This is a genomic window from Roseicyclus amphidinii, from assembly GCF_030163755.1.
GTDB lineage: Bacteria > Pseudomonadota > Alphaproteobacteria > Rhodobacterales > Rhodobacteraceae > Roseicyclus > Roseicyclus amphidinii.
The window spans coordinates 1-52,544 of the sequence record NZ_JASJOE010000015.1; the positions used below are offsets into that span (position 1 = coordinate 1).

Here is a 52,544-nt window from a genome sequence, read left to right on the forward strand (position 1 = left end):
TTCTGGCGCTGTTTCAGGCGGGCCAGCTTGGCCCCGCAGCCGCCGCAGGGCGCAGGCCCGGCCATCTCGCGCGCGACGCCTGTCGCCGAACCGGGGGGCGGCAGCGGTTGCGGCATCGCTGGCAGATCGCGCAGCTTCTCCATGAAGCGTTGGTCGATCCGGTCCTTCCACTGCCAGAGCATCGGCCCGGACAGCGTCCACCCCGCCTTTTCCGCCAGCGCATCCTTGCCGCCCAGCGACACGAGCTTGAGGAAATCACGCTGCGGCCGGAACGCGCGGCGCTGCGCGCCGGTCAGGTCCGCGCGCAGGTTCCACGCCAGCACCGGGGCCGCGCGCACGGCGAAGACACCCGCCTTGGGGCGCGGCGCGTGGCTCAGGTGGACACAATCGCCCGCGCCGTAGATCTCGGGGTGGCTGACCGAGCGCAGCGTCTCGTCCACCACCATGTAGCCGCCGCGCGTCTCCATCCCGCAGTCGGCCAGCCAGCCATGCGGCACCGCCCCCGCCGCCCCGATGGTGAGGTCGGAGGCGATCTCGCGCCCGTCTTCCAGCACCACCGCCCCCGCGGTGACTCGGGCGGGGGACGTCCCCTCGATCCGGCGGATGCCGAAGGCGTCCATCGCCTGCCAGAGCCGCACCCGCCCCGGTTGGCCGTCGAGGATGCCGCCCCGGTCGATCACCGCGATCTCTGCCGCGCGCCCCAGCGCCGTCATCCGGTGCGCGCAGGCCAGCGCCAACTCCACCCCCGCCACGCCGCCGCCGATCACGGCGATCCGCGCCGGGCCTTCGCCCGCGCAATAGGCCGCCCAGCGGTCGGCGAAGGGGCCGAGGGGTTTTGCGGCGATCCCGTGCTCGGCGAAGCCCGGCAGGTCGGCCATGTCCGAGGTGATGCCGATATCGACTGACAGAAGGTCAAAGGCGATGGGCGCGCGCCCCGGCACCCGCACCCGCCGTGCCACAGGGTCGATCAGGTCGGCAGAGCCAAGGATCAGCCGCGCGCCTGCGAAACGGGCGAGCCGGACAAGGTCGATGTCGAGCGCCGCGCGCGGGTAATGGCCCGCGACATGGCCGGGCAGCATGCCCGTGTAGGGCGCGGTCGGGCCGGGGTTGATGAGCGTCAGCCGCGCGCCCGGCACCGGCTTCATCCCCCAGCGGCGCAGGACAAGCGCATGGGTATGCCCGCCGCCGACAAGCACCAGCTCCTTCACCAGCGGCACCGTGGCCCCGTCTCGCATCGCCTGTTCCTTTCGCAACCGGTTCCCCCGGCCTACCGCCCCCGCGGCTTCGCCCGCAAGGTGGGATCGGCGCTGCGCGGGTCCTCGGGCCAGGGGTGACGCGGGTAACGCGCGCGCATCTCCTTGCGCACCTCCGCATAGGAGCCGTCCCAGAACCCCGGCAGATCGGTCGTCACCTGCACGGGCCGCCCCGCGGGCGACAGGAGCACCATCTTCAACGGCACCCGGTCGGGGCCGGTCACGGGGTGGACGGTCGTCCCGAAGACCTCCTGCAGGCGCAGGGCGACCTCGGGCACCTCGCCCGAATAGTCGATGGCGACCGAACGGCCCAGCGGGCTTTCCCAGGCGGCGGGGGCAAGGCGTTCGACCTCCTGCAGCGCGCCATAGCCCAGCCAGGCGCGCAAGGGTTCGGTCGGGTCGAAGCGGGCGAGATCGGCGGCGCTGCGTTCTTTTACAAGAAACGGCGCGGCCCAGTCCTCGAGCGCCTCCAGAAGTGCCGCGTCCGAGACATCCGCCACGCCCGACACCGCCACCCGCGCCCGCAACAGGCGGGCGGATTTGCTCCAGTTCAGCGCCTCGAGCCCGAGGTCGCGGATACCCTCCATCAGCGCCGCCTGCAGCGCCTCGGCGGGCGCGTCGCGCCAGATGCGGTCGTCGAGCACCAGTGCGCCGAACCTCTCTTGTTGCCGCGCCTCGACGCGGCGGTGCCGCCTCGACCAGTGGCAGGCGTCGACCCATCCTATGCGGTCGGCATAGAGTGCGCGCAGCTCGCCCTCGGTGAGCGCCGCCGCCTGCCGCACGCGCGCCTCGCGGCGGTCGCCATCGAGGTCCACCGCCACGATCAGCCGCTGGCCCGCCAGCGCGTCACCCTCGGGAAGGATCGCGCCCTTGCCCCCCGACAGCACGTAGCGCGGCGCTTCGCCCTCGCGGCGCAGCCCGATCCGGTCGGGATAGGCCAGCGCGGCCTGCGCCCCCAGCGACAGGGGCGTGCCGCCCTCGTGGCGTTTCAGCCGCTTCGCCTCCTGAGCGATGCGCGCAATGGCACCGCGGTCTGCCCCCATCCCGCCCGGATCGTCCAGCGCCCGCAGCCGCAGGGCAAGGTCCGTGCCCCGGTCGCGCAGCGGGTCGCGTTCGGCCAGAAGGGCCGCCAGCCGCGCCACGCCCGGCCCGCGGGTCAACACCATTTGCGCCTGCCGCGGATGCAGCGGCTGGCGCGCGAGCGCGCGGCCATGGGCGGAGATCCGCCCCGCGGCATCCAGCGCCCCCAGATCGGCCAGCAGCGCGCGCGCCTCGGCCAATGCCCCCTCGGGCGGCGGCGTGAGGAAGGCCAGCCCCTCGGCCCCGCCCCACAGCGCCAGTTCCAGCGCGAGGCCCGCAAGGTCCGTCGCCTCGATCTCGGCGGGGGGGAAGGCGGGCAAGGCGCCCTCGGCCCCCTTTGTCCACATCCGGTAGCAGACCCCCGGCGCGACCCGGCCCGCGCGGCCGCGCCTCTGGTCGGCCTCGGCCCGGCTGACGGGGTCGGTCACCAGCCGCGACATGCCCGAGCCGGGATCGAAGCGCGCCCGCCGCGCGCGGCCCGCATCCACGACGATGCGCACATCCTCGATGGTCAGCGAGGTTTCCGCGATGGCCGTCGCCAACACCAGCTTGCGCCCGCCGACCGTGGGCCGGATGGCGGCGCGTTGATCGGCGATCTTCATCGCGCCGTAAAGCGTGTGCAGCCGTACACCGCCCGGCAGCCGCCCCTCGAGCCGCGCGGCAACGCGCCGGATCTCGCCCTCGCCGGGCAGGAAGACGAGGCAGCCGCCCTCGGCCTCGGCCAGCGCGCGCAACACCAGTTCGGCGACTTCGGCCTCGAGCCGCGCGCCTTGCGGCACGGGCCGCTCGAGATGCCGCGTCTCGACCGGAAAGGCCCGCCCCTCGGAGGTGAGAAGCGGCGCATCGCCCAGAAGCGCCGCCACCGGCCCTGCGTCCAGCGTGGCCGACATCACCACCAGCCACAGGTCCGGGCGCAGCGCCTGCCGCACCTCCCAGGCCAGTGCCAGCCCGAGATCGGCGTTCAACGAGCGTTCGTGAAACTCGTCGAAGATCACGCAGGAGACACCCGGCAACTCGGGGTCGTCCTGCAGCATCCGCGTCAGGATGCCCTCGGTCACCACCTCGATCCGCGTCGCCGCTGACACCGCGCGCTCGCCGCGGATGCGGTAGCCGACGGTTTGGCCCACCTCTTCGCCCATGACCTCGGCCATGCGCTCGGCGGCGGCGCGCGCGGCCAGCCTGCGCGGCTCCAGCATCACGATGCGCCCCGTCACATGGGGCAGAAGGGCGGGCGGGACGCCCGTGGTCTTGCCCGCCCCCGGCGGGGCCTGAAGCACGGCGCGGCCATGGGCCGCCAGCGCCGCGACCAGTGCGGGCAGGATGTCGTCGATGGGCAGGGTCAAGGTGGGGTCAGTCTCGTCTCACGATGCGGATCGGCCCAAGGAGAGACGTCGCCTCGACCTGCGTCAACACGAAAGCGCCGTCGATCTCGGCGAAGCGCGCGGTGAAGGGAAAGTCGCGCCGCTCGGCCATGTCCTCGGGCGGGAACCCCGCTAGCCGCGTGTAGCGACCGCTGCACTCGGCCGAGGCGGTCGCGGGGGCGACGGACAGCTCCGACCGCCGCGCCCCGTCATAGACGGGCAGGGTGAAGCCGCAGATCTCGGCGCGCGTCCCACTGCGTGCCAGCCGCCACAGCGCCGAGAGCGGATCGGCATGCCCCCGCGCCTGCGTGGGCGGAACGGCCTCGGGGGACGGTTCGGGATCCTGCCACGCGATGCGGGGCAGCGTGTTCTCGAAGTGCAACTCGACGCGGGAGGCACGTCGCCCGGTGTCGATATCCTCGACATAACGCATCGGACGCGGCGTGCCGCCGTCCCAGCGCCCCTCGGCCCGCAGGGCAAAGCGGACCCGCGCGACCGCCCTCACAAGGCCCGTGGCGCGCACCTGCCCGGCCACCGCATAGGCCCTGCCGTCATCGCGCGCGACCAGCGTGATCTCGGCCACCCTCAGCCCGCGCAGCAGGACGTCGAAGCGGGTCTCGACCTCGGCCCGCCCCGCGAGGGGCAGCACAATGGCAAGCGCGCAGGCAAGCGACAGGAGCAGGGGGCGCGGCATCGGACCTCGGCGCGGGCACTGGACAGCCCCGGTCGGGCCGGGGCAGATAGCGGGACCGGCATGGCACGACGGCCCGCTTGCGCCGGACCCTAGGCAGGAAAGACGACCCTTCCATGACGGATGTCACGCCCCCCGACGACCTTGCCCCCCGCATCCTTGCGGGCGACCGCCGGGCCCTGGCCCGCGCCGTGACGCTGGTGGAAAGCACCCGCCCCGATCACCGCGCGCAGGCGACGGCCCTGATCGACGGCTTGCGCGGGCACGGGCGGCAGGCGCTCAGGATCGGCCTGTCGGGCACGCCGGGCGTGGGCAAATCCACCTTCATCGAGGCCTTCGGCATGGCGCTGGTCGAGGCCGGGCTGAAGGTCGCCGTTCTGGCGGTCGATCCCTCCTCCTCGCGCTCGGGCGGGTCGATCCTCGGCGACAAGACGCGGATGGAGCGGCTCAGCCGCGAGCGCGCGGCCTTCATCCGGCCCTCGCCCTCCTCCTCGCACCTGGGCGGCGTCGCACGCCGCACGCGCGAGGCGGTGGCGCTCTGCGAGGCGGCGGGCTTCGACGTGGTGCTGGTCGAGACGGTGGGGGTGGGCCAGTCCGAGACCATGGTCGCCGAGATGTGCGACCTCTTTGTGCTGCTGCTCGCGCCCGCGGGGGGCGACGAGTTGCAGGGCGTCAAACGCGGGATCATGGAGATCGCCGACCTGATCCTCGTGAACAAGGCCGATGGTGACCTGAAACCGGCCGCAACGCGGACGGTCGCCGATTACGCGGGCGCGCTGCGCCTGCTCCGGAAACGCCCGCAGGACCCCGAGGGCTTCCCCAAGGCGTTGCCGGTCTCCGCGGTAACCGGTGACGGGCTGGAGGGGGCCTGGGCCGAGATGCAGACGCTGGCGCGCTGGCGCAAGGATCACGGCTGGTGGGACCGCCGCCGCGCCGAACAGGCCGCGCATTGGTTCGAGGAGGAGGTGCGCGCGGGCCTTCTGTCGCGGCTCAGGACCGATCCCGAGATCCGGACGGCCATGGCCGAGATGGCCGAGAGCGTCGCGGGCGGGCACCTGACGCCCGACGCGGCGGCGGCGGACATGCTGGCGCGGTTGCGGCGGTAGCGAGGCCTAGCCGAAGAGCCGCTCGCCCTGTTCGTCGATCAACTGCTTGGCCTTGCGGATCGAGTAGGCTTCGGCCTCCTCGGCATCGGCGATCTGGTCGGCGCGGATCATCTGGTGGGTCTTGGTCTCGCCGCCGATCTCCTTCTCGATCCGCGCAGACAGGCGATAGCCCCCGCTGCCCGATTGGGGTTCGGGGAAGATGCGGAACTCCTTGTAAAGCTCCGGCTCCTTGGCGGGTTTGCCACCGCCGAAGAGTTTCGAAAAGAGCGACATGGGGCCTCCGGGTTGATCCGTCCTGTGAAAGGTAGCGGCGTCGCGCCCTCGGGAAAAGGGCGGAGGGCTACCCCCGAGCAGGCCGACCCACCGTCAGCTTGAGGATCAGCAACAGCCATGGCAGCCCGTGCATGGCGAGATCGAAGATGTCGATGGGCTGGGTCAGGGTGCCCGCCGTGAGCATCTTGAGCTTTTCCCAGATATGGGGTTCGGGCGTAAAGGGCGCGAGGCCGAGGGTCAGGCTGGCGATCACGAGCACGCTGAGGGGGAGGCCGTCGAGAAGACGGCGGATAAGGGTCATCTGTCGCCGCCCCAAGGGTGGGCGTCGCCGCCCACCGCGCCAATGTGGTGGGCAGGATTGCCCAGCTTACTGATCCAGGAAACTCCGCAGCTTCCGCGACCGGCTCGGGTGCTTCAGCTTCCTGAGCGCCTTGGCCTCGATCTGACGGATGCGCTCGCGGGTGACGCTGAACTGCTGACCGACTTCCTCGAGCGTGTGGTCGGTGTTCATCCCGATGCCGAAGCGCATGCGCAGCACGCGTTCCTCGCGCGGGGTGAGCGAGGCCAGAACCCGCGTCGTCGTCTCCTTCAGGTTCTCCTGGATGGCCGAGTCCAGCGGCAGGACCGCGTTCTTGTCCTCGATGAAATCGCCCAGCTGGCTGTCTTCCTCGTCGCCGATGGGCGTTTCCAGCGAAATCGGCTCCTTGGCGATCTTCATCACCTTGCGGACCTTTTCCAGCGGCATCTGGAGCTTCTCGGCCAGCTCCTCGGGCGTCGGCTCGCGGCCGATCTCGTGCAGCATCTGGCGGCCCGTGCGCACCAGCTTGTTGATCGTCTCGATCATGTGGACCGGGATGCGGATCGTCCGCGCCTGGTCGGCAATCGAGCGGGTGATCGCCTGCCGGATCCACCAGGTCGCGTAAGTGCTGAACTTGTAGCCGCGGCGATACTCGAACTTGTCGACGGCCTTCATCAGGCCGATGTTGCCTTCCTGGATCAGGTCGAGGAACTGCAGCCCGCGGTTGGTGTATTTCTTGGCGATGGAGATCACGAGGCGCAGGTTCGCCTCGACCATTTCCTTCTTGGCCTGGCGCGCTTCCTTCTCGCCCTTCTGGACCTGGTTCACGATCCGGCGAAACTCGCTGATGTCGAGGCCGACATACTGGCCGACCTGCGCCATGTCGTTGCGCAGCTCTTCGACCTTGTCGCGCGACCGCTCCATCAGAGCCTGCCAGCCGCGGCCGGATTTCTCGCTCATCTTCTCGACCCAGTTGGGGTCAAGCTCGTGGCCGCGGTATTCGTCGATGAACTCGCGGCGGTTGATGCGGGCCTGGTCGGCGAGCTTCACCATGCCGCTGTCGATCGACATGATCCGGCGGTTGATGCCGTAAAGCTGGTCGATCAGCGCCTCGATCCGGTTGTTGTGCAGGTGCAGCTCGTTCACCAGCTCGACGATTTCCGAGCGCAGCTTCTGGTAGATGGTTTCATCGACGACGGAAAAGCTGCTGTCCTTGTTCAGCGTGGCCGAGATGCGCTTGTCCTGCATTTCGGCAAGCTTGGTGTAATCCGCCGCGATCCGGTCCAGCGTCTCGAGGACGCGCGGCTTCAGCGCCGCCTCCATGGCGGCAAGGCTCATGTTCGCCTGCTCGTCCTCGTCCTCGTCGTCTTCCCGCGCGATCGGATTGCCGTCCGCGTCAAGCTCGGGCTCGTTGCCACCGGCGCGGCGCGCGGTCTCGGTGCCCTCGGTCGCCACCGGAGCGACCACCGGTTCGTCCTCGTCGTCGCCCATCGCGCGCCCGAAGGTCGCGTCGAGGTCGATCACGTCGCGCAGGAGGATATCCTCGTCGAGAAGTTCGTCGCGCCAGATCGTGATCGCCTGGAAGGTCAGGGGGCTTTCGCAAAGCCCCGCGATCATCGTGTTGCGGCCGGCTTCGATCCGCTTGGCGATGGCGATCTCGCCCTCGCGGCTGAGCAACTCGACCGACCCCATCTCGCGCAGGTACATCCGCACCGGGTCATCGGTGCGGTCGAGCTTCTCGGTTTCGGTGTGCGACACCGCCACCTCGCGCGAGGTCGAGGTCTCGACCACCTCGGTCGAGCCCTTTTGCCCGTCGCCGTCCTCGTCGGCCTCGTCATCCTCGATCACGTTGATGCCCATCTCCGAGAGCATCGACATCACGTCTTCGATCTGCTCGGAGGACACCTGGTCGGGCGGCAGCACGGTGTTGAGCTGGTCATAGGTGATGTAACCCCGGGCACGGGCCTCGGCGATCATCTTCTTGACCGCCGACTGGCTCATGTCGAGGCCGATCTCCGGCTCGTCACCGTCCTGCTGCTTGCGATCGTCGGTGTCTTTGGCCATGGGCAAGTGTCCTTTGGCGTAGCGTGGCGGCGGTGCAACCGGGGCGCGAATCCGGGCCGAACCTTTGCGTATGAAACTTATGTAGCGCGAATCACTGATTCGCATAGGGCGCTCAGCGGCTTTTCTTCTCCCAGACGCGCGCCTCTATCAAGGCACGCAACCCTTGCGACAGTGCCGATGTGTCTTCGCTGACGGCGCTTGTCGTCTCTCCGGTGCCGGGCTGGCCCGCCTTGATCCGGCGTTGCACGGCATGGTTCAGGCGCCGCACGAGGCGCGGATCGCCCTCTTCGAGGCCCGCGAGGTCCTCCAGCGCCTCGGACATCTCGGCTTCCATGGCGCGGGCGGCGTGATACTTGGCGAACTCCTCGGTGAGCGTGGTTGCGGCCTTTTCCGGTGCGGGGGCCGCGTTGAGGATGGGCGTGATGCGCAGATGGGCCATTCCGGACAGGCTTTCAAGGGCCGGTCCAAGACCGCTTTCCGCACAGGCGCGCGCGATCTCGTCGGCGTCGGTCGCCTCGGTGCGCAGCAACAGATCGGCCAAAGCGGCGTGATCGGGATGCCGCGGCCGCAGCCGGTCGAGGTCGCTTTCGAACCGCGCGACCAGCGCGGGATAGCGGCACAGCGTGGCCAGGATCAGCGTCACCCGCAGGTCATCCGCCGTCAGCGCCCCCGAACCAAGCGCCGAGCTGCGCGTTTCGGCCAGCGGCATCTGCGCCTCGGCAAAGCCGCGGCCGCGGCCCGGTGTCCAGCGTCCGCGCTCGGGGCGCGGCTGGGCCTGTTGCGGACGGAACAGCGCGCGGCGCAGTTCGGCCAGCGCCTCGCCGTAGTGGCGCTTCAGCCCCTGGTCGGGGATGCGCGAGATCGCCTGCCGCAGGCTCCGGTCCAGCGCCGCGCGCCGTTCCGGCGTGTCGAAGACGCGGCCCTCGGTCTCGCGCCGCCAGAGCATCCGCACCAGCGGCTCGGCCCCCTCCAGCAGCGCGCGCATCGCCTCGGGGCCCTTGGCCTTAAGCAGGTCGTCGGGGTCCTGCCCCTCGGGCAGGATGCAGAAGCGCAGCGTCTTGCCCGCCTCCAGCATCGGCATGGCAAGGTCCACGAGCCGCATCGCGGCCCGAAGGCCCGCCTTGTCGCCGTCCAGCGCGATGATCGGCTCGTCCGCGATGCGCCACAACAGGCGCAGCTGATCCTCGGTGATCGCGGTGCCCAGCGGCGCCACCGCCGCCTCGAAACCACCGCGCACCAGCGCGATCACGTCCATGTAGCCCTCGGCCACGATCAGCGGCTGACCCTTGCCCGCGGCCTCGCGCGCGGGGCCGTGGTTGTAGAGCGTGCGGCCCTTGTCGAACAGCGGCGTCTCGGGCGAATTCAGATACTTGGCGTTGTCGTTCGGGTCCATCGCCCGCCCGCCGAAGCCGATGCAGCGCCCGCGCGGGTCGCGGATCGGGAACATGATCCGCCCGCGGAACGTGTCATAGGGCTTGCCGCCCTTCTGGCTGGGCTTGGCGAGACCAGCCTCGAGCAGCAGCTCGTCGGCGAAGCCCTTGGCCTTCAGCGCGTCCCACAGCCCCTGCCAGGCATCGGGCGCGAACCCGATCTCGAACCGGTCCAGCGCCGCCGGGTCCAGCCCCCGCCGGTCGAGATAGGCGCGCGCCGCCGTCGCGCCTTGCGTCTTCAGCTGCAAGCGGAAATGGGCGACCGCGGCCTCGGTCGCCTTGGCCAGCTCGGTGTTGCGGTCGGCCTTCTGCGCGGCCTGCGGATCGCGCGCGGGCATCTGCATCCCGGCCTCGCGCGCGATGATCTCGACGGCTTCCATGAAGCCGACATTCTCGGTTTCCTGCACGAAGCGGATCGCGTCGCCCTTCGCGTGGCAGCCGAAGCAGTAGTAAAAGCCCTTCCGGTCATCGACATGGAAGCTGGCGGTCTTTTCCTGGTGGAACGGGCAGGGGGCCCAGAGGTCGCCCTTGGCCTGGTTCGACTTGCGCGTGTCCCAGATCACCTTGCGGCCTGCGACCTGTGAGATCGAGACGCGGGTGCGCAGCTCGTCGAGGAATCCGGAGGGCAGGCTCATGCCTGCAATATCGGAGGGCGCGGCGGGGCTGTCCAGCGGTGCGCGCGCGAAACCCTTGGGTAAGTCTGGGGATGAAACGCCCCGCGGCCTGCGCGGTTTCGTCGAAATCCCGTCAAAGTCTCGTGGCATCCGACAGGAAAACCGGGGGAGCGATCGGGATGTTGGCAGCGATACAAAGCTTCTGGTCAGGCGAACGGGGCGCGGCCTCGACCCGCAAGGGCTTTGTCCTCGCGGCCGCGGCCAGCGTCATTGCGATGTCGTCCTATCTCATGACACCCGGCACGCAATCCGCCCCGCGCGCCGCCCCCCCGACCGCCGAGGCCCTCGCGCTCGCGCGGTTGACCGAGGGACAGATCCGCAGCTTCGACGAGGCCACCGTCGCGCGCCGGCTTGCGATGTTCGCCGACCCGCGCGAGTTCACGGAAACGCAGCTTCGCAACGCTCATCGCACCTGGTCGCGCCGCGCCCTCGACGGGGCCTACGGGCAGCCCGACCTTGCCGCCGACATGGCCGCCATCGCCGAGGCCGCGATGGGGTTGCGAGGCGTCCGCCCCCACAACGGCATCTGACCTCAGAGCGCCTCGCGCGCCGCGACCGCGCGCATCGCGCGGGTCAATTCGTGAACCGCCGTGCCCGCCATCGAGCGGAAGACCAGCACCTCGAACCGGTCGCCGCCCGGATGCAGGATCAGTGCCGACATGTGCCCCACCAGCGAGCGCCGCGCCGAACCCGGCGGGCAGGCGGCGGGCGACAGGTCGACCGGCACCCAGCGCGCCAGCACGTCGCGCACTGCCGCCCCCTCCAAAACCAGCTGCGTCCAGGCATCCGACTGATCGGTCAGCGCGGCATGCTCGGCCAGCGCCGCGTCCGGCTCCACACCCATCAGAAAGGCCTGGTCGAGCCCGCTCCAGGCGATGCCGAGCTGGCCTGACGTGATCATCGCGCCCGGCTCGGGAAACCCCAGGCCATGCGCCTGTTCCAGCGCCCGAGACAGCGCCGCGCCCTTGCCGCGCCAGGGCATCACCGCCCAGACCGGGCGCATCGGCGCCTCGCTCAGGGTCACGCCGCCCACCGCCACCGGGGTCAGGCCATGGGCCGGGGATTTCGCCATCAACTCAGCCACGGGCGCGCCCTCCGTCCGGGTCGAAGAAGACCGGGTTCACCACCTGCACCCGCGTCTTCACCTTGCGCAGGTGATCCACCATGACGATCTCCTGCCCCTCGCACTCGGGCCCGTGCCGCAGGAACCCCAGCCCGATCATGTGCCCCAGCGTCGGCGAATACCCGACCGAGGTGACATAGCCCTGGTCAAGCACGCGTTTGTGCGGGTCGCCCTCCTTGAACAGCCGCGCCCCGGCGGTCAGACGGCCCTCCGCCTCCACCGGGCGCAAGCCCACCAGCCGCTCGCGTCCGGGTTCCAGCAGTCCGGGCCGCGCGGCGGCGGCCTTGCCGACGAAATCCTTCTTCTGGGACAGCATGCGCTGCATGCCGATGTCATGGGCGGTGACGCGGCCGTGGATCTCGGAATGGGTGATGAAGCCCTTCTCGATCCTGAGCACGTTCAGCGCCTCCATCCCGTAGGCTCCACCGCCAAGCGCCTCGGCGCGCGCGACGAGGTCACGATAGAGCGCATCGCCGTAGCGCGCGGGCACGGCGATCTCGTAGGCGTGTTCGCCCGAGAAGGAGATGCGGAAAAGCCGCCCGGTCACCCCGTGAACCTTCACCGCACCGCAGGCCATGAAGGGGAAGCTCTCGTCGTCGATGGGCTGGTCCAGCACGCCGTTCAACAACTCCCGCGAGAGCGGCCCCGCGACCGAGAACTGCGCCCATTGTTCCGTCGCCGAGATGATCCGCACGTCCAGGTCGGGCCGCAGGCCCTGCGCCACGAATTCCAGGTGCGCCATCACCTGCCCCGCGGCGGCGGTCGTCGTCGTCATCACGTAGTGATGGTCACCCAGCCGCGCGGTGGTGCCGTCATCCATCACATGCCCGTCCTCGCGCAGCATCAGGCCGTAGCGCGCGCGCCCGACCTTCAGGGTCGAGAACATGTTGGTGTAGACGAAATCGAGGAAGGCCCCGGCATCCGGTCCCTGGATGTCGATCTTGCCCAGCGTCGAGACATCGACCACGCCCACGGCATTGCGCACCATGGCGACCTCGCGGTCGCAGGCCTCGCGCCATGTCGTCTCGCCGGGCGCAGGGAAGTAGGAGGGGCGGAACCACAGCCCCGCCTCGATCATCGGCGCACCGCGCCCGCGCGCTGCCGCATCGCTGGTCGTGCGCCGCTCGGGCGCGAAACCGTGCCCCTCGGCAAAGGCCCCCATCGCGCCCATGGTCACGGGGATGAAGGGCGGGCGGTAGGTCGTCGTCCCCGTCTCGGGGATGCCGCGCCCGGTGCTGTCGGCCAGCAGCGCCAGCGCGTTGATGTTCGAGCTCTTGCCCTGGTCGGGGGCCATGCCCTGCGTCGTGTAGCGTTTCATGTGCTCGACCGAGGCATAGCCCTCGGCGGCGGCCAGCTTCACGTCCTTGGTCGTGACGTCATTGGCGAAATCGAGCCAGGCGCGCCCCTTGCCCTCGACATACCACAGCGCCTGTGTGCGGCCCGGATCATCCTCGGCCTCGGGCAGGCTGACGCCCTGCGGCGCGGGCCGCCCCAGCGCCGCCAACGCGGCCTTGCCGGCCTCGAGCCCCTCGGACAGGCAGGCCGCCGTCGACATCGCGCCGTTGCAGCTGCCCGCGGGCGTCAGCCCCGGCACCGCGCCGGGGGCGGGCAGGAACATCTTCGCGTCTGCATCCCAGACCGGCCGCGCGCCAAGATGGCAGGTCAGGTGCACCGCCGGGTTCCAGCCGCCCGACATCGCAAGGCAATCCGTGATCAGCGTGTCGGTCCGGCTGCCCGCGCGGTAGGTGATCTGCCGCAGCCCCTGCCGCCCCTTGGTGCCGATGACCTGCCCGCCCTCGATCAGGCGATAATCGCCCTTCGCGGTCACGCCCGTCCGGCTGTCGATGACGGCGGCGACCTTCACGCCCGCGTCCATCAGCTCCACCGCGGTGCGATGCGCGTCGTCATTGGTGGCGAAGATCGTCACGTTGCGCCCCGGCGAAACGCCGTAGCGGTTGAGGTAGGTCCGCACAGCGCCCGCCAGCATGATGCCGGGCCGGTCGTTCATCGGAAAGGCGATGGGCCGCTCATGCGCGCCCGCCGCCAGCACCGCCTGCCGCGCGCGGATGCGCCAGAAGCATTCCGGCGGCAGGTCATCGGCGGGGGCCACATGGCGGGCCACGCGCTCCAGCGCGCCATAGCTGCCGTCGTCATAGGCACCGGTCACCGTGGTCCGGGTCATCACCCGCACCCGGCCCGTGGCCTGAAGCTCCTTCACGATATCCTCGACCCAGTAGGCCGCGGGCGTGCCGTCGATCTCCTGCCCGTCCGACAGGAGCCGCCCGCCCAGCTCGGGGGTTTCTTCTGCAAGAATGACATCCGCCCCGCCCTTGGCCGCGGTCAGCGCCGCCATCAGCCCGGCAGGCCCGCCGCCGATCACCAGCACATCGCAGAAGGCGAAGGCCTTTTCATGCCGCTCGGGGCTGGCGTCGCGCGTGATCCGGCCCAGCCCCGCGGCGCGGCGGATCACCGGCTCGTAGAGCTTTTCCCAGAAGGCGCGCGGCCACATGAAGGTCTTGTAGTAGAACCCCGCGCTCAGGAACGGCCAGAGCGCGTCGTTGATCGACAACAGGTCGCGGTCCAGCGGCCCGATGCGGTTCTGGCTCTGGACGGTCAGCCCGCTGTAGATCTCCTGCACCGTGGCGCGCGTGTTGGGCGTCATCGCGGCACCCTGGCCCACCTCCAGCAGCGCGTTGGGCTCTTCCGACCCGGCGGTCAGCACGCCGCGCGGGCGGTGGTACTTGAAGGACCGGGCCATCAGCCTGACGCCCTTGCCGAGCAGGGCCGAGGCGACCGTGTCGCCCTTGTAACCGGTGACCGAGCGGCCATCGAACTTGAAGGTGACCGGCTGGCTCCGGTCGATCAGCCCGCGCCCGTCAACCCGCATCACGCACCTCCCGCGCAAGCCGGGCACCCGTGACCGCATGGCTCACCGTGTTGCGCTCGACGACCAGCCACGCCCCGCAGCCAGCGCCGTGAAACCACAGCTCGCGCGTGTCGCCCGCGGGGTTCTCACGCAGGTGGAGGTAATCGTTCCACGCCTGCGGCGGGGCGTCCTCGGCGGGGCGGTCGAGGTAACTCGCGTGGCCTTTGGGCGTGAACTCCCGGCTGTCGCGCGCGCCGCAGAGGGGGCAGGGGATGAGCATGTCTTGCGGGCCTTCAATGCAGGTTGTGCTGGCTGCCGGTGCCTTCCTCGTCCATCAAGCCGCGCCCGGTGGCGAACCGGTCGAGACGATAGCGGGCGGCGGCCTCGTGCGGGCGGTCGGTGGCGATCAGGTGGGCAAAGGTATGGCCCGAGCCGGGCACGGCCTTGAACCCGCCGTAACACCAGCCGCAGTTCAGGTAGAGCCCCTCGACATGGGTCTTGTCGATGATCGGCGAGCCGTCGGGCGACATGTCCATGATCCCGCCCCAGCTGCGCAGCATCCGCGCCTTGCCGATCATCGGCATCAGGGTCATGCCCGCCTCGACCACATGCTCGGCCATCGGCAGGTTGCCGCGCGCGGCATAAGACGGGTAGAAATCCAGGTCGCCGCCGAAGACAAGGCCGCCCTTGTCGGACTGGCTGATGTAGAAATGCCCCATGCCGTAGGTCACGACATGGTCGATGCAGGGCTTCAAGCCTTCGGTCACGAAGGCCTGCAACACGTGGCTCTCGATCGGCAGGCGCATGCCGGCCATCGCGGCGACCTGGCTCGAGCGCCCGGCCACCACGATCGCCACCTTCTTGGCCCGGATCGCGCCGCGGCTGGTCTGCACGCCCTTCACGACGCCGCCCTCGATGTCGATCCCCGTCACCTCGCAATTCTGGATCAGGTCGACGCCCCGCTGGTCGGCGGCCCGCGCATAGCCCCAGGCGACGGCGTCATGCCGCGCCGTGCCGCCGCGCGGGTGATAGAGGCCCCCGTAGATCGGAAAGCGCGTCTGCTCGTAGTCCAGATAGGGCAAGAGCTTGCGGCACCCCTCGCGGTCCAGCAGGATCGCGTCGTCGCCCTGGTTGATCATGGCGTTGCCGCGCCGGGCATAGGCGTCGCGCTGGCCGTCGGAGTGGAACAGGTTGATGATGCCGCGCTGCGAATGCATCACGTTGTAGTTCAGCGCCTGCTCCATCCCCTCCCAGAGCTTGAGGGAATGCGAGTAGAATTCCGAGTTGCCCGGCAGCCCGTAATTCGCGCGCACGATGGTCGTGTTGCGCCCGATGTTGCCACCGCCCAGATACCCCTTCTCGAGCACGGCGATGTTGGTCAGACCGTGTTCCTGAGCGAGGTAGAAGGCGGTGGCAAGGCCATGGCCCCCGCCGCCGATGATGACGATGTCATAGGCGTCCTTCGGGGCCGGGTCGCGCCAGGCGGGGCGCCAGCCGCGATTGCCCATGATTCCTTGTGCCAGCACCTGCCAGCCTGAATAGCGCATGTTGGTCCCTGTCGGCCGCTTGGGGGCGATGTTTCCCGGCACTATTCAACGGCTCCGCGGTGAAGGAAAGCCCCCTCACGACATGACCTGTCCCGTCACCGACCGATCAGCTGGATGGAGAGACAGGTTCCGGGTCCACCGGGTCGAACGGCACCTGTCCCGCAAAGCGCGGGCGCGTGAAGGTGGCGTTCTCGAAGGTCGTCAGGGTCATCCCGATTTCGAAGGCGGGCGTGTAGGGGATGAAGGTCTCGACCAGCAGGATCGTCTCGGCATCCGCCATGGTCGGCAGCAGGCCCTCGTAGTCGATCAGGTTCGCCGTGAACAGGCGCGCTTCGCCATTGGTCGCATGGGACCAGTCGACCCGGAACGTGTCGCTGTCCGCGTCATAGCTGATCTGCGTCGCCCTCAGCCGCGCGTTGCCGTCATTGCGGACCATGTGTTCGAAGATGTCCGTGTAGCCCTCGATGTCCCGCGGGTAGATCGTGGCGGATTGCCGCGACAGGACGTCGGCGATGGCATAGGTCGCCTTGATCGAGGTATTGTAGGTGCGGAAGGCATCGAACACCACGAAGCTGCCGATGAAGGCCCAGGCCAGGACCGGGGTGATGATCACCGCCTCGAGGGCGACCGCGGCGGTCTCGTCCTGCCGGAAACGGCGCAGGTATCGGATCGGCATCTTCATCTCCTGTCACTGCGGTTCGTTCACGAAGACCGACGAGGCCACCATGTGCAGCCCGCCGGTATCGTCGCGCACGAGGTTCAGCCCGAACCCCGAGAACGGAAGGATGCGGTCGATGATCGCGCAGGTGCGGATCAGCAGCAGATCGTTCGAGACGCCCTGCACGAAGGCGTTGGCCGGCTGCACGTCGACATCCTCGCGGTTCACGCAGACCACGTCGGCGTCCGGCAGGGTGTAGGCCTGTTGGTCGATGACGGTCAGCTCGACCACCAGCACGCTTTCGCAATCCGGGATCGCGGGGGTGTTGTCGCAGATCGCCGCCTGGATATCGTTGGCGGTCAACGGCCGCGGCACACCGGTGTCGGGGTCGGTGATCGTGCGCACCAGCCGCAGCAGCCGGACCGCCTCGTCCAGCGACCGCTCCAGCAGAACCTGCCGCGACAGGATCATTCCCGTCTCGAAGGACGCGATGAACAGCGTCAGCACGACGGGGAACATGATGACGAATTCCATCGTCGCGGTGGCCCGCTCGTCGACCGCGAAGCGTCGGATCAGGGCCGTTGCACGCGTCATCGCGGCCGGTGAGCGCGCGGCCGCCATCACTGCACCAGGCGCAACTGGTTGATCGTCCGCGCGATCGACGAGAAGGTGTCCGAGATATTCAGCCCTTCGATGTCGTAGTAATGCGCATCCGACGACGCGCAGTATTGCATCACCTGCCGACCCTCCAGGGGGGCATCGAAGGCGATGGTAAAGACCACGATGTCGCGCGCATGCGCCACGTCGCAGATCCTGCGCAGGCGGCGGTCCCCTTCTTCGGGCGGGGCATGGATCTCGATGATGTCGAAGAACTCGTATTCGTTCGCCATGGCCTCGATGGTCGGCCGGCGCCACCAGTTCTGCAGCGACAGAAAGCCCTCGTGCCTCTGCCACGCGTCCGGGTGAAACAGCGTGTCGCGCATGATCCCGACCGAGATGTGGTTCCACAGATCCGCATAATCGAGACGCACGGCGTTGTTGTTGTCGCCACCGTCCGGCTCGCTGCGCCAGCGGTCATGGTCCTCGTGCCAATACTGGTCCCACTCGGCGTAATAGACCGAGAAGTCGCCGTCGTCGGGATCGCGCCAGAAGGGGCTGGGGCCGTCGCGGTATCGCTCGACAAGATCCACCTGTTCCCAGTTGTTGCCGTCGGTCATCAGCACGACGATCTTCAGCGTGGTCTCGTCCTCGTAGGCTGCGGGGCGGCCCAGGAAATCGTCATCGACCAGCCCGGCCGCGTTCAGCCCGCTCAGGGCCGGGCGCGCCATGGGGTCGAGCAGGGCCACGCCCCAACGCATGCCGACGTCGATCGCCGTCGATCCCGACGTGGCCAGGGCGTCGATCATCCCGTGAAGCTCGGTCTCGTTGGCGGACCACGGCAGGATCGCACCCGCGTCGTCGGTCGGGCAGCGCGGCCTCGGGACGGGGTCCGCCGCAAAGCTCGTGAGAGGGTCGAAATGCCCCATCCGCTGAATCGGCGCGGTCGGATCGATGCCGGAGACCGTGAAATCCTCCCAGTCGAAGCGCGAACAGCGCGAATAGTCGTGTTCGTCGGTCAGCGCGAAGACCGAGGCCAACCGCGTGCCCATGTTCACATGGCCGTTGTAGGGAACGACCGAGATCGACACGCGCTGGCCCCCGCCGGGGGTGTCGTTGGCATCCAGAAGCGTCGTCACGAATTCGCGCGCCGCGGGCCGCAACGCGTCGATGCGATGGGTCGGCGAGACGTCCATCGACCCCGAGATGTCCAGCACCAGCGACACCTCGATGTTGCGGATGCGCTCTTCGGCGGCGCCCGCAGCGGTCGAGGTCATCACCCGTTGGCCGAAGATCGACATGAACAGCGTGCGCATCTCCATCTCGGCCTGCGCCTCGACCCGGCGAAAGTTCACCCCTTCCTCCTCCCGTACGGTGAGGCGGTAATCGGTGAACCCGGCGGTTTCGAAATAGCTTCGGACCACCGTTTCCGGCTCCAGGGTCTGCGACAGCGCTGCTGCCGCCAGCACGGCGCGGTCCAGCGTGTATTGCAACTGCGCGCGCTGCGTCTCGAATCGCATGATGTCGACCGAGATGCCGCCGGCACTGATCATCAGGACAAAGATCATCGCCGCGAAGACCGTGACCGTCCCGTCCTCGCGCTGCAGGAAACGCCGCGCGAACCTGCCCCGGCCATTGCCCTTGGCCATGCCCTTGCCCGGCCCCGTTCGGCCGCGGGCCCGGTTGGTGGCGCCCCTGTCGCGCATGGGCTCAACTCCGGTCATCGTTACTCCAACTCGATGCGGCACCGCCGCGCCGCCTCCCCGCTGGTCCCATGTCCGCAAGGCAGAATTGAGGCGCGGGCGTGCAGCAATCTTGGTGTCAACCGGACGTTAAACAGACCTGCGACAAGGTCGTTGAAAGGAAGTGTGATGCACCCTCGGGTTGCATCCCGCGGGGCAGGCATGCCCTGTTGACGCATGACATGCCGGAGCGCGACCATGGCCGGCAACAGGGAGAGGAGCCTGAGATGACTGCCGTAACCGGTGAGCCGAGTTTTCGCCAATCCGTCGATCTGATGTTCAACAGGGCCGCGGCCCTGATGAGCCTGCCGCCGGGTCTCGAGGAAAAGATCCGCGTCTGCAACGCGACCTACACCGTCCGCTTCGGGGTCCGGCTGAGGGGTGAGATCCACACCTTCACCGGCTACCGTTCGGTCCATTCCGAACACACCGAACCCGTAAAGGGCGGCATTCGCTACGCCCCGTCGGTCAACCAGGACGAGGTCGAGGCGCTGGCCGCGCTGATGACCTACAAATGCGCGCTGGTCGAAGCGCCCTTCGGCGGCTCCAAGGGAGGGCTCTGCATCGACCCGCGCCAATGGAGCGAGGAAGAGCTTGAGAAGATCACCCGCCGTTTCGCCTACGAGCTGATCAAGCGCGACCTGATCCACCCTGCCCAGAACGTGCCCGCCCCCGACATGGGCACCACCGAGCGCGAGATGGCGGTCATCGCCGACCAATATGCGCGCATGAACACCGCCGACATCAACGCGCGGGCCTGCGTCACCGGCAAGCCGATCCATGCCGGCGGCATCCAGGGACGGGTCGAGGCGACGGGCCGCGGCGTGCAATATGCCCTGCAAGAGTTCTTCCGCCACCCCGAGGACGTGGCGCGGGCAAAGCTTTCCGGCGCGCTCGACGGCAAGCGCGTGGTGGTGCAGGGCCTCGGCAACGTGGGCTTTCACGCCGCCCTGTTCCTCTCGACCGAGGATGGCTGCAAGATCACCCATGTGATCGAGCGCGACGGCGCGATCGAGAACCCCGACGGGCTGGACATCGCGGCGCTGCGCGACTGGATCGTGCAGCACGGCGGGGTCAAGGATTGCCCGCTCGGCACCTACCACGCCGACGGCGCCCGCGTGCTCGAGGCCGAGTGCGACATCCTCATCCCCGCCGCGCTCGAGGGCGTGATCAACATGCACAACGCCGCGGCCATCAAGGCCCCGCTGATCATCGAGGCCGCGAACGGCCCGGTGACCGCGGGCGCCGACGACATCCTGCGCCACAAGGGCACCGTCATCATCCCCGACCTCTACGCCAACGCGGGCGGCGTGACGGTGTCCTATTTCGAATGGGTCAAGAACCTGTCCCATATCCGCTTCGGCCGGATGCAGCGCCGCCAGGAAGAGGCGCGTCACCAGCTGATCGTGGATGAACTGGAACGGATCAGCCGCGACAGCTCGATCAACTGGACGCTCTCGCCGGGCTTCAAGCAGAAATACCTGCGCGGCGCGGGCGAGCTGGAACTGGTGCGCTCGGGCCTCGACGACACGATGCGCGCCGCCTACCAGTCCATGCGCGAGGTCTGGTGGGGCCGCGAGGACGTGACGGACCTGCGGACCGCGGGTTTCCTCGTCAGCATCGACCGCGTCGCCCGCGCCTACACCGCCAAGGGCATCTAGGGCTGCCTCGGGGCGGTGTCGTCATCCGGCACCGCCTCGAGCAGATCGCCGGGCTGGCACTCCAGCACCGCGCAGATCCGCGCCAGCGTCTCGAAGCGCACGCCCCGCACCTGCCCGGTCTTCAGCAGGCTCAGGTTCTGCACGCTGATCCCGATCGCCTCGGCCAGGTCCTTGGACTTCATCTTGCGCCGCGCCAGCATGACGTCCAGCCGCACCACGATCCGCATCAGACGAACCCTTCGTTCTCGTCCTTGAGCCGGATCGCCTCGGCCATGATCCAGCCGGTCAGGTAGAAGCCCCCGCCGCACAGGATCAGCCCCGCCGCCTCCGAGTTGAAGTAGAAGCTCGGCGCGAAGGCGCCCGAAGGGTTGTGCCATGACAGGATCGTCGGCGTGACGAGGTTCGCCAGCAGATCCAGCGCGCCAGACGCCGCGCAGCCGATCCCCGCGATGCGAAAGCGCCGCGCGATGCGCTGGTCGAACAGCACGCCGCGGCGCACCAGCGACAGAAGCTCGACGGCCGACAGGACCGCCACCACTCCCGCCGCGACGGGCAAGAGCCAGACCGCCGCGTAAACGATCCGCGTGGCGGTGGCGATCTCGGCCCCCGGCTCGACCCACGGGCTTTGCAGCCACCGCTCGGGCGACAAGAGCGCATAGTCGAGCGTGCCCCCCGCGGTGAGCGAGACATAGAGCACGAGAAACACGCCCATCACCGGCAGGAGGGCGGAGGCAGTGGATGTAATACGGGTCATGGGACACTCAGTAATTCATGTTTTGCATTGAATAATGATCGCTGGATGGTATCTTTTCCCATGTGATTGAACAAGTGTCCTTGTGCCGGTGCCCCCATGGCCCTCCCGCCTCAACATCCTGAAACCGCCTCGCATCCCGACAAGCGGTCCTCCGACCGGGCCGAGTTCGACCGCAAGCTGGCCCGCGCCCTGGCCGAGCTGGCGGCGACGGGCATGTGGCGCTCGAACTACGACCCCGCGCCCGACCGCTGGCTCAGGCGGCGCGGCCTGCGCCTGCGCCCGCCGCATTACCGCGACCCGTGGCTCTATGGCTTGGGACTGGGGGTCCATTTCGCCGTGACCTGGGGTGTGCTGATGTGGCTGTTTGTCTGGTCGGCAGAGGGGATGCCGGTTTCGTTGGCCATCGGTGCCGCCAGCGCGGCGGGCGTAGGCTTCGGCCTGTTCATGGCCTTGCACATGGCATGGGGGCGCCGCCGCCATCGCCTGACCCGGTGGGAGGAGCTGTGATGCGATCTGCCCGCGGGTTTCTGTCATGAAAACCGACCGTCACGCCTGGCAGGCACTCGGGATGCTGGCGGGGTTTCCCGCCCTCTTGCTGCTGGCCTTCGCGGCCATCGACGCCGCGAGGGGCGAAGCGACCGACCCCAGGGAAGCCGCGCTTGTCATCGCGGTCGGCTGGGTCTCGATCATCCCCATGGCCCTGTGGCAGACCCGCCGCCCCGTGGTGGCCCATGGCGTGCATGCGATCCGCCGCCGCGGGCGGGAGCTGGCCGGTTTCCTCGCGCTGTTGCTGGTGCTGCAACGCCCGCCCGATGATGCCAGCCTTGCGCAGGCCCTGTCGGGATGGGCGATCTTCGGCGTCATCATCCTGCTGGTCTTCGGGGTCGAGGCCTATCGCTTCTGGCAACGCCTGCGGCATCGGCCATCCGTTTGGCGCAAGCTGATACGCGGGCCGGTGTTCTGGGTCGGCGTGATCGGTATCACCGGGTTTCAACTCGGTCATCTCTGGGGTGCAACCCCGGCACAGGCGCTGTGGCTGGCGCTTGTCCTGCTTGGTGTCTTCGTGAATTTCACCTTTCCGTGGCGGTTTCCCCGTATCGGGGCCACCCCGCTCGGGCGGAAGGTGCTCTTGCTGGGAGAGGTCCTGTCGATGGCCGCTTTTGCCTTTGTGATCGACGCGTGTCTGACCATGCACGGCGTCGCGCGCCATTCCGGCTTCGGCCATGTTCTGTTCTACATGATCGTTGCGGCCCTCGCCCTGCGGTTCACGCTGCCTTCAAGCGCGCGCCACGACCTCCGTTAGGCGCGATCCAGCTACCCCCGGCCCTTCGGGATCTCGCCCGACATCTCGGCCAGCATGACCTTGATCAGGTCCGCCACCGGCTTGGCCTGGCCGGGGGCCGTGGCCCCGCCCACCGCCACGCGCCTGCGCGCCCGCCACCAGAGCGCGGGGGCATAGACCCGGCCGCGCGCCGTGGGCGCTTTCAGCCGCACGAGGAAACCGCCCGCGGGCTTGAAGGCGAAGATCGAGCGGTCCACGCTCTCCACCTCGTCGAGCGTGAAGAGCACGCGCCGCGCGCCGTCCCGCTCGCGCAGCGCGCTGCGGGTCAGCTCCAGCGTGACCGCCGTCGCCGTCCAGACCCGCCACGACAGGTAAAGCGACCCCGCGCCCAGCAGGATCAGGAACACCAGCCAGCCGAGATCGGCGGGCGGATGCGTCGCCGCGAGATAGACGAGCAGCCCCCCGAGGCTGCCGACCACGCCCGTGGTGAAGCCGCGCCGGATCGGGTGCGGGTCGATGGTGGCCAGCACCTCGTCGGGGTCGGTCTGCTTGCGTTTCGCCATCTGCCTCGCTCCAGCCTGTCGCCCCTTACCCCGTCGCGCCCGGCTTGGGTAGACCTCTGCACCCGCGCACAGCCAGCGTGAGGGCCGCGCCATTGCAGCCCGCCACGCCCTCGCTACATCATGCGCACCGAAACAGGAGGTCGCGCCCCATGTCCATTCGCCCCATTCTCGAAACCCGCCGTGCCCAGCCCACGATGGAAGGGGCCGGTGTCCACCTGCACCGCGCCTTCGGGTTCCGGGACCCGACCGAGCTGGACCCGTTCCTCCTGTTCGACGATTTCCGCAACGACGACCCGATGTTCTACAAGGACGGCTTTCCGTGGCACCCGCATCGCGGGATCGAGACCATCACCTACGTGCTGGAGGGGACAGTGGAGCATTCCGACAGCCTCGGCAACACCGGGCGTCTGGGGCCGGGCTCGGTGCAATGGATGACCGCCGGCTCGGGCATCCTGCACCAGGAGATGCCGCTGGGGAATGCAAAGGGGCAGATGCACGGCTTCCAGCTTTGGGGGAACCTGCCCTCCAGCCAGAAGATGACCGCGCCGCGCTACCAGGACATCGCAGGCGGCGACATCCCCGAAGTCACCGACGACGACGGCACCCATGTGCGGGTGATCACCGGCGAGTTCTGGGGCAAGCGCGGGCCGGTGGACGGCATCGCCGCAGATCCGCAATACCTTGATGTGACGGTGCCCGCCGGCGTGAAAAAGACCTTTCGCATCGACACTTACCGCCGCGCCTTCGCCTATGTCTTCCAGGGCGCGGGGGCCTTTGCCGATGCCTCGGCCCCGCAGGGGGTGCTACTGGAAAAGGAGGTCATGGGCCAGGAGGTCAACATCCGCGACCTGTCGGGCGACCGCACGCTGATCCGCTTCGGCACCGGCGACGAGGTGACGGTGCAGGCCGGTCCGAAGGGGGTGCGTTTCCTCCTGATCTCGGGTGCCCCCATCGAGGAGCCGGTGGCCTGGCACGGCCCCATCGTGATGAACACGCAGGCGGAGTTGCAGCAGGCGATGCGCGATCTGCGCAACGGCACCTTCATCAAGCCCGCGCATTGAGGGGCTTGGTCAGCCCCCGGCCTGCCAGTGCAGGAAAACAAGGCCGACACCGATCAGCGCGGCCAGTTTGAAGCCGATCTCGGCCATCAGGAAGGACCGGTCGCGCGCCGCCTGCGCGCCGGGCTCGTGACGCGCCAGTGCCGCGCGGATCGTGTCGGCGGCACGCTCGATCAAGGCCGGGTCTGTTTTCGAGGCAAGCTTGGGGTGGGCCAGCCGCGCCTCGTAGGCGCACAGCTCGGCCGCCGCCTGCCGCGCCTGCGGGGGCAACATCCGGCCCGCCCGGCGCACGGCGCGCTCGAAACTGCGGGCGCGGACGTTCAGACGCGCGGCGAACATGCCGCGCAATTCTTCCGTGATGGCGTCAAGCCTGTCGCGTGTCATGGAATCGGCCCCCCAAGGCAGACTGCGCGCAGGATACGGCAGCGCGGGGGGCGGGCTCAAGACCGCGGTTTCCTCTGGCCAAGGCGGGTGCGGCTCGCCTATCTCTGGCGTCATGCTCACCACCATCGTGCAGGGCGAGGACACCGCCCGACCGCCCATCCTGATCGCCCATGGCCTGTTCGGTTCGGCCCGCAACTGGGGCGTGATCGCCAAGCGCCTTTCGGCCACGCGCCGGGTGCTGAGCGTGGACATGCGCAACCACGGCGACAGCCCGTGGCGCGACAGCCACGGCTACCCGGACCTCGCCCGCGACCTTGCGGAGGTCATCGCCGCCCATGGCGGCCGGGCCGACGTGCTGGGGCATTCCATGGGCGGCAAGGCCGCCATGTGCTTGAGTTTGCTGCACTCTTCCTGCGTGCGGCGGCTGATCGTCGCCGATATCGCGCCGGTCTCCTATGGCCACACGCAACAGCATCTGATCGAGGCGATGCGGGCGATCGACCTGTCGGCGGTCGAGACGCGGGGGGATGCGGACCGGCAGCTGGCGGGGCATGTGGCGGAGGCCGGGGTGCGGGCGTTCTTGCTGCAATCCCTTGATGTAAAAGCGAAAAAATGGCGGTTGAACCTGGATGTGCTGGAGCGGTTCATGCCCGACATCCTGTCCTGGCCAGCGATCACGGGGCAGTTTGACGGGCCGTCGCTGTTCCTGTCGGGGGCCGCATCCGACTACGTGCAGCCCGAGCATCGCCCGGTCATCAAGTCCCTGTTTCCGAACGCGAAATTCGCCAAGATCCCCGGCGCGAGCCATTGGCTCCACGCCGACCGCCCGCGGGAGTTCGAGGCCGCGGTGGCGGCCTTCTTCGGCTGATCCCGCGCCGGTCTGTGCGGGCCGGACCGGGACGGAGGGGGCGTCACACCCCGTGCACAGTCCGTACACACCGCGTGCATACGCGCGCCCCCCACCCGCGGTGACGGTCGGTTAACCGTTTCGGGCGAAGGTGGGGGCATGTCCACCTACCGCCGCCCGCCCGTGACCGGGGCCATGGTCTTCTTCACCGTCGCGCTGGCCGCGCGGGGCGGGGATGTGCTGCTGCGCGAGGTGGGGCTGTTGCGGGAGGCGGTGCGGGTGACGAGGGCCGAGCGGCCCTTCGGGATCGAGGCGTGGGGTGAGACGCGGTTCCGGCGTAGCCGGATGAAAGGTCCAGTGGACCTTTCAAGCGTCGAACGGGCGGAGCCCCGGCGGTGTTGCCGGATCACATGCACGCGGTGTGGCAGATGCCGCCGGGGGACCGGGCGTATGGGGTGCGATGGGGCGCCATCAAGGCGCGGTTCACGCGGGCGGTGCGGGAGAAATACGGGACGGATGTATCGGGGCGTAGGCCGGGCTTCAGCCCGGCATTGCCGGCGCAGCCGGCGTCACCGGCATTTCGTTTGCAGCCGGCATACGACTACCCCACGGAGCTCCCGGTCGTTCGGTCGGGCAGATATGCCGGGCTGAAGCCCGGCCTACGGCATGAAAAACGCGAGCAGGCGCTGTGGCAACGGCGGTTCTGGGAACATCACGTTCGGGATGAGGCGGAATACCGGGCGTTTCTGCGGTATTGCTGGTGGAACCCGGTGAAACACGGGTTCGTCGCGCGGCCGGAGGATTGGCCGTGGTCATCGGTGCATCGGGATGGGCCGGGGATGGATTTGGGGGTGTAGGGTGGATGACGCCAGAGCGGGTGTGTGGGTGGTGGGGTTGAACCCATCCCCCTCGTTGTTCTGACCAGATACAGGTCTAGTTGCAAAAAGCGGTAGCGCCACCTCGCAGGACATACTATACTTGGCGCAAGATCTGAAACTAGGCACAACCTAGAAGTAGGATCTTTTGGCGGACGGGAGACCGTCCGCCCTTTTGTTTCAGATGAACACTATTCCTTGCGGGTTCCTTGCACTTGCGCGTGTATTTAAGACTGGCGTGAGTCGATCAAAGTAGTTACTTGCACTTTTATTTTTGACATATGAATTTGGAGAGAGTTTTTGAAGTAGAAAATAGGCTACCACATCACACGTCTGTATAGGGAGGGATGCTTTCGAATCCCGTTCAGACGGATCTTCAATAATTCGGTGTATCGGCATATTGCGATACCCTCCTCCCCATCTGTTCGGTATTGGGTTGTAGGCTGACATTTTCCTCATTAGATTTTGTAGCTTCCTGCCAGAAGTAGCATCTGTGTAGACGACGCCGAAAGACCTTTTGTATCCACCGGGAAAATTCCCGTGTGTAAGGGTGTTCTCAAACCTTTGAAATAGGGTCCGCCATGCCGAGGAAAAAATATCGAAGTCCTCCGCTTTGTTTCTTTTGTCGACGACAATATTGGTAATCGAAATTGACTGAAGTTTTGCCAGCTCATCAAGGTAATTTCGCAGAACTGCCAAGCGCTGATGTTTTTTGATATTGAACTCATTCTTTCGTAGAAATTCAGCCGAATGGATTTCTGATCTTAGTGGAAGGCCGTACACGTCGCGCATAACTCGTCTGAAGAGAACGAGTCTTTCAATAAATTGATGCCATTCACTTTCATGCACGACTATTCCGGAGAGGCAGAAGAAATCAGTTTGTGCGGTGTTGTTGCCCGGGTCGCCACTTTCATCTACGTACATCATATACAAGATAAATACCCCATACTTTATTGGCAACGTTAATCGTCTCATGGTGCCAATTTAAAGCTTCAAGAGAATATTCTTCAATTTGCCGAGGCGATGCAAGATTTCACGCTGGCATTCTCTTCAAAGGTGCGATGCTTATCATGCCAACGACCGGAGTCCAGACTTAGTTCTGCGTCCCGAACCTTTTGGATCGTTGCGTGCTCAAATAAGGGCAGGCACCTGGTTCCAGACAGCTTAAGAGTTCATCTTTATCGCATTGATCAAGGCCGTTTGCGGGATCTCCACCTGGCCGAACTGCCGCATCGCTCCGCCAACCTTCCCGGTATCTCGGGCGAAGCGGAAAGCAGCCGAGGGAACCACACCGAGCGTGCCGCCATCGGCGAGGCTGACCCTCATCGGATCTTCGTCCAAATCTGCGGCGTTAGCAATAATCGCCATGAGACCCCTCGCCCCACGACAAGGGTAGCCAAGACTTCGGGGCGTGTCACCGGGTTTGCCACGTGGGCGCGCGTCCGGGGGACGCGCGCGGGCCGGGCTGAAGCCCGGCCTACGGTGGGGGGTGCGGTTCGGGCTTGGGCTTAGCCGTCCATTTTGAGGGCGTTGATAAAGGCCGACTGCGGGATCTCCACCTTGCCGAACTGGCGCATCTTCTTCTTGCCGGCCTTCTGCTTGTCGAGCAACTTCCGCTTCCGGGTGGCGTCGCCGCCGTAGCACTTGGCGGTCACGTCCTTGCGCAGCGCCGCGATGGTCTCTCGCGCGATGACGCGCCCGCCGATGGCGGCCTGGACGGGGATCTTGAACATGTGGCGCGGGATCAGCTCTTTCAGCTTCTCGCACATGGCGCGGCCCCGCATCTCGGCGCGGTCGCGGTGGACCATGATGGAGAGCGCGTCGACCGGCTCGTCGTTCACCAGGATCTGCATCTTCACCAGGTAATCCTCGCGGTAGCCGATCATCTGGTAGTCGAAGGAGGCATAGCCCTTGGTCACCGATTTCAGGCGGTCGTAGAAGTCGAAGACCACCTCGTTCAGGGGCAGGTCGTAGACCACCATGGCGCGTTGGCCGGCATAGGTGAGGTCGAGCTGTTCGCCGCGGCGGTCCTGGCAGAGTTTCAGCACGTCGCCGAGGTATTCGTCGGGGACGAGGATGGTCGCCTTGATCCGCGGCTCCTCGATATGGTCGACATGGGTGAGGTCGGGCATGTCGGCGGGGTTGTGCAGCTCGATCATGGTGCCGTCGCGCATGTGGACGTGGTAGATCACGCTGGGCGCGGTGGTGATCAGGTCGATGTCATACTCGCGCTCGAGGCGGTCGCGGATGACCTCGAGGTGGAGAAGGCCGAGGAAGCCGCAGCGGAAGCCGAAGCCGAGGGCGGCGGAGGTCTCCATCTCGAAGGTGAAGGAGGCGTCGTTGAGGGCGAGCTTCTCCATCGCGTCGCGGAGGTCTTCGAAATCGTTGGCGTCCACGGGGAAGAGGCCGCAGAAGACCACGGGGATCGAGGGTTTGAAGCCCGGCAGGGCGGTGGCGCATTGCTTCTTTTCATGCGTGACGGTGTCGCCGACGCGGGTGTCGCGGACCTGCTTGATCTGGGCGGTGAAGAAGCCGATCTCGCCCGGGCCAAGCTCGGCGATGTCGAGCATGGCGGGTTTGAAGACGCCGAGGCGGTCGATCTGGTAGGTGCCGCCGGTCTTCATCATGCGGATGCGGTCGCCCTTTTTCACCACGCCGTCGATGACGCGGATCAGGACGACGACGCCGAGGTAGGGGTCGTAGTAGCTGTCGACGAGCATCGCCTTGAGGGGCGCGTCGCGCTCGCCCTTGGGGGCGGGGAGGCGGTGGACGATGGCCTCGAGCACGTCGGGGATGCCGAGGCCGGTCTTGGCGGAGATCGGCACGGCGTCCGAGGCGTCGATGCCGATCACGTCCTCGATCTGTTCCTTGACGCGGTCGGGTTCGGCGGCGGGCAGGTCGATCTTGTTGAGGACGGGGACGATCTCGTGATCGGCGTCGATGGCCTGGTAGACATTGGCGAGCGTCTGCGCCTCGACGCCCTGGGAGGCATCGACGACCAGCAGGGAGCCCTCGACCGCCTGCATGGAGCGGGAGACCTCGTAGGCGAAGTCGACATGGCCGGGGGTGTCGATGAGGTTGAGGATATAGGTCTGGCCGTCCTTGGCGGGGTATTCGATGCGGACGGTGTTGGCCTTGATGGTGATGCCGCGCTCGCGCTCGATGTCCATGGCGTCGAGCAGCTGGGCCTTCATGTCCCGCTCGGCGACCGTGCCGGTCAGCTGGATCAGCCGGTCGGCCAGGGTGGATTTCCCGTGGTCGATGTGGGCGACGATGGAGAAGTTGCGGATGCGGGAGAGGTCGGTCATGGCGGCCTGCTGATGAAGGGTCAGCAGGGGAGATAGCGGAAGGGGGGGAGTAGGGGAAGGGGTGTGGGGCGGTTCGCCCCGAAGCGGGATGAAAGCCGGGGCGGAGCTTTCGGGCGCGACCGGGTGGAAGGCGGGTTGCGGTTGCCGGAGGGGACAGACCAGCGGGGGGACGCGCCTTGGAAAGGCTGTCGCACTGCCGACACCGCGCCCGTCGCTGGCGCATTGCCGGGGCGAGGCAGCCCCCACGCCTAGCGCCGGCCCGTGGGCAAACACCTCCACATTGCAATTGCCTATCCGAATGTGTATATCTCTACATATTCTGGAGGATATGCCATGACACGCCTGCTGACCAACGAGATCGCCTCGATCACCGAGCTGCGCGAGCCGCAGAAGGTTCTGGCGCGGGCCAAGGGCAAGCCGGTGGCGATCCTGAAGAACTCCAGGCCGGTCGCCTATCTCGTCCCGGCCGAGGCCTGCGTGGGCGAGGACGAGGTGCGCTACGCGACGCGGGAGGAGGTCCTGGCCGTGCTGCGCGACCGCTTGCCGGATGACCAGCCGGTCCTCGACTACCTGAAGGACAAATGAGCTGGGTTCTGATCCCCGCCGACCTCGTCATCCTCATCCATGACACGGTGCTGAACCCCGGCGAATTGCAGGGGCTGGCGCGGGACAAATCCATCGAAGGCGCGCTCGGGCGTGTCGAGAACCGAGTGAATTATGGAATGATCGGGGATGTCTTCGACCTCGGTGCGGCCTATGCCGAAGCCGTGTCGCAGGGGCATTGCTTCAACGATGCGAACAAGCGGACCGCCTACGAGGTGATGGTCGTGGCGATGCAGGCGAACGGGGCAAGGATGACCTTCGCGGCCGACATCGTCGGCCCGCGGGTCATCGAGCTGGCGCAGGGGCGGCTGGCGGCCGACGACCTGGCCGAGTGGCTGCGTCGCGCCGCCGAGGGGTAGGCGGCGGTTGATGGTCCGGCGGGGCACGGCGCGCTGTGCCCATGGCAGGCGGCCGCGGGATGCGCCGTGGCCTGCCCCCTCGCCCTTGGGCGAATTCCGGCTGCCGTGGCGGGCGGCACGATTGAACGGATCGGCGTTTTGCGGCACCATGGAGGGACAGGCGAGCGACAGACTCGCCATCCCGAGCAGTTCCGAAACCCGAGGCATGGTTCCATGACAGCTACCCGATTTCTGCCCGTTCTCGCGCTTGCCGTGGCGAGCCTGGCCGCGCCCTTTCCCGCCGCGGCGAACCCGATCGAGCGGGCGTGCAACGCCTCCGACCGGCCGGCCGTGACACGGTCCTTGTGTTCCTGCATCGGCTCGGCGGCCGAACGGACACTGTCGCGCAGCCAGATGCGCGAAGGCGCGCGGTTCTTCGCCGATCCGCAGCGCGCGCAGGATGTGCGGCAGTCGAACCGGCGCGGCGACGAGGACCTGTGGCGGGCCTGGCGCAGTTTTGGCGAAACCGCCGAGGCGATGTGCAGCTAGAGCCGTGAGGCCCAGGCGCGCGCGGCCTGCAAGATGAGGTCGAGCGCGCCGTCGAAATCCCGCGTGAAATAGGGGTCGGGCACGTCGCCGCCCCCCGTCGGGTCGAGATACATCGCAAGCCGCGCGGCCCCTCCGGGGTCGATCGCGGCAAGCTCGGCGTGGTTCTCGGCGTCCATTGCGAGGATCAGGTCGAATCGGTGGAAATCCGCGGGCGTGACCTGGCGGGCGCGCAGCGCCGAGAGGTCGAGGCCGCGGGCGCGGGCGGCGGCCTGCATCGGGCCATAGGGCGGCTTGCCGACATGCCAGTTGCCGGTGCCTGCACTGTCGATCACGGCCCGGTCGCCCAGTTCGGCGCGCAGCGCCGCCTCGGCGGTGGGCGAGCGGCAGATATTGCCGAGACAGACACAGAGGATACGGTGGGTCATGGGCCAAGGGGTGCCATGCGCGACGGAGGCTGTCCACATGCGGAAGATCGTGATCCTGACCGGGGCGGGGGTGTCGGCGGAATCGGGGCTGGGCACGTTCCGCGACAAGGGCGGGCTCTGGACCCGCTACGACCTGTCCGAGGTGGCCACGCCCGAGGGCTTTGCGCGCAACCCGGCGCTGGTCCATGATTTCTACAACGCCCGCCGCGCCAATGCGCTGGATGCGTCGCCCAACGCGGCCCACGCCGCGCTGGCGCGGTTGCAGGCGGAGCATGGCGGCGTGACGCTGGTGACGCAGAACATCGACGATCTGCACGAACGGGCCGGATCGCGGGACGTGATCCACATGCATGGGCAGATCCTGCGCGCGCTCTGCGCGGTGTGCGGCGCGCGCTGGGATGCGCCGCGGGTGATGGGCCCGCGCGATGCCTGCCCGTCCTGCGGGGCGGCGGCGACGCGGCCGGATATCGTCTGGTTCGGGGAATACCCCTATCACATGGAGCGCATCGCCGAGGCGCTGGCGGGATGCGACCTGTTCGTCGCCATCGGCACGAGCGGCGAGGTCTACCCGGCCGCGGGTTTCGTCGAAGAGGCGGCGGGCCTTGGGGCCGAGACGCTGGAGATCAACCTCAAGCCCTCGGCGCCGGGGCGGTTCGACCGGGTGATCGCGGGGCCCGCGACGCAGGCCGTCCCGCGGTGGGTGGCGGAGGTTCTCGGAGGGTAAAGGGCCCGCCCGCGGAAAGGAGGAGACCGCGGGCGGGCCGGCAGGATCGGCCCCGAAGGGAGGAGGAGGGCCGATCCCGGTTCGGGTTCAGGGTCAGCCGCCGTGGCCGTTGCCGTGCTGCATGGTCATGCCGCCATGGGCGGGCATCCTCTCGAGATCGACGGGAACGGTGACGGTCAGCGGTTCGGCGGTCTCGAACTCGAGCGTGATCTCGATCTCGTCGCCGTGGTTCAGGGGGCGGGTCAGCCCGAGGAACATCACGTGCAGCCCGCCGCGCTGGAGCATCACGGTCTCGCCCGCGGGAAGGGGGATGCCCTCCTCGACCTCGACCATGCGCATGACGCCTTCGTCGGTCTGGATATGGGTGTGCAGCTCGACCCGCTCGGCCACGTCGGAGCGTGCGCCGAGGATGCGGTCGTCGGTGTCGGTGGGGTTGGTCACGGCCATGAAGGCCGCGCCCGAGATGGCGGCGGCGCTGGCGGCGCGGGCGTAGGGGTCTTCGACCTGCATCTGGGCCGCGGCGAGGGCGGGGATCAGGGCGAGAGCGCCCGCGAAAAGATACGGCTTGAGGGACATGGGTCCGGTCTCCGGTCTGTCTGGGTGTGGTTGGTCAGGCTTTCGGGGTCAGGCCGCGCGGGGCGGCGCCCGTGCCTGACCGCCGGGCGCGGTGTGCGCGGGCGACCAGAGGGAGACGGAGGGAAGCAGAGGGGCCGCGGCCGGTGTCAGCGGATGGGCGGCGGGGCTGGCGGTCTGCGGCAGGGCGAACACGACTGTCAGGCAGTCGAGGCACAGGTCGCGGTCGAGCGTGACCGGGTCGCCGTCGGCATCGAAGAGCGGCAGGCCGTCATGCGCGATGACGATGGGGGCCGGGCCGGTGACGGAACAGAGCTGCGCCTCCGCGGCCATCGCGCCGCGCGCCATGCCCACGCCGATGCCGGTGGCGAGGATCGCCACGGCGAGGCAGGTGGTCAGAAGCGCGCGCAGAACCGTCATGGCCGGTATGTGTGCAATCCTGCGCTGCGGGGGAACGCGACAAAATGACGGGTGAGGGAGGCTGCGCGCCCGCGCCGTGCGGTCGGCCCCGTGGCCCTCGCGCGCAGGATGTGATCTCGGCACATCAGGCAGCGGAAGCTGCGTGGGTGGATGCTCGCGTTTAATTTAACATTGCCTACAGTTTATCAATTACACTTGATTCTCAGGTGTCACGAAAGGACCAACCAGATGAAGCGATTCGCATGGGCCGCCGCTGCGGCCATGACCGCCACCGCCCCGGCCTTCGCCGGCGGGCTTGCGGAGCCGGAGCCGACACCCGCCGCCGAGATCGTGCCGGTCGTTCCGGCACCGCCCGCGACGGACTGGACCGGGTTCCAGGCCGGTGTGGTGCTCGGCATCGCCTCGACCACCACGACGTTTTCGCCGTTGATATCGCTCGATCTCGACTCGAACCGGTATGGCGTGATCGCGCGGTACCTGCACGACATGGGCGATTTCGTCCTCGGCGGTCAGCTGATGTATGAACAGATCGAGGTCGAGAATGATGTCGTCACCGGGATGAACCGTCTCGGGGCTTCGGTGCTGGTCGGCTATGACATGGGTCGGCTGCTGCCTTATGCGCATCTCGGCGTCACGCGGCTGGATACCGGGTCGCTCGGCACGATCGAGAACGGCGTCAGCTACGGGGTCGGCGCGATGTTCGAGGCCACGGACTCGCTCATCCTGAGCATCGAGTATTCCCGCACCGAGTATGACGACTACCTGATCCCCATCGGCGAACTGAGCGCCGACTCGCTGCGCATCGCCGCGACCTTCCGCTTCTGACCGGCGATCCGGCCCGGTCCTGCATGACGCCGTGCCCGTTGCGGGGCGCGGCGTTTTCATGTCCGGCTGCGCGGCCCGCCGCGTGGGACGCCCGCGACGAGGCCATGCAAAACGCCCCGCAAGGCTGAAGCTTGCGGGGCGTTACGCAGATCGGACGATGCGTCAGCTCAGGCGGTTGCGGCCTGTGCCTTTGCGATCTCTTTCTTGATCTTCAGCGCCTTCGGCGACAGTTCGTCGTCCTTGGCCTTTGCCATGAAGGCATCGAGCCCGCCGCGGTGATCCACGGTGCGCAGCGCGGCATTCGAGATCCGCAGCTTGAAGCGGCGATCCAGAACGTCCGAGCCCAGCGTGACTTCGGTCAGGTTGGGCAGGAAACGGCGACGGGTCTTGTTGTTGGCATGGCTGACATTGTTGCCAGTCATCGGGCCTTTGCCGGTCAGTTCGCAGACACGCGACATGGGATGATCCTCGACAGCTCAGAAACGGAAAGGGCGTGGGGGGCTTGCCCACGCCCGGAAATCTCGGCTGGGGATACGGGGGGCCGCCCATGCTGTCAAGGGGCGAAGGGGCTTTGCCTTGTTCCCGCGCGGTGCGCGCGGCAGGATGGGGCGAACCGGGCGACATGACGGCCCGGACGGGTCTGGGGGCAAGTCTGGGGCCGGGGCGAGGACCGGTGAAATCGCCGGGGCGAGGATGATGCAGGAAACCGAGCTTTACCCGGCCGTCAAGGCCTTCCTCGAGGCGGCGGGCTACGAGGTGAAGGCCGAGATCGGCCCGGCCGACGTGGTGGCCGTGAAGCCGGGCGAGGCCGAGCCGCTGATCGTCGAGCTGAAGACGGGCTTCTCGCTGGCGTTGTTCCACCAGGGCATCGCGCGGCTTGCGGTGAGCGACATGGTCTACCTCGCGGTGCCGCGGGGGGCGGGGCGACGATTCCTCAAGGCGTTGAAGGAGAACACGGCGCTGGCCCGGCGGCTGGGGCTGGGGCTGATGACGGTGCGGCTGGAGACCGGGCTGGTCGAGGTGCAGTGCGACCCCGGCCCCTACGCGCCCCGGAAATCGGCGCCCAAGCGCCGCGCGCTGCTGTCGGAATTCGCGCGGCGGCGGGGGGACCCGAACCTTGGCGGGCTGCAGGGGCAGCGGGTGACCGCCTATCGGCAGGATGCGCTGGCCTGCGCGGTGCAACTGGCCGCCAACGGTCCCTGCAAGGGCGCGGCGGTGAAGGCCGCGACCGGCGTGGCGCGGGCCACGATGATCATGCGTGACAACCATTACGGCTGGTTCGAAAAGGTCGAGACGGGGGTCTATGCCCTGTCGGAGACGGGCCGCGCGATGCTGGAGGAGGCGAGATGCAGACCGAGTTCGTGATCGAGACGCGGGGGCCGGGCCTGACCGAGTTCACCGACGAGGTGGCGCGCTGGCTGGTGGGGGTGGGCGACGGGCTGTTGACGCTGATGGTGCGGCACACCTCGGCCAGCCTGTTGATACAGGAGAACGCGGACCCTGACGTGCGGCTGGACCTGCTGGGCTGGCTCGACCGGCTGGTGCCCTCGGCCGACGACCCCTCGATGTCCTGGCTGCGCCACACCTGCGAGGGGCCGGACGACATGCCCGCGCATATCAAGGCGGCGCTTCTGCCCGTGTCGCTTCAGGTGCCTGTTCAGGCGGGGCGGATGCGGCTGGGCACATGGCAGGGCATTTACCTGGTCGAGCACCGCCGCGCGCCGCATCGGCGGAGGGTCGCCGCACTGTTCCAGCCCATGCCGTGAGCCTGCGACGCGCAACATGCTGTGGGCGTGAATTGGCATCTACCCAAGCCTTGTGCGCTCGCCTATAGTGCCTGTGGATAACAGGGGCATCAGACCCCACGGATGAGGCAGGGGTGCGCCGGTCGGGCCGCCCGAGGGACGAGAAGGGGGACGCCGATGCGCTGCCCGTTTTGTGGAAATGTCGATACACAGGTGAAGGATTCCCGGCCCGCCGAGGATCACGTGGCGATCCGGCGGCGGCGCTTCTGCCCGGCCTGCGCGGGGCGCTTCACCACCTATGAGCGGGTGCAGCTGCGCGACCTCGTGGTCGTGAAATCCAACGGCAAGCGCGAGGATTTCGACCGCGACAAGCTGGAACGCTCGGTGCGCATCTCGATGCAGAAACGCCCGATCGAGCCGGAACGGATCGACCAGATGATTTCCGGCATCGTGCGGCGTCTGGAGAGCATGGGCGAGACCGACATCCCCTCCAAGCTGATCGGCGAGATCGTGATGGAGCGGCTCGCCGCGATCGACACGGTGGCCTATGTGCGCTTCGCCTCGGTCTACAAGAATTTCCAGGCGACCGACGATTTCGAGGATTTCCTTGCCGAGCTGGCACCGCCCGCCCCCAAATCCGACGCCTGAGCGATGAGCGGGAGCGCCGCCGATATCCGCTGGATGCGGGTGGCGCTGGGCCTTGGCGCACGGGGGATGGGCCGGGTCTGGCCCAACCCCGCGGTGGGCTGCGTGATCGTCGCGGGGGGGCGCGTGGTCGGGCGCGGCTGGACGCAGGACGGCGGCAGACCCCATGCGGAGGTCATGGCACTGGCGCAGGCGGGGCCGGCCGCGCGGGGGGCCACGGCCCATGTCACGCTGGAGCCGTGCAACCACCACGGGGCCACCGGCCCCTGTTCCGAGGCGCTGATCGCGGCGGGTGTCGCGCGGGTGGTGATCGCCTGCGGCGATCCCCATGCGGTTGCGCGCGGGGGGGCTGCGCGGTTGCGCGCGGCGGGCATCGCGGTGACGGAGGGCGTTTGCCGGGCCGAGGCAGAGGCCGCGCATCGCGGCTTTTTCCTGCGGGTTGGGCAGGGGCGGCCGATGCTGACGCTGAAGCTTGCCGTCTCCGGTGACGGGCGGATCGCCACGGCGACCGGCGAAAGCCAATGGATCACCGGCCCCGCGGCGCGGGCCTGGGTGCATGGCGCGCGCGCGCGTCACGACGCGGTGCTGGTGGGGGCGGGCACGGCGCGGGCCGATGACCCCAGCCTGACGGTGCGGGGCCTCGGCATCGCGCACCAGCCGGTGCGGGTGGTGCTGTCGCGGCGGCTGGACCTGCCCGCGGACAGCGCGCTGATGCGGACGGCGGGCGACGTGCCGGTCTGGCTGTGCCACGGCCCCGAGGCCCCCGAGGCGGCGCGTGCCGCCTGGGACGCGGCAGGCGCGCGCCGGATCGAGGTCTCGGCCGGATCGGGCGGGCAGCTGGACCTGGGCGAGGTCATGGCTGCGCTGGGAGAGGCCGGGCTGACGCGGGTCTTCTGCGAGGGCGGCGGCACGCTGGCGGCGGGGCTGCTGGCGTCGGACCTGGTGGACGAGTTGGCGGTGATCTCGGCGGGGCTGGTGATCGGGGCCGAGGGCACGCCCGCGGTGGGCGCGATGGGCATCGCCGCCCTGGCCGAGGCACCGCGGTTCGACCTGCGCGAGACGCGGGCCCTGGGCGGGGATGTGCTGGCGCTCTGGTCGCGCTGAGGGCGCGGCGTGGATGCGAATTTTCGTACGAAAATTCTGGTTCGGGTTGTGAATTTTCGTACGAAAATTCGGGGTCTTGCCGCCGAGGGTGCGGGCAGGCGGTCGGCCGGTTCAGCGCCGCCAGAGCCAGCTTTGGCCCGCGAACCAGCCTTGCAGCTTGGCGAGCGCCCGCAGGCGGGGCGGCTGGCCGAGCCCCTCGCCCGAGGCGAGCCGGTCCAGCGCCACCTCGGGCGGGCAGGGCTGGCCGGTCACCGGGTCGTGGTAGCGCGGGTAGGTGATCAGGGCTGCATGGGCGAGTGCCGCGAGGCTGGGCCGTGCCTGCCGGTGGGATGGCCGGGGGCCGAGGTCGCGGGTCAGGCCCCACCCGGCGTAGAAGGGCGTGCCGAGCGTGGTGACGGCGACGCCGCGCAACAGCGCCTCGAAGCCGAGCGCGGATGTGAGGGTCACCACCTCGTCGACATGCGCGAGCAGGGCGGCGGTGTCGGCATCCGGCAGGACGGCATCGGCCAGCGCGAGGATGTCGTCGGGCACCGCGCCGCGGCGCAGGCCCGCGACGACATCGGGATGCGGCTTGTAGACGAGGAAGGCCTCGGGGTGAAGCTGCCTCGCGCGGTGCAGGAGGGCCGCGTTGCTGCGCTCGGCGCCTGCCCCCCTGAGGATCGAGGCGTCATCCTCGACCTGGCCGGGCACCAGCACCACGCGCCGCCCGGTGGCGGCGGACAGGTCCGGGGCGGGGCCGCCGAGGTTGTATTTCGTGAGGCCCAGGGCGACGAGCCGCGCCACCAGCCGTTCGGCCCGCAGCAGGCGCTTCGGCGCGAGCGCCGCGGCCTCGGCGATCAGCCGGTCGAGGCGGCTTTCGCGGCTGGGGTCGTAGTAGATGCCCAGGTCGTCGAGCACGAGCGACAGCGGCCGCACCAGCGCCGCTCCCAGACCGCGCGAGCGCAGGAAGCCGTCCTCGACCCTGTGAAGCGGGCGCTTCGCCTGCGCGCAGGCGGTGACGAGGGCCTCGGTCTCCTTGCCGGCCCAGACCATCACGGGGCGGCCGTCGGCGGCGGCGCGTTGCGCGTCATCCTCGTAGCGGAGCCGGCCGCCCATCCGGCCGAAGCTCGCGCCGAGGTGGCGGCGCTTCCAGCTGCGCATCGCCACGGCGACATGGCCGTGACGGTCCTGCCGCCAGGCGCGGGCCTGTGCCTCGAGCGCGCCGATCACGTCTTCCAGCTCGCACAGCCGGTCGCGGTAGGGGTCATACCAGGTGGGGTGAAGGATCAGCGCGGCGGCCGCCAGCTGCGCGCGGCTGAGCCGACGCTGGCGGCGCGCGGGGACGAGGCGGCGGTCATCAGTCAGGCCCCAGCCGGCGTAGAAGGGCAGGCCCAGCGTCACCGGCCTGTGGCCCGCGAAGATCGCCTCGAAGCCCAGGAGCGAAGTGACGGTATAGACCGCGCGCGCCCCCTCGAAGAGGCGGCGGGGCGCGATGGGGCGGTCCTCGAGCGTCACGCCGGGGGGGAGGGCCGCGGGGTCGAAATGGCCGGGGCGGTGGCCCGCCCGCGTCTCGGGGTGGGTCTTGATGACGATGGGCGCGCCGGGGTGATCCTCCTGCGCGGTGACGAGCATCTCGGCGAAGCTGTCGGCATTCGCCCCGCCCAGCCGGATCGAGGCATCGCCGCGGGTCTGGTCGATCAGCAGCACGTAGCCGGGCGCGGGCGGCTCCAGTGCCGGGTCCACGGCGGCGTATTTCGTCAGATGCGCCTCGGCGATGCGGGCGAGCGCGTCGCGCGCGCGGTCCAGCAGCGCGGTGTCGTCGAGCGGGTGGGTGGCAAGCAGCGTCTCGAGGTCGGAGGGCGCGCTTGCGTCGAAATAGATCCCCTGCCGGTCGAGGATCAGGCCCAGGGGCGGATCGCCGGAGCGGCCGGGGTGCAGCGAGCGCAGAAAGGCGTCCTCGACGCGGACAAGCCGCGCGCCGGTGGCCTTGGCGACGGCCTCGCCGCGGGGGGCGTAGGGGGAATGGCCCCAGACGAGAACGTCGTCCTCCGGGCCGGGCCTGCCGAAGGGCCGCAGGTCGTGGCCCGCCAGCGTCAGGATGCGGCGCAGGCGGGCGTCGGTCAGGAAGCCCGCGTTGTAATGGTAGCCGCGCCGCCGCTGGCCCGTCCCGGCCATGCCGGCCTCACTGGCCTGCGCTGGCCACCGTGTTCGCGGCCCCCAGGGTGCCGGTCAGCGCGCCGATCGCGTTGTTCCACTGGGTGATCGGCGCCGCGGTGACATAGACCGTGTCGCCGTCGCGGATCACGAAATCGCGCGCTTCGAACATGCCGGTGGGGGCGGTCAGGTCGAGCACGTAGACCATCCGCTGCGTCCCCACGAGGTCGTTGCGCCCCAGCACGGCGCGCGCGATGGGCTCGGGTTCGTTCCTGAGGACGAAGACGCCGGTCGGGTCGGCCAGCTGCGGGTTGAGCCCGCCGACCGAGGCGATGGCCTCGATCGCCGAGATGACCTGCGCCTCGAAGGGAACGATGGTCTGGGTGCCGGTCGCCCCCAGCGCGGTGAAGCTGCGGGTGTCGCCCTCGACGAGGATGCGGTCGCCGCTCCTGAGCGCGATGTCGACGGCGGGATCGCGGAACAGGTCCTGGAACCAGATCGTGCCGCGGTGGTGGCCGCGGACCAGCGTGACCTGCGCGATCTCGGGCTCGACGCTGACGCCGCCTGCCGCGGCCAGCATGGCCGACAGCGTCCGGGTGGGCCGCTCTATCGGGTAGACGCCCTGCCCGCCGACCGCGCCGGTCACGGTCACGGTCGATCCGTCGCCCGCGGCGCGACGGACGATCACCTGCGGATCGGGGGTCTGTTCGTCGAGGTTGCGGGTGATGATGCCCCGAAGCTGCTCGGGCGTGTTGCCCGCGGCGCGGATGCGGCCGGCATAGGGGATGAAGATGAAGCCCGCGCCGTCGACCTGCACCTCGTTGATCACCGCCGCGGCGGCGCCTTCGCCGGCCAGCAGGCCGTCGGTGACATTCTCGTAGATGGTCAGTGCGATGGTGTCGCCGGGGCGGATGACGTCGGTGTCCGACAGGCCCGCGTTGATCAGTTCGGGCGGAAAGCCCAGCGCCGGGATCACGGCGGTGGCCGCGGTCACGCGCTGGTTGACCTCGACGACGAAGGCGTCACCGTCGCGCTGGACGGAGCCTGCGAAGATCTCGTTGCGGGTGGGGCCCGAGCGGGGCAACAGACCGCAGGCCGTAACGGCGGTCACAAGTACGCACAGCGCGCCGATGCGCGCGCCACGGGAGGCCAACGATGTCACGGAGTGGCTCCTTATTGCCTGAAACTGCCTCGGGTCGTCTTTTGTTTTGCGGAACATTAGCCAATTTCGCCGCATCGCGCCAGCATTGGATTACGTCACCAGCCGCAGGTGTTGCCGTGGTGCCGGTCGGCCGGCCTGAAGCGCCTCGTAGGGGTCCTCGGGCGAGAGCATCATGTCGACCACCTGCCGCAGGAGTTGGCGGCGGCCGCGGGCCGAGTAGAAACTGCCGGTGACCTGCGAGGTTTCCAGCAGGAAATGCCGGTAATCGCGGTAGGCGCGGCTGTCGGGGCGCGTCGGGGTCTGGAAGAAGGCCTCGATCGGCTGATCCGAGACGAACTCGGGCTTGAGATAGACCGCCTGCCCGAAGGCCTTGAGGGGCAGGCCGCGCCAGAGCGCCTGCTGGGCGGCGGTCGAATTCACCGTCACCGCCGAGCGCGCGTCGTTCATCAGCCGCGCGAGCTTGCCGCCGCGCACGTAATGGACGCGATGCGCCACGCCATGCGCCTGGGCGATCCGGCGGATGTCGCGGCGGATCGGCGTGCGCCCGTCCTCGAGCGGGTGGGCCTTGAAGACGAGGTGGTGATGGGCGGGCGCCCCGCGGGCGAAGCCTGCGATCAGCAGCTCGAGGAATTCGGTCATGCCGGAGAACGGCCCGTGCTCGCGGAAGCTCGCGTCATGTTCGAGCTGCAGGAGGGCGAGGTGATAGGGAAAGCCGCCGGTCTTGATCCGCCGTGTGGCCAGCGCCCGGTCGAGCGCGTGGACGGGCATCAGCGCAAGGCGGCGCAGGTAGAGGCGGAATTCCTGCGCGACGGTGATGCCGCGATGGGGGCGGAACCCGGCATAGGCCGTGTTCCGAAGCAGGACGAAGGCGTGGTAGAGCGCGCCGTAGAAGACATGCTGGCGCATGTCGCCCCAGCGCGCGGGCGCATCGGGCAGGTCGAGGTCGAGCCCTTCGAGGGCGGCGCGCATCTGCGGCACGCCCAGCTCCATGATGCGCGAATGGCCGTTCGCCCCGCCGCGCTCGTAGGTGACCCAGTAGGGGCGCAGGTAGCCCTCTTCGAAGACATGCACGGTCAGGCCGCGGGCGCGGGCGGCGGCGACGGCCTCGGCATGGATGGGGCGCGTGTCGCCGTAGAGCACGAGGTCGGTGACGCGTTTCTCGTCGAGCAGCGCGGCGATCCGTTCGGGCCACTGCTCGAGCGCCCCGGTGAAGGGGATATAGCTGGCCGCGTCGGGCCAGAACGCCTCGTCGCCCCTGTTGAAGCCCACGCGCCATGTCCGGCAGCCCGCGGCGCGCAGCATCCGGCCCAGCTGGCCGAAGAAGGGCCCGTGCGGGCCTTGCAGGAACAGGAAACAACGGTCGTCTTGGCTGGGGGCCATGGCTCGGGTCACTCGCACTCGGGCGGGAGTTTCGGTCATCCTGCGAGGAAAGCAAGGGGGCGCGGCCCCGTCAGGGCGGCTTTGCGGCGGCACTGTGGCGGAGGGACCGGCCCGGAGGCCGTGGCGCTTGCGGGTTGAAGCGGCGATCCGCGCGTGGTTCTGTCGCGCGCGCACAACAGGGGGAAGACCGAGGATGTTCACCGGGATCGTGACCGACCAGGGAGAGATCAGGACGCTTGTGCCGCGGGGCGACCTGAAGGCGCGCATCGCCACGGGCTACGACACGGGCACGATCGAGATCGGCGCCTCGATCGCCTGCGACGGGGTCTGCCTGACGGCGACGGCGCTGGGCGAGGACTGGTTCGAGGTCGATATCTCGGCCGAGACGGTGTCGAAGACCAACATCGCCGACTGGGCCGAGGGGCGGCGGATCAACCTCGAGCGCGCGTTGCGGCTGGGGGACGAGCTGGGCGGGCATATCGTGTCGGGGCATGTCGATGGCGTGGCCGAGGTGACGGGCCTGCGCGAGGAGGGGGATTCGACGCGGATCACCTTTCGTGCGCCGGACGCGCTGGCGCGCTTCATCGCGCCCAAGGGCTCGGTCGCGCTGAACGGGACGTCGCTGACGGTGAACGAGGTCGATGGGGCCGAGTTCGGGGTGAACCTGATCCCGCACACGAAGGCGGTGACGAATTGGGGTGCGGTGACGCCGGGCGACCGGATCAATTTGGAGATCGACACGCTGGCGCGTTACGTGGCGCGGCTGCAGGACTGGCAGGGCTGAGGGGGGCGAGCGCCCTCCGCGCGCTGCCTGCGGCAGCCCTTGTCGGGCGCTGGCCGCCTGCGGCGGCGGGGCCCGGTGGCGGGCGCTGCGCGCAGGGTCCGGGCGTCGCGGGTCTGGCGGGCTGCGGGAGCCTCCGGCGGCCATATTTGCGGGATGAAGATGCGGAAGCTGTGCCCGGCATGGCGGAGGTGGTGATGCGGTCGATCGAGGATGCCTCGGGGCAGCGCTGTGTCGACCTGGTCCGGGGGGCGCGGGGCTGGGCCTTTGTCGAGTGCCGACGCGATCCCGAGGATGCGCATGGCTGGCGGCGGATGGGTGTGCCCGCGGGCGGATATGGATCGCAGGAGGCGGCGCTGGACGCGGGCCTTGAAGCTGCCCGTGTCGCGGTGCCATGGTTGGCGGAGGAGGGCGCGGCATGAGCGGCATCGGACATAACAACGGCCCCACGATGGAACCCGGTTTCGGGTTTCGGAAGCTGGCCTGGGGCAAGGCGCGCGAGGCGCTGCTGCCCGCGCTGCCGCTGGAGGTGGTGCGCATCCGGGTGGCGCGCGCCAAGCGGCTAGGCCTGCCCTACAAGACCTATGCGACGATCCGGGCGACGGCGGGGCGCGATATCGTGGGGTTCCTGTTTTCGGGCAATGCGCTGGAGTTGCGGCTGGGCCGTGTCGATCTGCCCGCGTCGGTGGCCGGGCGGCTGGGCGCGCTGGGCGGCGTGGCGGAGCGGTTGGCCGCGGTCTATGCGCCGACCGATCCGGCGGCCCTGATCGCGGCCCATCCGGGCCTGCTGGAGGGGGCGGCGCGCGCGCCGGGCTTCACCGCGTCCTGGCGCGAGACGCGGGACGGGCTGCGCGCGGCGCTGGCGGCGCGCAAGCTGCCCGCCGACGCGGTCGTGCTGGTGGCGGCCACGGATATCGAGCGGGGCTGGACCGCGACCGCGGGGCTTGCGGGCTGCGTTGCGCGCGAGATGTTCTTCGACGCGCAGGCGTGAGGCCGCGCCCGACCCGGTCACGACCCGGTCACGGCCCAGTCACGGCCTAGTCACGGCGGGGCGGATGGTCTATCTGCGGCCACGAGAGACGACAGCCGTGACGCGACGCGCAAGAGGATGGCCATGACGCAAGCCTTCGAAGAACCGGGACCCGTGGAACGGGACTGGGCCGAGGCGATCTCCCCCATCGAGGAGATCATCGAGGAGGCCCGCAACGGGCATATGTTCATCCTCGTCGATCACGAGGACCGCGAGAACGAGGGCGACCTGGTGATCCCCGCGCAATGGGCGACGCCCGACGTGATCAACTTCATGGCGACCCATGGGCGCGGGCTGATCTGCCTGTCGATGACCTCGGCGCGGATCGAGGAGCTGGGCCTGCCGCTGATGTCGACGAACAACTCGTCGCGGCACGAGACGGCCTTTACCCTGTCGATCGAGGCGCGCGAGGGGGTGACGACGGGGATTTCCGCCGCCGACCGGGCGCGCACCGTGCAGGTGGCGATCGACGCCTCGAAGGGCGCGCAGGACATCGCCACGCCGGGCCATGTGTTCCCGCTGCGCGCCAAGGATGGCGGCGTGCTGGTGCGCGCGGGCCATACCGAGGCGGCGGTGGATATCAGCCGTCTGGCCGGGCTGAACCCCTCGGGCGTGATCTGCGAGATCATGAACGAGGACGGCACGATGGCGCGGCTGCCGGACCTGGTCGGGTTCGCGCAGCGCCACAACCTCAAGATCGGGACGATCAGTGACCTGATTTCCTATCGCCGCCGCCACGACAACCTCGTGAAGGTCCGTGACGAGCGGCGGATCGAAAGCGAGTTCGGCGGTGAGTGGGTGATGCGCATCTACACCGACGAGACGCAGGGGGCCGAGCATATCGTGCTGGTGAAGGGCGATATCGGCGGCGACGCGCCGGTGCTGGTGCGGATGCACGCGATGGACCCGCTGCTGGACGTGGTGGGCGCGGGGCCCAAGGGGCGCGCGGCCGAGTTCGGGGACGCGATGCGCCTGATCGCCGAGGAGGGGCGGGGGGTGCTGGTGCTCTTGCGCGACCTCACGATGAAGCTGGCCGCCGGCGACGAGGTCAGCCCGCAGACGTTGCGGCAATACGGGCTGGGGGCGCAGATCCTGTCGTCGCTGGGGATCAGCGACATGATCCTGCTGACGAATTCGCCGAGGCCCAAGGTCGTGGGGCTCGAGGCTTATGGCCTGTCCATCCTGGGCACGCGCAAGATATCGGAGCTTGGATAATGGCCGGACATTCCGACAATGACATGGGGCTGCCGTCCTTCGACAAGCCCGTGAAGATCGCCATCGTGATCGCGCCCTATTACACCGCCATCGCCGAGGCGCAGCTGGCCGCCGCCAAGGGCGTGCTGGAGGCGGCGGGCGCGAGCCACGAGGTGATCGAGGTTCCCGGCTCGCTGGAGATCCCCACCGCCATCGGCATCGCGCACCGGCTGTCGAATTTCGACGGCTACGTGGCGCTCGGTTGCGTGATCCGTGGGGCGACCTCGCATTACGACGTGGTGGTCAACGAAAGCTCCCGCGCGTTGACGCTTCTCGGGATGCAGGGGGTCTGCATCGGCAACGGGATCATCACGGTCGAGACCCGCGCGCAGGCCGAGGAACGCGCCGATGCCGCGCGGTTGAACACCGCGGGGGGCGCGGCTGCGGCGGCGCTGCACCTGATCGCGTTGACGCGGCGCTTCGGGAAGCCTAAGGGCGGCGTCGGATTCAAGCCCCGCACCGAGTCCATCGAGGTGGCGGGCGACAGCGAAGGCCCCAGCACCGCATGACGACAGACCAACCAGCCGAGCCGCGGCCCAAGGGGCCGACCCGCGAGGAAAAGCGACAGATGCGTTCGGCCGCGCGGCTTTATGCCGTGCAGGCACTGTTCCAGATGGAGGTCTCGGGCCAGCCGGTGAAGGCGATCACGCGCGAATTCGAGACGCATCGCTTCGGTGCCGTCTACGAGGGCGAGGAGATGGCCGAGGGCGATCCGGCGCTGTTCGGCAAGACGCTGGCCGATGCCGTCAACTGGCAGGCGAAGATCGACCAGATGACCGACCGCGCGCTGGTGGCGAAATGGCCCATCGACCGGATCGACCCGACGTTGCGCGCGCTGTTCCGGGCCGCGGGTGCCGAGCTGGTCGAGGGCGCGGCGCCGCCCAAGGTGGTGATCAGCGAATACGTGGATGTCGCCCGTGCCTTCTTTCCCGAGGGGCGCGAGCCGAGTTTCGTGAACGCGGTGCTCGACCACATGGCGCGCGAGGCGAAGCCCGAGGCGTTCTGAGGTGCCCCCCGCCGCGGTGCCGGTGATCGAGACGTCCCGGCTGCGCCTGCGCCCCCACCGCGACGAAGACCTGTCCTGCATGGTGGCGATGTGGGCCGATCCGGGCGTTGCGCGCTTCATCGGCGGGCGCCCTTTCACGGCCAGCGAAACCGAGGCGCGGCTGGCGCGCTACAGGGCGATGTGGCCGCGCCATGGTCACGGGTTCTGGGCGGTCGAGGACCGCGACACGGGCGCATTCCTGGGCGAGATGGGGCTGGCGCGCTTCGGGCGCGGGCTGGGTCCGGGCTTCGACGACTGCCCCGAGGCGGGGTGGGTGCTGGCCGCCCCGGCCTGGGGCCGCGGGATCGCCACCGAGGGGGTGGCGGCGGTGCTGGGCTGGGCGGACCTGCGCGGCGTGCCGCGGATCGTCTGCATGATCGCCGAGGGGCATGTCGTCTCGCGCCGGGTGGCCGCGCGGGCGGGCTTTGCGCCATGGCGCGACGTGGGGATCGGGGGCGTGTCCCTGACGGTGCTGGAGCGGATGCGGCCCGCGGCTGTGGGGCCGGCGGCGTGAGCCGGGCCGAAAATGCCCGGCGGCGGGGCTTGTGGTGCGCGCGGCGCATCCACACCTGAGGCCTTGCGGAGCGGGCCGCCCGGACGGGGCCGCCGTGACGGGATGGGGACAGAATGGATATCGTGATGGTCGCGGCGGGGCTGGCCCTGCTGCTGGGCGGCGGCGAGGGGCTGGTGCGTGGCGGCGTGGCGCTGGCCACCCGGATGCGCCTGCCGATGGCGGTGGTGGGCGCGGTGGTGCTGGGCTTCGGCACCTCGATGCCCGAGATGCTGACCTCGGTCTCGGCGGCGCTGGCCGGTGCGCCGGGCATCGCCATCGGCAATGTGCTGGGCTCGAACATCGCCAATATCCTGCTGATCCTCGGCATCGCCGCGGTGATCGCGCCGGTGCCCGCGGGGTCGGCGGGGGGCGAGGATCGGGCGTGGCTGGCGGTGGCGACGGCGATGGGCCTTGCGGTGATCGTGATCGGCGCAAGCGTCGGGCGGGGCGAGGGCGCGCTGCTGCTGGCGGCGCTGGCGGTCTACATCTGGCGGCAGTTGGCGCGCGACTCGGCCATGGAGCCGGTGCCCGAGATCCCCGGCATGGGTGCGGCGAAGATCGCGCTCTATGTCCTTGGCGGGCTGGCCACGCTGATCGCGGGGGCCTGGCTGCTGGTCGAGGGCGCGACGGGCATCGCGCGGGCCCTTGGCATCAGCGAGACGGTGATCGGCCTGACGGTCGTCGCGGTCGGAACCTCCCTGCCGGAGCTGGCGACCAGCGTGATCGCCGCGCGCCGGGGCGAGGCGGGGTTGGCGCTTGGCAATATCCTCGGGTCGAACGTGTTCAACATCCTCGCCATCCTCGGGTTGACCGCGGTGATCGTGCCGATCCCGGTGCCGCCGGGCCTGTCGGCGGTGGACCTGGGGGCGGTGGCGGCTGCGGCGGCGCTGCTGCTTGCGCTGCTCGCCACGGGGCGGATCGGGCGGGGCGCGGGCGCGGGGTTCGTGGCGCTTTACGCGGGCTACATGGGGTGGCTGGCGCTTGGCGCTGCCTGATTTTCAGGCAAACACGCCCCGCCGACCGCGCCAGACCGCCGCGCCCCCTTGCAGGATGGGCGGCTTGGGCTAACCTTTGGCCAAGATACGCAAAGGAGTCGTGAATGCCCGATCACATCCGGTTCATCCTGCGTCACGCCGCGTTCGGCTTCGTTCTGGCGCTTGTCTTCGTCGGCATGTTGCTGGCCTTCGACGTGGCGGGCCTGTGGCATCTCGTGACCCATACCGCCGAGGGGCCGATCGCGCTGGTCGTGCTGACGGTGCTGTGCGGCATCACCTTCGGGTCGGCGCAGGTCGGCTACAAGATCATGACCATGGGCGACGAGGACGACAGCGGCCACGAGGGCGGCAAGCGCGACGCGCTTCGCAGCTTCGACGCGATCCCGGTGCCGGTGCGCAACGACCCGCCGTCGCCGCGCCGCCGCTGACGCGCCCAACCCCGCAACGCGAAACGCCGCCCCGTCAGGAGCGGCGTTTTTCGTTGCGGTATCGGTGCAGTGACGGGGACCACCCAACCGTGGAGGCGTTCATTCCCGAGGACCTGTATGTACAGGTGGGCGCCAGATAACCGAACCACGGCCCGGTCAGAGCCAGCCCCCTCGGAATTGCTTAAGGCCACCGGAATTTGCCACAGGCACGCGAAGGGCAGATCCGTCACCCCGCGAGATAGGCGCGTCCGGGCCCGCTGACAAGGGGCATGGTGCTTGCGATTGTTCGCGGATTGTTCCATCCTTGCCCCATGTCCGACGTCGCCCGCCCCCTTGACACGCTCGCCCCCGGCCAGCTTCTGGCGCGCGGTGTCTGCCGCCACCTGCGGGGGCATGATTTCGTGACGCTCGAGGAATTCACTCCCGAGCGGGGCAAGCGTCTCGACGTGATGGCACTGGGGCCGAAGGGCGAGCTTTGGGTCATCGAGTGCAAGTCGAGCCGCGCGGATTTCACCTCGGATGCGAAATGGGCGGGGTATCTGGAATGGGGCGACCGCTATTTCTGGGCGGTGGACGAGGCGTTTCCGACCGAGCTTCTGCCCGAGGGGACGGGGCTGATCGTCGCCGATGCCTATGACGCCGAGATCCTGCGCATGGGCCCCGAGACGAAACTGCCCCCCGCCCGCCGCAAGGCGGTGACGCAACGCTTCGCGCGCCACGCGGCGCTCAGGCTTCAGGCGCTGCGCGATCCGGGGCTTGGGCTTTAGGCTTTGCCCCGCGTTCGGCCCCATCCCCGGCCCCTGCGCGTGACAGCGCCAGCCGCGTGACGGGCGGGCCGATCAGCTCGAACAGGACGGTGGTGCCGACGGTCAGCGTCATGATCTGCGGGCCCCACTGCGGGAACTCCTCGGCCGCGACCAGCGCCATGCCCACGGCCACCCCCGACTGCGGCAGAAGGGCGGGGCCGATCCAGCGCCGCGTGGGCGGGGGCGCGCCCGCCAGGGTCGCACCGGTCCAGCCGCCCAGGAGCCGCGCAAGGATGCGCAGCGCGACATAGGCGAGGCCGACACCGCCGAGGGCCAGGAGCTGCTCCAGCTCCAGCACCGCGCCGGCCATCAGGAAGAACAGCAGCATCACCGGCCATTGCACATGCTCGATCTCGTGAAAGGCGCGCTCGTGGTGGCTGGCGAAATTGGCGATGACCGCCCCCGCCACCATCCCCGCCAGCAGGTAGGACACGCCCAGCCATTCGCAGAGCCCCGCGGTGAGAAAGACAAGGCCAAGGGCCTCGGCCTGAAGCGGCTCGCCCCGGCTGATGCGCCCGGTCAGCGCCGCGCCCGGCAGCCCGATCAGGAGCCCGATGGCCAGCGCGCCGAGGATGTCATGGACGGCATGGGTCATCAGCCCCGCACCCCCGGCCCCGGTCAGGCCCGCGGCGGTCACAAGGACGAGGCTGAAGATCACCAGCCCCCAGGCGTCGTCGATGGCCACGATGCCGCGGATCGCGTCGGCAAAGCGGCCCTCGGCGTCGGCTTCCCTCAGGATGTCATGCGTGGCCGCGGGCGCGGTGGCGCAGGCGATCGCGGCCAGCAGCAGCGCCAGCGCCGCGGGCACCCCGATCAGCCACAGCCCCGCGGTGACGACAAGGATCGTCGCCGCCGCGATGGACAAGGACACCGCGAGGATCAGCCGCCCGTTCAGGCGCAGCTTGTCCCGGGTCAGCGCATTGCCCAGCAGGAAGGCCACCAGCGTCAGCGCCGCGACGGAGAGGAAGGAAAACAGCGTATCGACCCCGTCCGGGATCAGTCCGAGGCCCGAGTGCCCCGCGATCACGCCAAGCGCCAGCAGCAGCGTCACCCGCGGCAGCCGCGTGCGGCGCGCAAGCAGGTCGGCGGCAAGCCCGGCGAGGAACAGCCCCCCGAGCGTCAGGAAGATCGGTGCAAGCTCCATGGCCGCGACCCTAGCGCCGCCCGGCCCCCCGGCCCTTGACCCGGATCAAGCGGATCAGCGTTTCGCCTTGCCCATCTTGCGGGCGGCGGCGGCGGCGGCGCGCAGCTCTTCGGCGATCTCTTCCGCCTCTTCGGGGTCGAAGTCGAGCGGCAGGTCCACGCCGTCCCCCTCGACATAGATGCGCACCATCCCGAGCGACGTCGGCCCGATCTGCAGGTTCGCGGCGATCTCGCTTTCGCTGTTGATGCCCATGGCCGTTGCCTCCAAAGCTGATGGCAGGAGGTAGCCGGAGATGGAGCTTTCTGCAAGCGACGTGGTGCTGGATCAGCTGCGGATCGGCGATGCGGGTTGGCTGATCATGCGCCACGCCGAAGGCTATGCCGGGGACGATGGCTTCGACGATACGTTCGAGCCGCTCGTGGCGCGCATCCTCGCCGATTTCCTTTCCGGGCACGATCCGGCCCGCGCGCGCGGCTGGATCGCGCGGGTGGGCGGGCGTCGCCTCGGCTCGATCTTCTGCGTCGAGGGGCCTGCGCCCGACACCGCGAAACTGCGGCTGTTCTACCTCGAACCCGAGGCCCGCGGCCTCGGCCTCGGGCGGCGGATGCTGGAGGAATGCCTCGGATTCGCGCGGGCCGCCGGATACCGGCGGATGACGCTCTGGACCCACGAGAGCCACCGCGCGGCCTGTGCGCTCTATGCAAAGGCCGGGTTTTCCTGCGTCCGATCAAGGCCCGTGCGCAGCTTCGGCGTCGATCTGGTCGAGCAGGAATGGACGCGCGATCTTTGACGCGCCTTGACCCCTTGCAATCGGTCGGCGCGGACGCTATCCCCGCGCTCGTGCCGGCGTAGCTCAGTTGGTTAGAGCGCCTGATTGTGGATCAGGAGGTCCCCCGTTCGAGCCGGGGCGCTGGTACCATCCCCCTCAGTCCGCGATGTCGATCTCCCGCTCGAGGGTGCGGGCGCGGCTGTCGTAGACCCGGATCACCCCGTCATCGCCGGTGATCACCGTGCGCCCGTCGATCACGCTGATGCCCACGGCCCCCACGCCTTCGGGCAGGGCAAAGGCGCCGGGGTCGATGACCATCCGCACCGGTTCGGCGTTCAACCGGATGACAAGCAGCGCCACGATGGCTAGAACGCCGAGGATCATCACCGCGGTCAGCACCGTCACCAGCGTTTTCAGGAACCGCAGGTTCGCGGGAAGCGCGCCGTCTTCATCTCCTGCCGGAGGCATCGTCATGGGCCTTGCCCCTCGTATCGTCACGGTCCTGATCGGCCCGGACCCGGCCGCCCGCCTTGATAAGGCACTGGGCGCCGCCGTGCCAGAGGCCGAGGCGCTCAGCCGCTCGCGGCTTGCCCGGCTGATCGCCGAGGGGGCGGTGCGCGTGAACGGCGCGGTGGTGACGGATGCGCGCGCCAAGCTGGCCGAGGGCGACCGCGTCGAGATCACCGTCGAGGACGCGGTCGAGAGCGACACCACCCCCGAAGCCATCCCGCTCGACATCCGCTACGAGGATGCCGACCTGATCGTCGTGAACAAGCCCGCGGGCATGGTGGTGCATCCCGCCCCCGGCTCGCCCACGGGCACGCTGGTCAACGCGCTTCTGCATCATTTCGGCGGCAAGCTCTCGGGCGTCGGCGGCGAGAAGCGACCGGGGATCGTGCATCGCATCGACAAGGACACCTCCGGCCTTCTGGTGGTGGCCAAGTCCGACGCAGCCCATCACGGGCTGGCCGACCAGTTCGCCGCCCACACGGTCGACCGCGAATACGTCGCGCTCTGCCACGGGCTGCCCGATGCCGGCGATCCGCGCCTGAAGGGCGTGCGCGGCGTCAGTTTCGAGCCGGGCGGCGTTCTGAAAATCACCACCCAGCTGGCCCGCCACAAGACCGACCGCCAGCGGCAGGCGGTGCTGTTCACCGGCGGGCGGCACGCCGTCACCCGCGTGACGGTCGAGGAACCGCTCGGGCCCGTGACCCGCGTGTCCTGTCGGCTGGAGACGGGCCGCACGCACCAGATCCGGGTTCACATGTCCCATGTGGGTCACGCGCTGGTGGGCGATCCGGTCTATGGCGGGCGGCGCAAGGTCTCGGAAAAGCAACTCGGTCCCGCGCTGGCGGCGCGGCTGAACGGGTTTCCCCGGCAGGCGCTGCATGCCGCGCGGCTGGGGTTCCGTCACCCGCTGGGCGGCGAGATGCTCGAATTCACCGCCGATCTGCCCCCCGACATGGACGACCTGCTGCAGGCGCTGCGCGACACGGGCCTGTAACCTGTGCGCACATGCACGTGAGCCCGCCGTAACGTGGCTTGCTGTTCGCGGGCCGTGGGCTCATGATCTGAACAGTTTGGTTCACTTCGGCCCTTGACGAAAAGTTAACCGGCT

At 69.0% G+C, this 52,544-nt stretch carries 59 protein-coding genes and 1 tRNA gene; 29 read left to right on the forward strand and 31 right to left on the reverse strand.

The genetic code is table 11. The features are described 5' to 3' along the window. From QQK83_RS07095 to QQK83_RS07105, 3 genes are all read right to left on the reverse strand, one after another. The coding region (locus QQK83_RS07095) for an FAD-dependent oxidoreductase (RefSeq protein ID WP_284262994.1) at nt 1-1,235 on the reverse strand (1,235 nt) is incomplete at its 3' end. A gap of 32 nt (nt 1,236-1,267) precedes the next feature. After that, nucleotides 1,268-3,676, reverse strand: a complete 2,409-nt coding sequence (gene hrpB / locus QQK83_RS07100; protein WP_284262996.1) for an ATP-dependent helicase HrpB — start codon at nt 3,674-3,676, stop codon at nt 1,268-1,270. A 7-nt stretch (nt 3,677-3,683) separates the two neighbouring features. Then, on the reverse strand, nt 3,684-4,388 hold the full coding sequence (locus QQK83_RS07105; RefSeq protein WP_284262998.1) for a DUF3108 domain-containing protein: 705 nt from the start codon (nt 4,386-4,388) through the stop codon (nt 3,684-3,686). 113 nt (nt 4,389-4,501) lie between these two features. Here QQK83_RS07105 and meaB point away from each other — a divergent pair, with 113 nt between their 5' ends. Further along, a complete protein-coding gene (gene meaB, locus QQK83_RS07110) occupies nt 4,502-5,491 on the forward strand; it encodes a methylmalonyl Co-A mutase-associated GTPase MeaB (protein WP_284263000.1) in 990 nt (329 codons plus the stop codon). 6 nt (nt 5,492-5,497) lie between these two features. Here the strand turns inward: meaB and QQK83_RS07115 are convergent, their stop codons facing one another. The 4 genes from QQK83_RS07115 to dnaG form a co-directional block, all read right to left on the reverse strand. Beyond that, entirely contained in the window at nt 5,498-5,764 is a 267-nt protein-coding gene (locus tag QQK83_RS07115) for an HlyU family transcriptional regulator (protein WP_284263001.1), read from the reverse strand. Between the two features lie 67 nt (nt 5,765-5,831). After that, on the reverse strand, nt 5,832-6,065 hold the full coding sequence (locus QQK83_RS07120; RefSeq protein WP_284263002.1) for an RND transporter: 234 nt from the start codon (nt 6,063-6,065) through the stop codon (nt 5,832-5,834). Nucleotides 6,066-6,131: 66 nt separating this feature from the next. Continuing rightward, a complete protein-coding gene (gene rpoD, locus QQK83_RS07125) occupies nt 6,132-8,126 on the reverse strand; it encodes an RNA polymerase sigma factor RpoD (RefSeq protein ID WP_284263003.1) in 1,995 nt (664 codons plus the stop codon). Between the two features lie 112 nt (nt 8,127-8,238). After that, complete coding sequence (gene dnaG, locus QQK83_RS07130) at nt 8,239-10,191, reverse strand: DNA primase (protein WP_284263004.1); 1,953 nt, start codon at nt 10,189-10,191, stop codon at nt 8,239-8,241. Nucleotides 10,192-10,349: 158 nt separating this feature from the next. On the opposite strand from dnaG, the gene QQK83_RS07135 reads away from it, so the two are divergent. Beyond that, nucleotides 10,350-10,760, forward strand: a complete 411-nt coding sequence (locus QQK83_RS07135) for a hypothetical protein (RefSeq protein WP_284263005.1) — start codon at nt 10,350-10,352, stop codon at nt 10,758-10,760. A 2-nt stretch (nt 10,761-10,762) separates the two neighbouring features. On the opposite strand, the gene QQK83_RS07140 is transcribed toward QQK83_RS07135, so the two are convergent. From QQK83_RS07140 to QQK83_RS07170, 7 genes are all read right to left on the reverse strand, one after another. After that, nucleotides 10,763-11,314, reverse strand: coding sequence for a sarcosine oxidase subunit gamma (locus QQK83_RS07140; protein ID WP_284263006.1), 552 nt, complete (start codon nt 11,312-11,314; stop codon nt 10,763-10,765). Further along, nucleotides 11,307-14,240, reverse strand: coding sequence for a sarcosine oxidase subunit alpha family protein (locus tag QQK83_RS07145; protein WP_284263007.1), 2,934 nt, complete (start codon nt 14,238-14,240; stop codon nt 11,307-11,309). Before QQK83_RS07145 ends, QQK83_RS07140 begins: the two co-directional genes overlap by 8 nt. Further along, nucleotides 14,230-14,499: a sarcosine oxidase subunit delta gene (locus QQK83_RS07150; protein WP_284263008.1), complete on the reverse strand. Its 270-nt coding sequence runs from the start codon at nt 14,497-14,499 to the stop codon at nt 14,230-14,232. Before QQK83_RS07150 ends, QQK83_RS07145 begins: the two co-directional genes overlap by 11 nt. A 13-nt stretch (nt 14,500-14,512) precedes the next feature. Beyond that, nucleotides 14,513-15,766 (reverse strand): sarcosine oxidase subunit beta family protein, encoded by a 1,254-nt coding sequence (locus tag QQK83_RS07155; RefSeq protein WP_284263009.1) that lies wholly within the window; start codon nt 15,764-15,766, stop codon nt 14,513-14,515. Nucleotides 15,767-15,872: 106 nt separating this feature from the next. After that, complete coding sequence (locus QQK83_RS07160) at nt 15,873-16,442, reverse strand: TadE/TadG family type IV pilus assembly protein (protein ID WP_284263010.1); 570 nt, start codon at nt 16,440-16,442, stop codon at nt 15,873-15,875. A gap of 12 nt (nt 16,443-16,454) precedes the next feature. Beyond that, the gene (locus QQK83_RS07165) at nt 16,455-17,018 is read right to left on the reverse strand and encodes a TadE/TadG family type IV pilus assembly protein (protein WP_284263011.1); all 564 of its coding nucleotides are present in this window, start codon (nt 17,016-17,018) and stop codon (nt 16,455-16,457) included. Nucleotides 17,019-17,044: 26 nt separating this feature from the next. Continuing rightward, complete coding sequence (locus tag QQK83_RS07170; protein WP_284263012.1) at nt 17,045-18,727, reverse strand: TadE/TadG family type IV pilus assembly protein; 1,683 nt, start codon at nt 18,725-18,727, stop codon at nt 17,045-17,047. Between the two features lie 263 nt (nt 18,728-18,990). On the opposite strand from QQK83_RS07170, the gene QQK83_RS07175 reads away from it, so the two are divergent. Then, entirely contained in the window at nt 18,991-20,424 is a 1,434-nt protein-coding gene (locus QQK83_RS07175) for a Glu/Leu/Phe/Val family dehydrogenase (RefSeq protein ID WP_284263013.1), read from the forward strand. On the opposite strand, the gene QQK83_RS07180 is transcribed toward QQK83_RS07175, so the two are convergent. Both QQK83_RS07180 and QQK83_RS07185 read right to left on the reverse strand, forming a co-directional pair. Next, nucleotides 20,421-20,651, reverse strand: a complete 231-nt coding sequence (locus QQK83_RS07180) for a helix-turn-helix domain-containing protein (RefSeq protein WP_284263014.1) — start codon at nt 20,649-20,651, stop codon at nt 20,421-20,423. The genes QQK83_RS07175 and QQK83_RS07180 overlap by 4 nt on opposite strands. Next, nucleotides 20,651-21,178 carry a DUF2975 domain-containing protein gene (locus tag QQK83_RS07185; protein WP_284263016.1) on the reverse strand — a complete coding sequence of 176 codons (528 nt, stop codon included), beginning with the start codon at nt 21,176-21,178 and terminating at the stop codon, nt 20,651-20,653. Before QQK83_RS07185 ends, QQK83_RS07180 begins: the two co-directional genes overlap by 1 nt. Nucleotides 21,179-21,274: 96 nt before the next feature. Between QQK83_RS07185 and QQK83_RS07190 the strand changes: the two genes are divergently transcribed. Continuing rightward, complete coding sequence (locus QQK83_RS07190) at nt 21,275-21,685, forward strand: DUF6404 family protein (protein ID WP_284263018.1); 411 nt, start codon at nt 21,275-21,277, stop codon at nt 21,683-21,685. A gap of 25 nt (nt 21,686-21,710) precedes the next feature. After that, a complete protein-coding gene (locus tag QQK83_RS07195; RefSeq protein WP_284263020.1) occupies nt 21,711-22,481 on the forward strand; it encodes a hypothetical protein in 771 nt (256 codons plus the stop codon). An 11-nt stretch (nt 22,482-22,492) separates the two neighbouring features. Here QQK83_RS07195 and QQK83_RS07200 read toward each other — a convergent pair whose 3' ends face one another. Beyond that, nucleotides 22,493-23,023 (reverse strand): hypothetical protein, encoded by a 531-nt coding sequence (locus tag QQK83_RS07200; RefSeq protein ID WP_284263021.1) that lies wholly within the window; start codon nt 23,021-23,023, stop codon nt 22,493-22,495. A 149-nt stretch (nt 23,024-23,172) separates the two neighbouring features. Here QQK83_RS07200 and QQK83_RS07205 point away from each other — a divergent pair, with 149 nt between their 5' ends. Continuing rightward, nucleotides 23,173-24,084 (forward strand): pirin family protein, encoded by a 912-nt coding sequence (locus tag QQK83_RS07205; protein WP_284263023.1) that lies wholly within the window; start codon nt 23,173-23,175, stop codon nt 24,082-24,084. A gap of 9 nt (nt 24,085-24,093) precedes the next feature. Here QQK83_RS07205 and QQK83_RS07210 read toward each other — a convergent pair whose 3' ends face one another. Further along, nucleotides 24,094-24,465: a hypothetical protein gene (locus QQK83_RS07210; protein ID WP_284263025.1), complete on the reverse strand. Its 372-nt coding sequence runs from the start codon at nt 24,463-24,465 to the stop codon at nt 24,094-24,096. A 112-nt stretch (nt 24,466-24,577) separates the two neighbouring features. Between QQK83_RS07210 and QQK83_RS07215 the strand changes: the two genes are divergently transcribed. Continuing rightward, the gene (locus tag QQK83_RS07215; RefSeq protein WP_284263028.1) at nt 24,578-25,333 is read left to right on the forward strand and encodes an alpha/beta fold hydrolase; all 756 of its coding nucleotides are present in this window, start codon (nt 24,578-24,580) and stop codon (nt 25,331-25,333) included. A 1,034-nt stretch (nt 25,334-26,367) separates the two neighbouring features. On the opposite strand, the gene QQK83_RS07220 is transcribed toward QQK83_RS07215, so the two are convergent. The 3 genes from QQK83_RS07220 to lepA all read right to left on the reverse strand — a co-directional run bounded on the left by QQK83_RS07220 (nt 26,368) and on the right by lepA (nt 29,495). Then, complete coding sequence (locus QQK83_RS07220) at nt 26,368-27,162, reverse strand: DUF3800 domain-containing protein (RefSeq protein WP_284263030.1); 795 nt, start codon at nt 27,160-27,162, stop codon at nt 26,368-26,370. 189 nt (nt 27,163-27,351) lie between these two features. Continuing rightward, nucleotides 27,352-27,555 carry a hypothetical protein gene (locus tag QQK83_RS07225; RefSeq protein ID WP_284263032.1) on the reverse strand — a complete coding sequence of 68 codons (204 nt, stop codon included), beginning with the start codon at nt 27,553-27,555 and terminating at the stop codon, nt 27,352-27,354. Between the two features lie 140 nt (nt 27,556-27,695). Next, nucleotides 27,696-29,495 carry a translation elongation factor 4 gene (gene lepA / locus QQK83_RS07230; RefSeq protein WP_284263034.1) on the reverse strand — a complete coding sequence of 600 codons (1,800 nt, stop codon included), beginning with the start codon at nt 29,493-29,495 and terminating at the stop codon, nt 27,696-27,698. A 333-nt stretch (nt 29,496-29,828) separates the two neighbouring features. Between lepA and QQK83_RS07235 the strand changes: the two genes are divergently transcribed. The 3 genes from QQK83_RS07235 to QQK83_RS07245 all read left to right on the forward strand — a co-directional run bounded on the left by QQK83_RS07235 (nt 29,829) and on the right by QQK83_RS07245 (nt 30,985). After that, a complete protein-coding gene (locus QQK83_RS07235; protein ID WP_284263036.1) occupies nt 29,829-30,080 on the forward strand; it encodes a hypothetical protein in 252 nt (83 codons plus the stop codon). After that, nucleotides 30,077-30,457, forward strand: coding sequence for a type II toxin-antitoxin system death-on-curing family toxin (locus tag QQK83_RS07240; protein ID WP_284263037.1), 381 nt, complete (start codon nt 30,077-30,079; stop codon nt 30,455-30,457). Before QQK83_RS07235 ends, QQK83_RS07240 begins: the two co-directional genes overlap by 4 nt. A gap of 213 nt (nt 30,458-30,670) precedes the next feature. Beyond that, nucleotides 30,671-30,985, forward strand: coding sequence for a hypothetical protein (locus QQK83_RS07245; protein WP_284263038.1), 315 nt, complete (start codon nt 30,671-30,673; stop codon nt 30,983-30,985). Here the strand turns inward: QQK83_RS07245 and QQK83_RS07250 are convergent. After that, on the reverse strand, nt 30,982-31,410 hold the full coding sequence (locus QQK83_RS07250; RefSeq protein ID WP_284263039.1) for a low molecular weight protein-tyrosine-phosphatase: 429 nt from the start codon (nt 31,408-31,410) through the stop codon (nt 30,982-30,984). The genes QQK83_RS07245 and QQK83_RS07250 overlap by 4 nt on opposite strands. Nucleotides 31,411-31,447: 37 nt before the next feature. On the opposite strand from QQK83_RS07250, the gene QQK83_RS07255 reads away from it, so the two are divergent. After that, nucleotides 31,448-32,134, forward strand: a complete 687-nt coding sequence (locus QQK83_RS07255; protein WP_284263040.1) for an NAD-dependent deacylase — start codon at nt 31,448-31,450, stop codon at nt 32,132-32,134. Between the two features lie 93 nt (nt 32,135-32,227). Here QQK83_RS07255 and QQK83_RS07260 read toward each other — a convergent pair whose 3' ends face one another. Further along, nucleotides 32,228-32,710, reverse strand: coding sequence for a copper chaperone PCu(A)C (locus tag QQK83_RS07260; RefSeq protein WP_284263041.1), 483 nt, complete (start codon nt 32,708-32,710; stop codon nt 32,228-32,230). A 48-nt stretch (nt 32,711-32,758) separates the two neighbouring features. Next, on the reverse strand, nt 32,759-33,127 hold the full coding sequence (locus QQK83_RS07265; RefSeq protein WP_284263043.1) for a hypothetical protein: 369 nt from the start codon (nt 33,125-33,127) through the stop codon (nt 32,759-32,761). A gap of 228 nt (nt 33,128-33,355) precedes the next feature. On the opposite strand from QQK83_RS07265, the gene QQK83_RS07270 reads away from it, so the two are divergent. Continuing rightward, the gene (locus QQK83_RS07270) at nt 33,356-33,952 is read left to right on the forward strand and encodes an outer membrane protein (RefSeq protein ID WP_284263045.1); all 597 of its coding nucleotides are present in this window, start codon (nt 33,356-33,358) and stop codon (nt 33,950-33,952) included. A 167-nt stretch (nt 33,953-34,119) separates the two neighbouring features. On the opposite strand, the gene rpmB is transcribed toward QQK83_RS07270, so the two are convergent. After that, nucleotides 34,120-34,410 carry a 50S ribosomal protein L28 gene (gene rpmB, locus QQK83_RS07275; protein WP_284263047.1) on the reverse strand — a complete coding sequence of 97 codons (291 nt, stop codon included), beginning with the start codon at nt 34,408-34,410 and terminating at the stop codon, nt 34,120-34,122. 238 nt (nt 34,411-34,648) lie between these two features. On the opposite strand from rpmB, the gene QQK83_RS07280 reads away from it, so the two are divergent. The 4 genes from QQK83_RS07280 to ribD all read left to right on the forward strand — a co-directional run bounded on the left by QQK83_RS07280 (nt 34,649) and on the right by ribD (nt 37,446). Beyond that, nucleotides 34,649-35,317, forward strand: coding sequence for a DUF2161 domain-containing phosphodiesterase (locus tag QQK83_RS07280; protein WP_284263115.1), 669 nt, complete (start codon nt 34,649-34,651; stop codon nt 35,315-35,317). Next, nucleotides 35,299-35,718, forward strand: a complete 420-nt coding sequence (locus QQK83_RS07285) for a secondary thiamine-phosphate synthase enzyme YjbQ (RefSeq protein ID WP_284263049.1) — start codon at nt 35,299-35,301, stop codon at nt 35,716-35,718. The genes QQK83_RS07280 and QQK83_RS07285 overlap by 19 nt, the downstream gene beginning before the upstream one ends. A gap of 156 nt (nt 35,719-35,874) precedes the next feature. Next, nucleotides 35,875-36,345, forward strand: coding sequence for a transcriptional regulator NrdR (gene nrdR / locus QQK83_RS07290; RefSeq protein WP_284263051.1), 471 nt, complete (start codon nt 35,875-35,877; stop codon nt 36,343-36,345). 3 nt (nt 36,346-36,348) lie between these two features. Continuing rightward, nucleotides 36,349-37,446: a bifunctional diaminohydroxyphosphoribosylaminopyrimidine deaminase/5-amino-6-(5-phosphoribosylamino)uracil reductase RibD gene (gene ribD, locus QQK83_RS07295; RefSeq protein WP_284263052.1), complete on the forward strand. Its 1,098-nt coding sequence runs from the start codon at nt 36,349-36,351 to the stop codon at nt 37,444-37,446. Nucleotides 37,447-37,557: 111 nt separating this feature from the next. Here ribD and QQK83_RS07300 read toward each other — a convergent pair whose 3' ends face one another. The 3 genes from QQK83_RS07300 to QQK83_RS07310 form a co-directional block, all read right to left on the reverse strand. After that, the gene (locus QQK83_RS07300; RefSeq protein WP_284263053.1) at nt 37,558-39,600 is read right to left on the reverse strand and encodes a capsular polysaccharide biosynthesis protein; all 2,043 of its coding nucleotides are present in this window, start codon (nt 39,598-39,600) and stop codon (nt 37,558-37,560) included. A 7-nt stretch (nt 39,601-39,607) separates the two neighbouring features. Further along, nucleotides 39,608-40,741 (reverse strand): polysaccharide biosynthesis/export family protein, encoded by a 1,134-nt coding sequence (locus tag QQK83_RS07305; RefSeq protein WP_284263054.1) that lies wholly within the window; start codon nt 40,739-40,741, stop codon nt 39,608-39,610. A gap of 90 nt (nt 40,742-40,831) precedes the next feature. Further along, nucleotides 40,832-42,121 (reverse strand): capsule biosynthesis protein, encoded by a 1,290-nt coding sequence (locus QQK83_RS07310; protein WP_284263056.1) that lies wholly within the window; start codon nt 42,119-42,121, stop codon nt 40,832-40,834. A 193-nt stretch (nt 42,122-42,314) separates the two neighbouring features. On the opposite strand from QQK83_RS07310, the gene QQK83_RS07315 reads away from it, so the two are divergent. From QQK83_RS07315 to QQK83_RS07360, 10 genes are all read left to right on the forward strand, one after another. Further along, nucleotides 42,315-42,905, forward strand: coding sequence for a riboflavin synthase (locus QQK83_RS07315; protein WP_284263057.1), 591 nt, complete (start codon nt 42,315-42,317; stop codon nt 42,903-42,905). Between the two features lie 179 nt (nt 42,906-43,084). Then, nucleotides 43,085-43,324, forward strand: a complete 240-nt coding sequence (locus QQK83_RS07320) for a hypothetical protein (protein ID WP_284263058.1) — start codon at nt 43,085-43,087, stop codon at nt 43,322-43,324. Beyond that, nucleotides 43,321-43,893, forward strand: a complete 573-nt coding sequence (locus tag QQK83_RS07325; protein ID WP_284263059.1) for a hypothetical protein — start codon at nt 43,321-43,323, stop codon at nt 43,891-43,893. Before QQK83_RS07320 ends, QQK83_RS07325 begins: the two co-directional genes overlap by 4 nt. Nucleotides 43,894-44,016: 123 nt before the next feature. Beyond that, nucleotides 44,017-45,147 carry a 3,4-dihydroxy-2-butanone-4-phosphate synthase gene (ribB, locus tag QQK83_RS07330; protein WP_284263060.1) on the forward strand — a complete coding sequence of 377 codons (1,131 nt, stop codon included), beginning with the start codon at nt 44,017-44,019 and terminating at the stop codon, nt 45,145-45,147. After that, a complete protein-coding gene (locus QQK83_RS07335) occupies nt 45,147-45,695 on the forward strand; it encodes a 6,7-dimethyl-8-ribityllumazine synthase (RefSeq protein WP_284263062.1) in 549 nt (182 codons plus the stop codon). Before ribB ends, QQK83_RS07335 begins: the two co-directional genes overlap by 1 nt. Next, nucleotides 45,692-46,192, forward strand: coding sequence for a transcription antitermination factor NusB (gene nusB / locus QQK83_RS07340; protein ID WP_284263063.1), 501 nt, complete (start codon nt 45,692-45,694; stop codon nt 46,190-46,192). Before QQK83_RS07335 ends, nusB begins: the two co-directional genes overlap by 4 nt. Before the next feature lies 1 nt (nt 46,193). Further along, a complete protein-coding gene (locus QQK83_RS07345) occupies nt 46,194-46,745 on the forward strand; it encodes a GNAT family N-acetyltransferase (protein WP_284263065.1) in 552 nt (183 codons plus the stop codon). 113 nt (nt 46,746-46,858) lie between these two features. After that, on the forward strand, nt 46,859-47,779 hold the full coding sequence (locus QQK83_RS07350) for a calcium/sodium antiporter (RefSeq protein WP_284263067.1): 921 nt from the start codon (nt 46,859-46,861) through the stop codon (nt 47,777-47,779). Between the two features lie 104 nt (nt 47,780-47,883). Further along, nucleotides 47,884-48,207 carry a hypothetical protein gene (locus tag QQK83_RS07355; RefSeq protein WP_284263069.1) on the forward strand — a complete coding sequence of 108 codons (324 nt, stop codon included), beginning with the start codon at nt 47,884-47,886 and terminating at the stop codon, nt 48,205-48,207. Nucleotides 48,208-48,518: 311 nt separating this feature from the next. Continuing rightward, nucleotides 48,519-48,974, forward strand: coding sequence for an MmcB family DNA repair protein (locus QQK83_RS07360; protein WP_284263071.1), 456 nt, complete (start codon nt 48,519-48,521; stop codon nt 48,972-48,974). Here the strand turns inward: QQK83_RS07360 and QQK83_RS07365 are convergent. Continuing rightward, nucleotides 48,934-50,157, reverse strand: a complete 1,224-nt coding sequence (locus tag QQK83_RS07365; RefSeq protein WP_284263073.1) for a cation:proton antiporter — start codon at nt 50,155-50,157, stop codon at nt 48,934-48,936. The two genes, QQK83_RS07360 and QQK83_RS07365, sit on opposite strands and share 41 nt — an antisense overlap. Before the next feature lie 54 nt (nt 50,158-50,211). Then, complete coding sequence (locus QQK83_RS07370; RefSeq protein WP_284263075.1) at nt 50,212-50,409, reverse strand: DUF6324 family protein; 198 nt, start codon at nt 50,407-50,409, stop codon at nt 50,212-50,214. A 40-nt stretch (nt 50,410-50,449) separates the two neighbouring features. Here QQK83_RS07370 and QQK83_RS07375 point away from each other — a divergent pair, with 40 nt between their 5' ends. Both QQK83_RS07375 and QQK83_RS07380 read left to right on the forward strand, forming a co-directional pair. Beyond that, nucleotides 50,450-50,947: a GNAT family N-acetyltransferase gene (locus QQK83_RS07375; protein WP_284263077.1), complete on the forward strand. Its 498-nt coding sequence runs from the start codon at nt 50,450-50,452 to the stop codon at nt 50,945-50,947. A gap of 52 nt (nt 50,948-50,999) precedes the next feature. Then, nucleotides 51,000-51,076 (forward strand) — tRNA-His (locus QQK83_RS07380). A gap of 6 nt (nt 51,077-51,082) precedes the next feature. On the opposite strand, the gene QQK83_RS07385 is transcribed toward QQK83_RS07380, so the two are convergent. Continuing rightward, on the reverse strand, nt 51,083-51,400 hold the full coding sequence (locus QQK83_RS07385) for a DUF6476 family protein (protein WP_284263079.1): 318 nt from the start codon (nt 51,398-51,400) through the stop codon (nt 51,083-51,085). On the opposite strand from QQK83_RS07385, the gene QQK83_RS07390 reads away from it, so the two are divergent. Continuing rightward, nucleotides 51,399-52,430 carry an RluA family pseudouridine synthase gene (locus tag QQK83_RS07390; RefSeq protein WP_284263081.1) on the forward strand — a complete coding sequence of 344 codons (1,032 nt, stop codon included), beginning with the start codon at nt 51,399-51,401 and terminating at the stop codon, nt 52,428-52,430. The genes QQK83_RS07385 and QQK83_RS07390 overlap by 2 nt on opposite strands. Nucleotides 52,431-52,544 lie beyond the last annotated feature (114 nt).

Bases quoted from the DNA above. Each gene is read 5' to 3' on its own strand.
- QQK83_RS07105 (WP_284262998.1), bottom strand. From the start codon at position 4,388: ATGCCGCGCCCCCTGCTCCTGTCGCTTGCCTGCGCGCTTGCCATTGTG.
- meaB (WP_284263000.1), top strand. From the start codon at position 4,502: ATGACGGATGTCACGCCCCCCGACGACCTTGCCCCCCGCATCCTTGCG.
- QQK83_RS07115 (WP_284263001.1), bottom strand. From the start codon at position 5,764: ATGTCGCTCTTTTCGAAACTCTTCGGCGGTGGCAAACCCGCCAAGGAG.
- QQK83_RS07120 (WP_284263002.1), bottom strand. From the start codon at position 6,065: ATGACCCTTATCCGCCGTCTTCTCGACGGCCTCCCCCTCAGCGTGCTC.
- rpoD (WP_284263003.1), bottom strand. From the start codon at position 8,126: ATGGCCAAAGACACCGACGATCGCAAGCAGCAGGACGGTGACGAGCCG.
- dnaG (WP_284263004.1), bottom strand. From the start codon at position 10,191: ATGAGCCTGCCCTCCGGATTCCTCGACGAGCTGCGCACCCGCGTCTCG.
- QQK83_RS07135 (WP_284263005.1), top strand. From the start codon at position 10,350: ATGTTGGCAGCGATACAAAGCTTCTGGTCAGGCGAACGGGGCGCGGCC.
- QQK83_RS07145 (WP_284263007.1), bottom strand. From the start codon at position 14,240: ATGCGGGTTGACGGGCGCGGGCTGATCGACCGGAGCCAGCCGGTCACC.
- QQK83_RS07150 (WP_284263008.1), bottom strand. From the start codon at position 14,499: ATGCTCATCCCCTGCCCCCTCTGCGGCGCGCGCGACAGCCGGGAGTTC.
- QQK83_RS07155 (WP_284263009.1), bottom strand. From the start codon at position 15,766: ATGCGCTATTCAGGCTGGCAGGTGCTGGCACAAGGAATCATGGGCAAT.
- QQK83_RS07160 (WP_284263010.1), bottom strand. From the start codon at position 16,442: ATGCCGATCCGATACCTGCGCCGTTTCCGGCAGGACGAGACCGCCGCG.
- QQK83_RS07165 (WP_284263011.1), bottom strand. From the start codon at position 17,018: ATGACGCGTGCAACGGCCCTGATCCGACGCTTCGCGGTCGACGAGCGG.
- QQK83_RS07170 (WP_284263012.1), bottom strand. From the start codon at position 18,727: ATGCGCGACAGGGGCGCCACCAACCGGGCCCGCGGCCGAACGGGGCCG.
- QQK83_RS07175 (WP_284263013.1), top strand. From the start codon at position 18,991: ATGACTGCCGTAACCGGTGAGCCGAGTTTTCGCCAATCCGTCGATCTG.
- QQK83_RS07180 (WP_284263014.1), bottom strand. From the start codon at position 20,651: ATGCGGATCGTGGTGCGGCTGGACGTCATGCTGGCGCGGCGCAAGATG.
- QQK83_RS07185 (WP_284263016.1), bottom strand. From the start codon at position 21,178: ATGACCCGTATTACATCCACTGCCTCCGCCCTCCTGCCGGTGATGGGC.
- QQK83_RS07190 (WP_284263018.1), top strand. From the start codon at position 21,275: ATGGCCCTCCCGCCTCAACATCCTGAAACCGCCTCGCATCCCGACAAG.
- QQK83_RS07195 (WP_284263020.1), top strand. From the start codon at position 21,711: ATGAAAACCGACCGTCACGCCTGGCAGGCACTCGGGATGCTGGCGGGG.
- QQK83_RS07200 (WP_284263021.1), bottom strand. From the start codon at position 23,023: ATGGCGAAACGCAAGCAGACCGACCCCGACGAGGTGCTGGCCACCATC.
- QQK83_RS07205 (WP_284263023.1), top strand. From the start codon at position 23,173: ATGTCCATTCGCCCCATTCTCGAAACCCGCCGTGCCCAGCCCACGATG.
- QQK83_RS07210 (WP_284263025.1), bottom strand. From the start codon at position 24,465: ATGACACGCGACAGGCTTGACGCCATCACGGAAGAATTGCGCGGCATG.
- QQK83_RS07215 (WP_284263028.1), top strand. From the start codon at position 24,578: ATGCTCACCACCATCGTGCAGGGCGAGGACACCGCCCGACCGCCCATC.
- QQK83_RS07220 (WP_284263030.1), bottom strand. From the start codon at position 27,162: ATGAGACGATTAACGTTGCCAATAAAGTATGGGGTATTTATCTTGTAT.
- QQK83_RS07225 (WP_284263032.1), bottom strand. From the start codon at position 27,555: ATGGCGATTATTGCTAACGCCGCAGATTTGGACGAAGATCCGATGAGG.
- lepA (WP_284263034.1), bottom strand. From the start codon at position 29,495: ATGACCGACCTCTCCCGCATCCGCAACTTCTCCATCGTCGCCCACATC.
- QQK83_RS07235 (WP_284263036.1), top strand. From the start codon at position 29,829: ATGACACGCCTGCTGACCAACGAGATCGCCTCGATCACCGAGCTGCGC.
- QQK83_RS07240 (WP_284263037.1), top strand. From the start codon at position 30,077: ATGAGCTGGGTTCTGATCCCCGCCGACCTCGTCATCCTCATCCATGAC.
- QQK83_RS07245 (WP_284263038.1), top strand. From the start codon at position 30,671: ATGACAGCTACCCGATTTCTGCCCGTTCTCGCGCTTGCCGTGGCGAGC.
- QQK83_RS07250 (WP_284263039.1), bottom strand. From the start codon at position 31,410: ATGACCCACCGTATCCTCTGTGTCTGTCTCGGCAATATCTGCCGCTCG.
- QQK83_RS07255 (WP_284263040.1), top strand. From the start codon at position 31,448: ATGCGGAAGATCGTGATCCTGACCGGGGCGGGGGTGTCGGCGGAATCG.
- QQK83_RS07260 (WP_284263041.1), bottom strand. From the start codon at position 32,710: ATGTCCCTCAAGCCGTATCTTTTCGCGGGCGCTCTCGCCCTGATCCCC.
- QQK83_RS07265 (WP_284263043.1), bottom strand. From the start codon at position 33,127: ATGACGGTTCTGCGCGCGCTTCTGACCACCTGCCTCGCCGTGGCGATC.
- QQK83_RS07270 (WP_284263045.1), top strand. From the start codon at position 33,356: ATGAAGCGATTCGCATGGGCCGCCGCTGCGGCCATGACCGCCACCGCC.
- rpmB (WP_284263047.1), bottom strand. From the start codon at position 34,410: ATGTCGCGTGTCTGCGAACTGACCGGCAAAGGCCCGATGACTGGCAAC.
- QQK83_RS07280 (WP_284263115.1), top strand. From the start codon at position 34,649: ATGCAGGAAACCGAGCTTTACCCGGCCGTCAAGGCCTTCCTCGAGGCG.
- QQK83_RS07285 (WP_284263049.1), top strand. From the start codon at position 35,299: ATGCAGACCGAGTTCGTGATCGAGACGCGGGGGCCGGGCCTGACCGAG.
- nrdR (WP_284263051.1), top strand. From the start codon at position 35,875: ATGCGCTGCCCGTTTTGTGGAAATGTCGATACACAGGTGAAGGATTCC.
- ribD (WP_284263052.1), top strand. From the start codon at position 36,349: ATGAGCGGGAGCGCCGCCGATATCCGCTGGATGCGGGTGGCGCTGGGC.
- QQK83_RS07300 (WP_284263053.1), bottom strand. From the start codon at position 39,600: ATGGCCGGGACGGGCCAGCGGCGGCGCGGCTACCATTACAACGCGGGC.
- QQK83_RS07310 (WP_284263056.1), bottom strand. From the start codon at position 42,121: ATGGCCCCCAGCCAAGACGACCGTTGTTTCCTGTTCCTGCAAGGCCCG.
- QQK83_RS07315 (WP_284263057.1), top strand. From the start codon at position 42,315: ATGTTCACCGGGATCGTGACCGACCAGGGAGAGATCAGGACGCTTGTG.
- QQK83_RS07320 (WP_284263058.1), top strand. From the start codon at position 43,085: ATGGCGGAGGTGGTGATGCGGTCGATCGAGGATGCCTCGGGGCAGCGC.
- QQK83_RS07325 (WP_284263059.1), top strand. From the start codon at position 43,321: ATGAGCGGCATCGGACATAACAACGGCCCCACGATGGAACCCGGTTTC.
- ribB (WP_284263060.1), top strand. From the start codon at position 44,017: ATGACGCAAGCCTTCGAAGAACCGGGACCCGTGGAACGGGACTGGGCC.
- QQK83_RS07335 (WP_284263062.1), top strand. From the start codon at position 45,147: ATGGCCGGACATTCCGACAATGACATGGGGCTGCCGTCCTTCGACAAG.
- nusB (WP_284263063.1), top strand. From the start codon at position 45,692: ATGACGACAGACCAACCAGCCGAGCCGCGGCCCAAGGGGCCGACCCGC.
- QQK83_RS07350 (WP_284263067.1), top strand. From the start codon at position 46,859: ATGGATATCGTGATGGTCGCGGCGGGGCTGGCCCTGCTGCTGGGCGGC.
- QQK83_RS07355 (WP_284263069.1), top strand. From the start codon at position 47,884: ATGCCCGATCACATCCGGTTCATCCTGCGTCACGCCGCGTTCGGCTTC.
- QQK83_RS07360 (WP_284263071.1), top strand. From the start codon at position 48,519: ATGTCCGACGTCGCCCGCCCCCTTGACACGCTCGCCCCCGGCCAGCTT.
- QQK83_RS07365 (WP_284263073.1), bottom strand. From the start codon at position 50,157: ATGGAGCTTGCACCGATCTTCCTGACGCTCGGGGGGCTGTTCCTCGCC.
- QQK83_RS07370 (WP_284263075.1), bottom strand. From the start codon at position 50,409: ATGGGCATCAACAGCGAAAGCGAGATCGCCGCGAACCTGCAGATCGGG.
- QQK83_RS07375 (WP_284263077.1), top strand. From the start codon at position 50,450: ATGGAGCTTTCTGCAAGCGACGTGGTGCTGGATCAGCTGCGGATCGGC.
- QQK83_RS07390 (WP_284263081.1), top strand. From the start codon at position 51,399: ATGGGCCTTGCCCCTCGTATCGTCACGGTCCTGATCGGCCCGGACCCG.
- QQK83_RS07385 (WP_284263079.1), bottom strand. From the start codon at position 51,400: ATGACGATGCCTCCGGCAGGAGATGAAGACGGCGCGCTTCCCGCGAAC.